General features: G+C 49.2%; 46 protein-coding genes. 41 read left to right on the forward strand and 5 right to left on the reverse strand.

Annotation, left to right across the window (positions count from 1 at the left end):
* The 12 genes from UCI88_RS03275 to UCI88_RS03330 all read left to right on the forward strand — a co-directional run.
* The coding region (locus UCI88_RS03275; RefSeq protein ID WP_330024001.1) for an RNA-guided endonuclease TnpB family protein at nt 1-457 on the forward strand (457 nt) is incomplete at its 5' end.
* 171 nt (nt 458-628) lie between these two features.
* On the forward strand, nt 629-1,387 hold the full coding sequence (locus UCI88_RS03280; RefSeq protein ID WP_256180294.1) for a glycosyltransferase family 2 protein: 759 nt from the start codon (nt 629-631) through the stop codon (nt 1,385-1,387).
* Nucleotides 1,387-2,517 carry a glycosyltransferase gene (locus tag UCI88_RS03285; protein WP_256180293.1) on the forward strand — a complete coding sequence of 377 codons (1,131 nt, stop codon included), beginning with the start codon at nt 1,387-1,389 and terminating at the stop codon, nt 2,515-2,517. Before UCI88_RS03280 ends, UCI88_RS03285 begins: the two co-directional genes overlap by 1 nt.
* A gap of 134 nt (nt 2,518-2,651) precedes the next feature.
* Complete coding sequence (locus UCI88_RS03290; RefSeq protein WP_256180292.1) at nt 2,652-4,679, forward strand: LTA synthase family protein; 2,028 nt, start codon at nt 2,652-2,654, stop codon at nt 4,677-4,679.
* Nucleotides 4,680-4,711: 32 nt separating this feature from the next.
* Nucleotides 4,712-5,920, forward strand: a complete 1,209-nt coding sequence (locus tag UCI88_RS03295; RefSeq protein ID WP_256180291.1) for an O-antigen ligase family protein — start codon at nt 4,712-4,714, stop codon at nt 5,918-5,920.
* Nucleotides 5,917-6,879, forward strand: coding sequence for a glycosyltransferase family 2 protein (locus UCI88_RS03300; protein ID WP_256180290.1), 963 nt, complete (start codon nt 5,917-5,919; stop codon nt 6,877-6,879). The genes UCI88_RS03295 and UCI88_RS03300 overlap by 4 nt, the downstream gene beginning before the upstream one ends.
* A 32-nt stretch (nt 6,880-6,911) precedes the next feature.
* Nucleotides 6,912-8,561 carry a PIG-L family deacetylase gene (locus UCI88_RS03305; RefSeq protein ID WP_330024002.1) on the forward strand — a complete coding sequence of 550 codons (1,650 nt, stop codon included), beginning with the start codon at nt 6,912-6,914 and terminating at the stop codon, nt 8,559-8,561.
* A gap of 107 nt (nt 8,562-8,668) precedes the next feature.
* Entirely contained in the window at nt 8,669-9,598 is a 930-nt protein-coding gene (locus tag UCI88_RS03310; protein ID WP_302357406.1) for a glycosyltransferase, read from the forward strand.
* A 17-nt stretch (nt 9,599-9,615) separates the two neighbouring features.
* Complete coding sequence (locus UCI88_RS03315; protein WP_225069626.1) at nt 9,616-10,605, forward strand: glycosyltransferase family 8 protein; 990 nt, start codon at nt 9,616-9,618, stop codon at nt 10,603-10,605.
* 124 nt (nt 10,606-10,729) lie between these two features.
* Nucleotides 10,730-11,896, forward strand: a complete 1,167-nt coding sequence (locus tag UCI88_RS03320; RefSeq protein WP_256180287.1) for a nucleotide sugar dehydrogenase — start codon at nt 10,730-10,732, stop codon at nt 11,894-11,896.
* 16 nt (nt 11,897-11,912) lie between these two features.
* The gene (locus UCI88_RS03325) at nt 11,913-12,917 is read left to right on the forward strand and encodes an NAD-dependent epimerase (protein WP_044504042.1); all 1,005 of its coding nucleotides are present in this window, start codon (nt 11,913-11,915) and stop codon (nt 12,915-12,917) included.
* 22 nt (nt 12,918-12,939) lie between these two features.
* Nucleotides 12,940-13,446 carry a methylated-DNA--[protein]-cysteine S-methyltransferase gene (locus UCI88_RS03330; protein ID WP_256180286.1) on the forward strand — a complete coding sequence of 169 codons (507 nt, stop codon included), beginning with the start codon at nt 12,940-12,942 and terminating at the stop codon, nt 13,444-13,446.
* Nucleotides 13,447-13,450: 4 nt separating this feature from the next.
* On the opposite strand, the gene UCI88_RS03335 is transcribed toward UCI88_RS03330, so the two are convergent.
* Nucleotides 13,451-14,317 carry a LysR family transcriptional regulator gene (locus UCI88_RS03335; RefSeq protein ID WP_256180285.1) on the reverse strand — a complete coding sequence of 289 codons (867 nt, stop codon included), beginning with the start codon at nt 14,315-14,317 and terminating at the stop codon, nt 13,451-13,453.
* A 131-nt stretch (nt 14,318-14,448) separates the two neighbouring features.
* Here UCI88_RS03335 and UCI88_RS03340 point away from each other — a divergent pair, with 131 nt between their 5' ends.
* Nucleotides 14,449-15,021 (forward strand): chromate transporter, encoded by a 573-nt coding sequence (locus UCI88_RS03340; RefSeq protein WP_230198078.1) that lies wholly within the window; start codon nt 14,449-14,451, stop codon nt 15,019-15,021.
* 11 nt (nt 15,022-15,032) lie between these two features.
* The gene (locus UCI88_RS03345) at nt 15,033-15,599 is read left to right on the forward strand and encodes a chromate transporter (protein WP_256180284.1); all 567 of its coding nucleotides are present in this window, start codon (nt 15,033-15,035) and stop codon (nt 15,597-15,599) included.
* On the opposite strand, the gene UCI88_RS03350 is transcribed toward UCI88_RS03345, so the two are convergent.
* Nucleotides 15,592-18,123, reverse strand: coding sequence for a 3'-5' exonuclease (locus UCI88_RS03350; protein ID WP_256180283.1), 2,532 nt, complete (start codon nt 18,121-18,123; stop codon nt 15,592-15,594). The genes UCI88_RS03345 and UCI88_RS03350 overlap by 8 nt on opposite strands.
* A gap of 287 nt (nt 18,124-18,410) precedes the next feature.
* Here UCI88_RS03350 and purE point away from each other — a divergent pair, with 287 nt between their 5' ends.
* The 19 genes from purE to UCI88_RS03445 all read left to right on the forward strand — a co-directional run bounded on the left by purE (nt 18,411) and on the right by UCI88_RS03445 (nt 36,495).
* The gene (gene purE / locus UCI88_RS03355; RefSeq protein WP_044504035.1) at nt 18,411-18,905 is read left to right on the forward strand and encodes a 5-(carboxyamino)imidazole ribonucleotide mutase; all 495 of its coding nucleotides are present in this window, start codon (nt 18,411-18,413) and stop codon (nt 18,903-18,905) included.
* A gap of 43 nt (nt 18,906-18,948) precedes the next feature.
* The gene (purF, locus tag UCI88_RS03360) at nt 18,949-20,376 is read left to right on the forward strand and encodes an amidophosphoribosyltransferase (protein ID WP_044504034.1); all 1,428 of its coding nucleotides are present in this window, start codon (nt 18,949-18,951) and stop codon (nt 20,374-20,376) included.
* Nucleotides 20,357-21,421 carry a phosphoribosylformylglycinamidine cyclo-ligase gene (gene purM, locus UCI88_RS03365; RefSeq protein WP_256180282.1) on the forward strand — a complete coding sequence of 355 codons (1,065 nt, stop codon included), beginning with the start codon at nt 20,357-20,359 and terminating at the stop codon, nt 21,419-21,421. The genes purF and purM overlap by 20 nt, the downstream gene beginning before the upstream one ends.
* The gene (gene purN, locus UCI88_RS03370) at nt 21,414-22,028 is read left to right on the forward strand and encodes a phosphoribosylglycinamide formyltransferase (RefSeq protein ID WP_256180281.1); all 615 of its coding nucleotides are present in this window, start codon (nt 21,414-21,416) and stop codon (nt 22,026-22,028) included. Before purM ends, purN begins: the two co-directional genes overlap by 8 nt.
* Nucleotides 22,029-22,041: 13 nt before the next feature.
* Entirely contained in the window at nt 22,042-22,647 is a 606-nt protein-coding gene (locus tag UCI88_RS03375) for a hypothetical protein (protein ID WP_049917316.1), read from the forward strand.
* The gene (gene purD, locus UCI88_RS03380; RefSeq protein ID WP_256180280.1) at nt 22,647-23,921 is read left to right on the forward strand and encodes a phosphoribosylamine--glycine ligase; all 1,275 of its coding nucleotides are present in this window, start codon (nt 22,647-22,649) and stop codon (nt 23,919-23,921) included. The genes UCI88_RS03375 and purD overlap by 1 nt, the downstream gene beginning before the upstream one ends.
* Nucleotides 23,922-24,011: 90 nt before the next feature.
* Nucleotides 24,012-25,565 carry an acyl CoA:acetate/3-ketoacid CoA transferase gene (locus UCI88_RS03385; RefSeq protein ID WP_256180279.1) on the forward strand — a complete coding sequence of 518 codons (1,554 nt, stop codon included), beginning with the start codon at nt 24,012-24,014 and terminating at the stop codon, nt 25,563-25,565.
* An 11-nt stretch (nt 25,566-25,576) separates the two neighbouring features.
* Nucleotides 25,577-26,962: a class II fumarate hydratase gene (gene fumC, locus UCI88_RS03390; protein ID WP_256180278.1), complete on the forward strand. Its 1,386-nt coding sequence runs from the start codon at nt 25,577-25,579 to the stop codon at nt 26,960-26,962.
* Nucleotides 26,963-27,101: 139 nt separating this feature from the next.
* A complete protein-coding gene (gene mscL, locus UCI88_RS03395; protein WP_044504028.1) occupies nt 27,102-27,554 on the forward strand; it encodes a large conductance mechanosensitive channel protein MscL in 453 nt (150 codons plus the stop codon).
* A 235-nt stretch (nt 27,555-27,789) separates the two neighbouring features.
* The gene (locus tag UCI88_RS03400; RefSeq protein WP_044504027.1) at nt 27,790-28,242 is read left to right on the forward strand and encodes a DUF3290 domain-containing protein; all 453 of its coding nucleotides are present in this window, start codon (nt 27,790-27,792) and stop codon (nt 28,240-28,242) included.
* Nucleotides 28,243-28,250: 8 nt separating this feature from the next.
* The gene (locus UCI88_RS03405; protein WP_256180277.1) at nt 28,251-28,895 is read left to right on the forward strand and encodes a DUF421 domain-containing protein; all 645 of its coding nucleotides are present in this window, start codon (nt 28,251-28,253) and stop codon (nt 28,893-28,895) included.
* 168 nt (nt 28,896-29,063) lie between these two features.
* A complete protein-coding gene (locus UCI88_RS03410; RefSeq protein ID WP_044504025.1) occupies nt 29,064-29,492 on the forward strand; it encodes a MarR family winged helix-turn-helix transcriptional regulator in 429 nt (142 codons plus the stop codon).
* A gap of 11 nt (nt 29,493-29,503) precedes the next feature.
* Entirely contained in the window at nt 29,504-30,199 is a 696-nt protein-coding gene (locus UCI88_RS03415; protein ID WP_256180296.1) for a YczE/YyaS/YitT family protein, read from the forward strand.
* A gap of 13 nt (nt 30,200-30,212) precedes the next feature.
* A complete protein-coding gene (gene rbsD / locus UCI88_RS03420) occupies nt 30,213-30,554 on the forward strand; it encodes a D-ribose pyranase (RefSeq protein ID WP_256180276.1) in 342 nt (113 codons plus the stop codon).
* A 474-nt stretch (nt 30,555-31,028) separates the two neighbouring features.
* Nucleotides 31,029-32,447 (forward strand): rhamnulokinase, encoded by a 1,419-nt coding sequence (rhaB, locus tag UCI88_RS03425; protein ID WP_044504018.1) that lies wholly within the window; start codon nt 31,029-31,031, stop codon nt 32,445-32,447.
* Nucleotides 32,448-32,553: 106 nt separating this feature from the next.
* On the forward strand, nt 32,554-33,789 hold the full coding sequence (locus UCI88_RS03430; RefSeq protein ID WP_256180275.1) for an L-rhamnose isomerase: 1,236 nt from the start codon (nt 32,554-32,556) through the stop codon (nt 33,787-33,789).
* Nucleotides 33,790-33,825: 36 nt separating this feature from the next.
* Nucleotides 33,826-34,644, forward strand: coding sequence for a rhamnulose-1-phosphate aldolase (gene rhaD, locus UCI88_RS03435; protein WP_256180274.1), 819 nt, complete (start codon nt 33,826-33,828; stop codon nt 34,642-34,644).
* Between the two features lie 27 nt (nt 34,645-34,671).
* Nucleotides 34,672-36,024 (forward strand): MFS transporter, encoded by a 1,353-nt coding sequence (locus UCI88_RS03440; RefSeq protein WP_044504015.1) that lies wholly within the window; start codon nt 34,672-34,674, stop codon nt 36,022-36,024.
* 153 nt (nt 36,025-36,177) lie between these two features.
* Nucleotides 36,178-36,495, forward strand: a complete 318-nt coding sequence (locus UCI88_RS03445; RefSeq protein WP_065360405.1) for an L-rhamnose mutarotase — start codon at nt 36,178-36,180, stop codon at nt 36,493-36,495.
* 109 nt (nt 36,496-36,604) lie between these two features.
* Here UCI88_RS03445 and UCI88_RS03450 read toward each other — a convergent pair whose 3' ends face one another.
* Nucleotides 36,605-37,360, reverse strand: a complete 756-nt coding sequence (locus tag UCI88_RS03450) for a DeoR/GlpR family DNA-binding transcription regulator (RefSeq protein ID WP_044504013.1) — start codon at nt 37,358-37,360, stop codon at nt 36,605-36,607.
* 490 nt (nt 37,361-37,850) lie between these two features.
* On the opposite strand from UCI88_RS03450, the gene UCI88_RS03455 reads away from it, so the two are divergent.
* A complete protein-coding gene (locus tag UCI88_RS03455; RefSeq protein WP_256180273.1) occupies nt 37,851-39,803 on the forward strand; it encodes a sigma-54-dependent Fis family transcriptional regulator in 1,953 nt (650 codons plus the stop codon).
* Nucleotides 39,804-40,035: 232 nt separating this feature from the next.
* Nucleotides 40,036-41,187 carry a lactaldehyde reductase gene (gene fucO / locus UCI88_RS03460; protein ID WP_044504011.1) on the forward strand — a complete coding sequence of 384 codons (1,152 nt, stop codon included), beginning with the start codon at nt 40,036-40,038 and terminating at the stop codon, nt 41,185-41,187.
* 212 nt (nt 41,188-41,399) lie between these two features.
* Here the strand turns inward: fucO and UCI88_RS03465 are convergent, their stop codons facing one another.
* Nucleotides 41,400-42,278: a LysR family transcriptional regulator gene (locus tag UCI88_RS03465; RefSeq protein WP_256180272.1), complete on the reverse strand. Its 879-nt coding sequence runs from the start codon at nt 42,276-42,278 to the stop codon at nt 41,400-41,402.
* Nucleotides 42,279-42,413: 135 nt separating this feature from the next.
* Between UCI88_RS03465 and UCI88_RS03470 the strand changes: the two genes are divergently transcribed.
* From UCI88_RS03470 to UCI88_RS03485, 4 genes are all read left to right on the forward strand, one after another.
* Complete coding sequence (locus tag UCI88_RS03470) at nt 42,414-43,826, forward strand: MATE family efflux transporter (protein ID WP_256180271.1); 1,413 nt, start codon at nt 42,414-42,416, stop codon at nt 43,824-43,826.
* 352 nt (nt 43,827-44,178) lie between these two features.
* On the forward strand, nt 44,179-44,760 hold the full coding sequence (locus tag UCI88_RS03475) for a helix-turn-helix domain-containing protein (RefSeq protein WP_256180270.1): 582 nt from the start codon (nt 44,179-44,181) through the stop codon (nt 44,758-44,760).
* A gap of 172 nt (nt 44,761-44,932) precedes the next feature.
* Nucleotides 44,933-45,355, forward strand: a complete 423-nt coding sequence (locus tag UCI88_RS03480; protein WP_044504007.1) for a YbjN domain-containing protein — start codon at nt 44,933-44,935, stop codon at nt 45,353-45,355.
* A 417-nt stretch (nt 45,356-45,772) separates the two neighbouring features.
* Entirely contained in the window at nt 45,773-46,117 is a 345-nt protein-coding gene (locus UCI88_RS03485) for a hypothetical protein (protein ID WP_256180269.1), read from the forward strand.
* 330 nt (nt 46,118-46,447) lie between these two features.
* Here the strand turns inward: UCI88_RS03485 and UCI88_RS03490 are convergent, their stop codons facing one another.
* The gene (locus tag UCI88_RS03490) at nt 46,448-48,385 is read right to left on the reverse strand and encodes an OPT family oligopeptide transporter (protein ID WP_256180268.1); all 1,938 of its coding nucleotides are present in this window, start codon (nt 48,383-48,385) and stop codon (nt 46,448-46,450) included.
* A gap of 251 nt (nt 48,386-48,636) precedes the next feature.
* Here UCI88_RS03490 and UCI88_RS03495 point away from each other — a divergent pair, with 251 nt between their 5' ends.
* Together UCI88_RS03495 and UCI88_RS03500 are read left to right on the forward strand one after the other, a co-directional pair.
* Nucleotides 48,637-49,419, forward strand: coding sequence for an electron transfer flavoprotein subunit beta/FixA family protein (locus UCI88_RS03495; protein ID WP_044504004.1), 783 nt, complete (start codon nt 48,637-48,639; stop codon nt 49,417-49,419).
* A 14-nt stretch (nt 49,420-49,433) separates the two neighbouring features.
* Nucleotides 49,434-50,435, forward strand: a complete 1,002-nt coding sequence (locus UCI88_RS03500) for an electron transfer flavoprotein subunit alpha/FixB family protein (protein ID WP_256180267.1) — start codon at nt 49,434-49,436, stop codon at nt 50,433-50,435.
* Nucleotides 50,436-50,629 lie beyond the last annotated feature (194 nt).

Consider the following 50,629-nt stretch of genomic DNA (forward strand, 5'->3'; position numbering starts at 1 on the left):
CTGTCGAAATCTGTCGCGCCGTCAACTCTGCTCGAAGAATCGTCAGGAGTATCGTAAAGTATTAGCACGGCTCTATCGCAAACAAGCGAATCAGCGCAGAGATTTCCACTTTAAACTCGCAAAAGAGCTATGTCAGAAGTATGCAGTTATCTGTCTTGAAAGTCTCAGCATGAAGGCTATGCAGCAAGGTCACGGGAAAAAAGTCAACGACTACGGATTTGCTGCGTTCGAGAATATCCTAGAATATGTCGGTCGTCAGATGGGAACGAAAATTATTAAGGTGGATAAATTTTATCCGTCCAGTCAGCTTTGTCATGACTGTGGATATCAAAACAAAGAAGTCAAGGATATTTGTGTCCATGAATGGACTTGTCCTTCCTGCGGAATCCGTCACGACCGAGACCGCAATGCAGCTAGAAATATTTTGTCAGAAGGTCTGAGACTACTAACAGCATAAATTTGTATACGGGTGGGGCATCATCCGTTAGGAGAGAGAATGTAAGACCATCGCGAGATGCGCGGTTCTCGCTCGCATCCTAGAATCCCTCGACTTTAGCCGTGGGAGTATGTCAAAAGCTTAAGTATACCGAGAAAATGACCCTATTTTAAAGAAAAGAGGACGCGGCTCGTGAGCTCATTAGCAATCTTGATTTTGACGAAGAACGAAGAAGACAACATTGTCGACGTTGTTAAGAATGCGAAAAAATGTACCGATGACGTTATCATCATCGATTCAGGAAGTACGGATAAGACGGTGGCACTGGCCAAGGAGCAGGGCGCGCCCGTCTGTTTTCGTGCCTGGACCGACGATTTTTCAGCTCAGCGCAACTTTGCCCTCGAGCAGACGACGGCCGACTGGGTGCTTTATCTCGATGCCGATGAACGCTTGAATGACGAACTCATTGCGGCAGTTAAAGACATTGCAGAACACGATTCCTTGAGTCATCAGTATTCGATGGAGCGGAAGTCCGTCGCCTTTGGAACGACCTTCAATCACGGTGTATTAAAGCCGGACCATGTAAAACGCCTCTTTCCGCGGACGACGGTCACCTGGGTGAATAAAGTTCATGAGCATCCGGAATGTGCCCTGCCGGTTCGGAATCTTCCCGGTCATTTAGAACACTATACTTATAAAAATTGGCATCACTGGGAAGGGAAGCTCTGCCAATATACGACCATATGGGCTGAAGACGCCTATAAGCGAGGGAAGCGGATTTCCTTATCGGGGATTTTTTTCCATAGTTTAGGCGGGTTCTTCAAGATGTTCGTATCCCGGGCCGGCTTTTTAGATGGTTGGATGGGAACCTACATGTGCTTCAACCACTTCTTTTACACGATGCTGAAATATTTGAAATTATACGAATTGCAAAGAGCGGAGAAAAAATAATGCGGGTAGCTATTTTAGAGACAGTGAAGACACAAGGCGGGTTTGAACAGGAGTTCGATCGTCTGATTATCGATGAACTGAAGAAAGAAGGCCATGAGCCTGTTTTATACTTGCCGGAAAACAGTAGCCTGCCCGTTGATTTTGGGATTCCGATTGAATATATGAGCGGCGGTGAAATCGTCGATTACGAAGGAGCCGGTAAACTCAAAAAAATATGGCTGTCCATTCAGCGGGAACAGCGCCGTGTCCGGTGGTTTGATGCGGCCTATGAAAAGGCCTGCCGTCATGAAGTAGACGCCATTATACTGACGACGGCGACGTATCGGTATTTACGATCGCTGCATAAAAGTAAACTGAAAGAGAGCCCCGTGCCGGTCATTTTTATTTTCTTGGGTGTCAATCCCCATGAAAAACCGAAATTTCTGAAACAGGCTCGGCGCTGCGAAGGCTATCAAAATATCAAGTTAAAAATTACGAGCCTCCGCAATGACTTTACAGAGGATCACGTCTCTAAGATTGAAATCATTCCGCCGCCGGTTCTCCTCCCGCAAGGTGTTTCGGTGACGGCAAACCTTACGTATCATGAACCGGTCCGTATCGGTTTCTTCGGCCACTACCGCAAGGGAGAAAAAGATATTGACGGTATTATTCAAGCCTTTTTGGATAGCCATTTGGAAGGGAAGGCGGAACTCATCGTTCAAGCGGCGCCGACCGGCCCCGAAGATGCTGACGATATGGAACGGATTATGGAAAAATACAGCCGTGAATCAGCCGTTCGCTTTATTAAGGGCAAGGTACTGGGTATGGCCTGGTACGATTTGCTGCAAAGTGTAGATGTATTGTTTCTACCTTACAGCAATGAACGCTATCTGTATAATTGGAGCGCCGTCTATTTCAATGCCTTGGCCCTGTATAAACCCGTATTGGCTACGGCTGTCTTGAATCCGGAAATGCTTAAGAACTATACTGTCGGACAAGAAGTGGACTTACAAGACCTGGGACGCCTCCGTCAGCAACTGGGACAGTTTTTGCAGTCCTACGAAGAGATGCTGCCGATGTATGAGGCTGAATTAAAACGAGTAAATCATGATTTCAGTACGGCAGCGTTCTTAGAGAACGTTTTAAAATAAGCTGATGTAGAAGACGGGAAACGATAAGGGATATGCGATTACTGCTTTTTCCAAAGGGAAGAAACGGCAGCGTCTGATTCTTGTCGTCGCTGTCGACATAAGGATGCCTTGCCGTCATGAAGGAGGAATAACAGGTGTTTGAACAGTTTTTTTTAGCAGTTCAACAAGATATTAAGCTATGGATTTTTTTCCCGATTTTATGTGCTGTATTTCGGGCCATTTTCATTTATGTCCATAACCCTTACCCTAAGTTTGCCGGTAAGCGAAATGCTCTGTGGGAATGTTTTCGCTTCGGATTTTGGTGGGGCATGGATTTAAATGCCTATGTCTTCGTCGTTTCCCTGGTACTCGTTACCTTGCCCGGCCTTTTCATAGGGGTTTGGAGCCAGTACGGAGATTTGACCCGCATCGTGCTCGGTATGGCTTACAGCGTCGTCTTGTATGTAGCCTTCGTTGGGAAAATGATTTTCTATAACCAGTTTCATGATATTTTTAATAATATCGTTTTCCTCGGGGAAAAGGCTGAAAAAAACAACCTCATCGACATCTTTTTCCATCAATACAATGGGGCCCGAAAATTGGCCTTGCTCATTCCTTACTTAGGCCTTGTCTTTTTCGTCCTTCGTGCTGTATTGGCGACACCGGTGATTCCCTATCCGTCCATTAGCGGCTGGCATTATTATGTTTTCAATGCCTCTCTCGTTTTGTTTTTTATCGGTGCTTTTTACTTTTTTCGCTACGGAGGTACCTTTTGGCATGATGATAAACCGGAATGGGATACGATTCCGGCCATTGTCAAGAGCGATCCTTTTTTGGCTAAAGCCACCGTCGATGATTTAATCGCCTTGAAGATGCTTCGCCATCGCCGCATGAGTGAGCGGATGCAGCGAAGCCCGGCAGAAAACCTCGCTTTTGTGAAGCCCTTCATTGAAGAACGAGGCGGTACAGTCGATTCTTTTAACGATGCTCTGAAAGCGGTGACCCACCAAGCGAAAGGGCCTAAGATAAAGAGACCATCCCATATTTTCTTGGTTGTCGGTGAAAGTTATTCTCAGCCTTATTTTGATCCGGCCTTTACAGACCTTCATATTGCCGATGAAGGGAAGAAGCTGATGAATGACGTCCATACGGCATCTATCAATACGACGTTATCCGGCGGCATCATTTCCCGCCCGTCTATCGTCGGCCTCATGCTGGGAATTTTTGATGCCGGTATGGAACTGAATGAGAGAGAACCTTTTTGGGAGGGGACACTTCCGACGTCACTGCCGATACAGCTGCGCAAGCTGGGCTATGAAACGAACTATTGGTACGGCGGCAGTTTATCCCATGGGAATTTTAACCATTTTGCCCCGGCCTGCGGGTTTAATCATTCCTATTCCGGTACCGATATCTGCGGCCCGAAGGCGCCTCGTTCCTGGGTCGGTGTCTACGATCACGTTTTCCTGAATAAGGTCGCTGATATGATTCAACAGCGCAGCGATGATGTGCCCCAGTTCCACTTTGTCTATACGACCTCGAACCACGGGCCCTATAAACTGCCTTTAAAGGATTTTGGTTTTGACCCTAAGAAAATCATGGACGTCCAGCCCGATGTATTAAAAGAATCCATCATTCCCAAGGTATTGGGGACCTTCTGGTACGCCGACAGAGCCATTAATGACTTTATTCAGAAGATGAAGGCCGCCTATCCGGACAGCCTGTTCATCGTTACCGGAGATCATGGCTTTAAGTGCTCAGAACTACAGCATACGTCCTTCATGAAGCGGGAATATACCTTCCGGGAACTCCATTCTCCGGTCCTCATGTTCCATCATCGAGAACTCGATAAAGATTCTTTGGCCGGAAACCGTATCGGCGGTCACATGAATATTTTGCCGACTCTTTTTGAACTCATTGCACCAGCAGGATTTACATACTATTCATTGTTTGAATCCCTGACAGAGGCTGTAACGTCGTGCGTCACGCCCCATCATTGGGTGAATATGGACTCTATTGGCGGCTTTGGGGAAACCCATTATCAACCCTTGACGGCAACTTCCGGCGCCGATGTTATTCAAGGCGACGCCCCATACGACGATATTTGTGCAGCTGAGAAATGCTTGACGGCTTATTGTCTGCAGCGGCCTGAATTATTACGGCCGGTTGATGCCTGGCTTTGATAGGTGCAGCCGGTCAGAGTGGAGAACTATCTATGTCTTATTGGCGAACATTCGAACAAAATTATCTTCCGTACGTCCCTATCTTTTTATTGACACTCAGCTGTGGTGCCGGATCGGGATCACTCATGACGGCGTCTTTTTTGGCTCACTTGATTATTTGCAGAAAAGAAGGGCGGCCCATCGCGGGGACGCTGTGGAGAGCGCCTGTCGTTTGGCAGACGGTCGTGACCATTGCTCTGTTTTTGGGAACAGCGGCGCTTACGATTCCTTTTAATGATGGTCGGCCGGCAGTGCTTTTAAAGTACGTCGAACGCCTGATTCCCCTCGTCTTGGTTATTCTTATGGCCAGACCGGGGAAGGGAACGTTTCTGTCTGTTTGGTTCGCCCTCTTTCTGTCTCTCCTGTGGTATCTGGGGTTGGTTGCAGCCTATCCGATTTGGCAGGACAACCGCTTGTTTGGCCCTTTCAGCAGCCCCAATTCCTTAGCCAGCGTACTGTTGGTGCTGATCCCCGGTGTCTTATTTGGTGCGATTCGTTATCGAGCCTCTTGGCCTAAGACTTCGTGCTTCATGGCACTGGTCAGTGCCATAGCCTTTGTCGTCCTCCTTTGTACGGGATCTCGTAACGCCTATTTGGCTTTTTTTGTCATATTTTTGATGCTTTTGCTGTGTTGCTACTTGGGGCGGGATTGGTTGACGTTAAAAGTAATGGCCTGCCTTCTCGTGCTCTCTTGTCTATGTATCGGCGTGGCAGCGCCGCAGTTCATTTCGGACCGCCTCCACCGAGATGTCAGCCAAGATGGACGGGTCTATTTGACACAGGTGGCGGTTCAGCTCATTGAGGAAAAGCCTTACATCGGAATCGGCCTCGGCCGGTGGGGCGAAGTCTATCATGAACGATTTGAAGCAGAAAATCCCTTCCATGAAAAAAATATCCAATCGCCGCACAATATTTATCTGCAAGTTTTGAATGAAACGGGACTCGTCGGCCTCAGTGGCTTTTTGATACTCATCTTATTCCAACTAAAAGTAGTCCTCCGTTCACTCATCGCTTATTATCGAGGCCACGGGCCGGGATTTCCCTGGCTGGCCGGATTTTTCCTACCTATCTTAGCTATCTATCTCTTTGGCCTCTTTGACTATGATTTTTTTGGACGCCATATGATGCATCTCTACTGGCTTTTTTGGGGGATGGTCATTTATTGTTGGGCGTACTATGAAAAGGAGACGACGCTTTCATGAAGCCTTCGTTGAGCATTATTGTGCCTGTATACAACAATGAACGCTATTTGGAAAGTACCCTGAATAGCGTTTTGTGTCAAAGTTATGAGGATTTTGAACTTTTGCTCATCGATGACGGTTCAGGTGATGACAGCTTGACAATTTGTCACAAATTTGCAGGTCGGGACCGTCGAGTCCGGGTCATCTGTAAGGAGAATGGCGGCGTCAGTTCGGCTCGTAATCGAGGTCTTGATGAAGCACAGGGGAAGTATATTGCATTTATCGATGGAGATGACTGCATCGATCCCCGGATGTACGAAGTCATGATTGACGTTTTAGAAAGAGAGAAGGTCGATCTCGTCAACTGCCGGGTTATCAAGGAGATTTCCTATGGACGGACTCCGTATGAAGTCGGGACTGTCGAAGTCAGTGATTTGCCGCTGAATTATCTGTCGAAAAAGGGCTATTTTATTGACAGCTCCTTAAATAAAGTCTATCGTCGGGAGCTTATCGGCGAGACGCGATTCAATGAAAAGCTGGCCTATTCAGAGGATAAGCTTTTTGTAACAGAAATCATTTTAAAAGCAAGGACGATGGCCCTCGTATCCAACGTCTTTTACCACTATATTCAGCATGAAGACAGTTTATCTCGAAAGGACACGGAAGCCGTTTGGGAAGGGAACTTTAGGGTTCATGAGCGGATTTATCGGCGGATGGAGGAAGAAGGTATCATCGGGGCTGCTTTAGACAGTGCCTTTCGAGGGTATGCCCGCGCTATCATTGCCCTCTTGCGTTATGATATTAAACATCGCCGGGAGGCATCTTATAATCAGACCTTAAAGGAGCATCATGCGGTCTTAAAACAGTTCTTGAAAGTAACGCCGTTATCATTGGGTAAAAGATTAGAATACCTTACCTATATCCTGTCCTATAATGTCGCCTCCTTGGTTCACTATTATCCTAAACGGAGGCGATCGTAATGCATCCGTGTCAGGCAGGGGACAATTCTTTTTTGAATCAGTCTGCCAGTGGGAAAAAAGTCTTGGTTATTGTCCCTCATGAAGATGATGAAATCAATGTAGCCGGCAGTTTGATGTACCATTACATTCAAAGCGGCGCAGAGGTCTTTTGTGCTTTTACGACCAATGGGGATTACTCCTTTGACGCAGTGACGCGGATGAAAGAAGCTTGGCGGTCGCTGCAGGTCTTAGGCGTAAGGAAGATCTTCTTTTTAGGTTATGGGGACACGTCCAATGCTTATGCCGGCGGTCATCTTTTCTATGCGACGGACAAGGCGGTGACGTCTCCGGCAGGGCATCAAGAAACCTACGGTTGTCATGAGTTCCCTGATTACGCCTTTGTAAAGCGGGGACAGCACAGCCGCTACTGCCGTCAGAACTTCAAACAGGATTTAACGGACCTGATACTGGATATAAGGGCTGATCTCCTCGTCGTCGTAGACTGCGATGTCCACGCAGACCATCGGGCGGCTTCCATCGTCTTTGAGGAAGCCTTGGGAGACATCCTTCGACAGTCCGGGAATTCATATCATCCGACGGTCTTAAAGGGCTTTGCTTACTGTACCTCTTTTGGGGCACCGAAAGATTTTTATGCAGATAATATTCGCTCGGTACCCAAACCTTCACCCGGTGACGACATTCTCATCGATACGTCTCTTTATGAATGGGGGAGACGCCTGCGGATTCCGGTACATCCTGCTTGTCGGGGCATGTATTTACGGCATAATATTCTATACCGGGCGCTGTTTCAACATGCGTCCCAAAGTGCAGCCCTCCACGCCGTTCGGATTGCTAATGGCGATACTGTTTTTTGGCAGCGGCGGACGGATAATCTCGTCTTTCAGGCGACGGTTACGGCTTCTTCCGGTGATGCATTCAAGGTTTGTGATTTCAAACTTATCGACACAGCAGATATTGATGCGAAAAAATTTGTTCCGGCTCAGTATCTGTGGAGTCCGGATGATCGGGATGTAAAACGATGCCTCCATTTTCAGTGGTTGTCTCAGCAGGTCATTACGACGGTGAGTCTTGCCGGAAACATAGAAGACAGCGGACGGATTGAAAAAGTTCGCCTTTCCTTTAGCGATGGAACTTCCTATGATATCGGCCCTTTACCGACAAGAGGCCGTGTTCTTGAATACACCTTGCCAACTTCCAAGAGCGTATCGGCTTGTACCTTGAAGATTCTCGAGACTACAGGAGCGGCATGGGGATTAAGTGAAGTCGGAATCTTTTCTGAAATCCATCCGAAGGGCATCATTTCCCCTTTTATAAAACTTCTCGTTGGGGATGACTTTGTTTATGATTATGTATTACCTCGGGAGCAAGAACGTTGTCCGTTGAACTTGTACCGCTGTCAGACATCGTCACCGGTTACCTACACCGTCGTTGATAGTGATGGAGCCGTTGTTGATTCACAAGGGGTGGTTTCTTTTTCAAAACAAGCCCGATATGCCGTCATTCGGGGGGAACTGGCCGATAACCCTGGCATATATGACCAAATTTATCTCCATCGGGTACGTTCTGCTTTTTTTGCAAAACGCAGGCTGCTTCAATGGCTGGAGGATAAACTGCTTACGTTTTATTTAAAAAAGTATCGAAAGTACACCCATATTCGTCATAAATATTTAAAACAGCTATAAGCACATAAAAAAAATAATTGGTACTGGATAAGGAAATATAGTTTTTTTGGATTTTTTATAGTATAATAACGTAGGTTAAACATATAAGGCAGTTGGGAAGGTGTCCTATGGAGCAAAAAGGGTTATTATCGGTCATTGTGCCTGTATATAAGGTGGAAGCATATCTGCATCGGTGTATCGATTCGATTCGCAATCAAACGTATAAACAGTTGCAAATCATTCTAGTAGACGACGGTTCACCGGATGGCTGTGGGAAAATATGCGATGACTATACCCTCATCGATGATCGTATCATTGCCATCCATCAGGAAAATGAAGGCCTGAGTGGAGCTAGGAACAACGGACTTCTTTTTGCTAAGGGAGAATACATCGCCTTCGTCGACAGCGATGACTGGCTCCACCCTGAGATGTATGAACGTCTTATCGCGCTTATCGAAAAAAATGATCTCGATATGGCTCGCTGTTCCGTCATCGGTTCCGATGGGACTAAGGAAGAGGCTATTTTGCCGCATAAAAAGGGCTTGGGAAATCAGCTTATTACCGGCTCGGATGTTTTTGAATTGTATTTTACAGAATTTCTTTGCAAAGTTGTTTGGAATGCCGTCTATAAGCGGCATATTGTCATCGATATTTTATCGCCCGAACGCTGCCATTCACAGGATAATTACGTGTCGGGCCGCTACTTGTACCGCAGTCAACGGATGATGATTACCGATGAATGTTTATACTATTATTACAAAAACCCGACGAGCACGACCCATGGCGGGCACAAGCGGTTTTTGGATATCTGTATCTGTACTGAAAAATTGCGTGACGATTTGATTCATCAAGAACATATGCATAACTCGTCGTATATCGATAGACTCAATAAAAAGCTGGCTCGAGAGTTCTTTCATTTCGTTCGGGCCGAAGATGATCGGTATCGTCTGCAGTCTATGGAGCGGGAACAGAAGCGATTCATTGATGCTAATTTAGATTTCTTCCGCCGCCTCCGATTTGATTGGCTGCTGAGAAAGAAAAAGATATCCTTATATTAATGAAGCGAGGTTTGAAAATGGCAAATACATTTACGACGGAATATTTTGAAAATGCGACATTATATACCGAAAAACATGCCTTTGAATGGCTTCCGGAACATGATGAACGGCCGGCTATGCATATCGGCTTTAATATTAACGATCCTTTTTTTAAACCCTTGGGGGCAGAAATTACATCGATTTTAGAAACCAATAAAGACATCGCTTTTTCTTTCCATGTCTTTGTCGACAGTTACAGCCCGGAAAATAAGGATAATTTAGAAAAGACGGCTAAAAAATATGGCTGTAATGTCTATTTATATGTGATGGATATGAGCATCTATCAGAATTTTCATATCAAAGTCGCTCGTTTTTCTCGGGTTACGTATATTCGCATCGTTATGCCCTGGATTTTACGGAACTACACCGACCACTACTTGTACTTAGATTCAGATATGATATGTGTTGGCAGTTTAAAACAGTTTTTGACGACGGATTTAGAAGGCAAAGCTATCGGTGCCTTGACCTATCATACACCGGACCGGGTGGCCTTTTTGAAGATGAAGCAGGACGTCTACTTTTCAGACGGCTTGATGTGGATCGATGTCAAGGAATGGATTCGTGAAAAAATTACGGAGCAGGTCTTTGCCTATCAAGGGGCCGATCCGCGGCGTTTCAAGGGACAGACTCAGGATTTGTTGAATCTTGTCATCGACGGGAATATGAAGCCCATTCCGAATTTATTCCATCACAAGAATAAAGATTTCAGCATAGAAGGAATCCTGATTCATTATTCCGGTCGGGACAAGCCTTGGGAATTAGTCCTTGATTCGGATGATGAATTGTGGCGCCACTACCTAGATATTTCCTTCTGGGACAGCATGAACGATCCCATGCCTCCTAGGGAACCGTCCTACTACCACAGCTTCAAACGGCTGGCAGAAGTCTATCAGGAAAAGGGCGAAACGTGGAAACGAATTCAATGCCTGTTTTGGTATAGCTGGCTGAAAATTCGCTATAAGTTATAATAAACGAGGCCCCGCAGTCCGTTGATCCATCCTTTTTGCGGGGCCTTTTTGGTATGCTTTTTATCGGTGGCACGACGGAGCTCGAATTTGCCGTGCTCGGAAGAAGAGAAAGTAGGGAATACATATGAGAATTGCTGTTGCCGGGACCGGATATGTCGGTCTTTCGAATAGTATGCTGCTGGCTCAGCATAATGAAGTTATTGCTTTGGACATTATTCCAGAAAAGGTGTCCCTGTTAAATAAAGGTCAGTCTCCCATTGTGGATGCTGATATTTCAGCTTTTTTGCAGCGTGACGACCTGCACTTTAAGGCGACTCTTGATGCCAAAGAAGCTTTTACCGGAGCTGATTTCGTCATTATTTCGACGCCGACCAATTATGATCCTAAGCGGAACTTTTTTGATACGTCGTCGGTAGAAAAGGTCATCGAGGAAGTGTTGGCCATCAATCCTAAGGCCGTCATGGTCATCAAGTCGACGGTCCCTGTCGGGTATACACAGCAAATTAAGGCCAAGTACGGGACGGATAATATTTTATTCTCGCCGGAATTTTTGCGGGAAGGGAAGGCACTCTACGATAATCTCCATCCGTCGCGCATCGTCGTCGGCGAAGTGTCGGATCGGGCCAAGACCTTTGCCAATTTATTAGTCGAAGGGGCCGTCAAAGAAGATATTCCCGTCCTGTTTACGGGGTCTACGGAAGCGGAAGCCATAAAACTCTTTGCCAATACCTATTTAGCTCTGCGCGTGGCTTACTTCAATGAACTCGATTCGTATGCCGAAATGCGTGGTCTCAGTACCAAGGAAATCATCAAAGGCGTCTGCCTCGATCCGCGCATCGGTGATTTCTATAACAACCCATCCTTCGGTTATGGCGGTTATTGCCTGCCGAAAGATACAAAGCAGCTCTTGGCCAACTATCAGGATGTGCCTCAAAATCTGATTTCTGCTATTGTCGCCGCCAATCGGACGCGGAAGGACCATATTGCCGATATGCTCATCGCTCAAAATCCCCGCATTGTCGGTGTCTATCGACTGACCATGAAGAGTCACTCCGATAATTTCAGGGCTTCGGCTATTCAAGGGGTCATGAAGCGCATCAAGGCGAAGGGCATTGAAGTCGTCGTCTATGAACCGACGCTGAAAGAAGAAACCTTTTTCCATTCTCGCGTCATTCGAGACTTAGATGAATTCAAAGAGATGAGCGATATCATCATTTCCAATCGCTGGTCAGATAAATTGACCGATGTCAAGGATAAAGTATATATGCGGGATCTTTTTGACCGCGATTAAGAGGGGAGAACTGAATATGGCAAATTTTAAACCCTTTGATACAGCACAAAAAGTCCTTATTACCGGTGCTGCCGGATTTATCGGTTTCCACTTGGCCAAGCGGCTGCTGGCTAAAGGGGCGACGGTCCTGGGCTTCGACAATCTCAATGATTATTATGACGTCACGCTAAAAGACGCGCGCCTCGAAATTTTGCACCAGTTCCCGAATTTCACCTTTGTGAAGGGCGACTTAGCTGATGAACAGGCCGTAGAACAAATCTTTTCGTCGTTTCAGCCGGATATCGTCGTCAATCTGGCGGCTCAGGCCGGTGTCCGCTACAGCATCGACCATCCGCGGACGTATATCGATTCGAATATCATCGGCTTCTTCAATATCCTCGAAGCTTGCCGGCACCATAAGGTTACTCACCTGTTGTTTGCCTCCAGTTCGTCGGTCTATGGCAATCAGGAAAAGACGCCTTTTTCGACGACGGATAACGTCGATCACCCCATCAGCCTCTATGCAGCGACGAAGAAGTCAAACGAGCTCATGGCCTATACTTACAGCCATCTCTATGGGGTTCCGGCGACGGGCCTGCGCTTCTTTACCGTTTATGGTCCTTACGGCCGTCCGGACATGGCTTATTTCAAGTTTGCCAATAAGATCCGCAATGGGGAAGCTATTCAAATTTATAATCACGGCGACATGTACCGCGACTTTACCTACGTCGACGACATCGTCACCGGTATAGAGCACATGCTTTCCAATCCGCCTGTGGCCAATGAATCGGGCAATCGATACAAAGTCTATAACATCGGCAACCATAAGCCGGAACAGCTCATGCACTTCATTGAAGTTTTGGAACAAGCCCTTGGTAAGACGGCGGAAAAAGAATATCTGCCCATGCAGGCCGGTGACGTCTATCAGACCTATGCCGACGTCAGTGAATTGCAGCGTGATTTCGATTTCAAGCCGGAAACGACGATTGAAGAAGGACTGGGGCAATTTGCCGAATGGTACAGATCGTACTACGGTTTGTAATGAGCAAGATAGGAGAATATGTATGTACTATACGATGAGTTATGCGTCGCCTTTAGGGGCTATGACCTTGGCTGCCAATGAAACGGCCTTGGTCGGCCTTTGGTTTGACGGGCAGAAATATGATAGGGACGGATTGAAGGGGGCTGCGGTGACGGCGAAAGAAACGCCGGTCCTCAAGAAGGCCGTCCGTTGGCTTGACGACTATTTTGCCGGTCGCATGCCGGCTATCATGAGCCTTCCACTAGCGCCGGAGGGTAATGAATTCCGCCGCCGCGTATGGAGCCTCCTCTGTCAGATTCCCTATGGGCAGACGACTACCTATGGCGAGTTGGCCAAAGCCGTGGAAGCCCAGACGGGGAAGACGATGTCTCCGCAGGCCGTTGGCGGCGCTGTCGGTCACAATCCTATTTCGGTTATCATTCCCTGCCATCGCGTCTTAGGGGCCAGGGGTAAGGCAACGGGATATGCCGGCGGCATCGATAAAAAAATAGCCCTCCTTCATTTGGAGGGCTTGCTTGTCAAAGAATGATGTCTTACGTTTTTGTCAGGGCTTCGATGAATTGACCGGCAATACTGGACAGGTAGCGATGTTTGGCGGTGATGACGGCCAGGCGCGTGCAGAGCCGTGGTTCGTCGAGGACTTTCATTTGGAGCGTCGTCAGCCTTGACGGTGAGAGGGCTGAGGCCGGGACAACGGCATAGCCTAATCCGGCTTCGGCCCAAAGGAGTGTCGTCCGGGCATCATCGTTTCGACAGAGGATGGACGGTGTAAGGTTGTGTCCTTCGCAGACGTCGAGGAGGAGCTGATTGAATCGGCGGTAGACGATGAGGGGCAGGCCGTCTAAATCAGGGATGGTCAAGGTCTCTTTTTCGGGGGCCGGATCTTTTCCGGCATAGGCCAGCACCATCGGTTCTTCCGGCAAAAAGGTACAGTCGAAGGCTTCCTGCTTAAAAGGCGTGCGGACGATGCCGATTTCAATCAGGCCCTTTCGCAGCATATCTAAGATGTGGAAGGTATTGCCGTCATAGATTTCAAAGCGGATGCCGCGGTGGCTGTCGTGAAATTGCCGAAGGGCCGGTCGCAGGATGATACTGCCTGAGGACGAGACGGTGCCGATGGATAAGGTACCGCGCAGTCCGCTTTTAAAGTCGCCGATTTCCCGGCGTGTCGAGTCGGCCAGGGTGATGAGCTGGCGGGCCCGTCGGTAGAGGATTTCTCCGGCATCGGTCAAGGTGACGCTGCGCGGTTCCCGCTGGAAGAGTTCGACGCCCAGTTCTTCTTCGAGGGCTTTCATTTGCTGACTCAATGGCGGCTGAGCCATATTCAGGCGCCGGGCGGCGGCCGTGATTTGGCCTTCTTCGGCGATGGCCAGGAAGTATGTGAGTTGACGAAGGTCCATAGTCTCTCCTTTTTTGTGGCATATGATTTACGTATATTATAGCAATGATACAAATATTTTCAATATAGATATACCTATGGTATACTAGCCATGTAAAAAAATCCCTTTAATTTTCAGAAAGGATGAATCTCATGGATCTTGTCACACCGAAACGAGACGCCCATTTTTATTGGACGCTCTTCAAATCGACTTTTTTAATCAGTGCCTTCACCGTCGGCGGCGGCTTCGTCATCATTCCCTTGCTCAAGGGCAAATACGTTGACGAATACCATTGGATCAGCGATAAGGATACCCTCGATATGGTGGCCATTGCCCAGTCTATGCCGGGCGTCGTCGCCGTCAACAGTGCCGTCATCCTCGGCTACCGCATGGCAGGGGTTCTCGGAACCTTGGTGGCCCTTGTCGCCACGGTCCTGCCTTGTTTGATTACGTTGACCATTATTTCTTACAGCTATGATTATTTTATTCAAAATGCCTATATTAAAATGGTTCTCCGCGGCATGCAGTGCGGGGCAACGGCCCTCATCGTTAATGTCGGCATCGATCTTTTGGTCAAACAAGGAAAAAAGAAGCTGATACTACCGATGCTGATCATCATCGGAACCTTTGTGGCCAACTTGTTCTTCGATACCAATATCATGGTGCTCATCCTCATCGACGGCATCATCGGTTTCTTGTTCATGCGCGATGCGCAGTATAATTAGGGGGTGCCGTCATGATTTATGCTTTGCTATTTTGGGAATTTTTTAAAGTCGGCATCTTCTGTGTCGGTGGCGGCTATGCCTCTATGCCCCTTATTCAGGCCAGCGTCGTCGATACCTTCCATTGGCTGACCATGAGTGAATTCGTCGATATCTTTACGATTTCGCAGATGACGCCGGGGCCGATCGGCATAAACGCGGCGACCTTCGTCGGGACCCGCATCGCAGGTCTTGGCGGTGCCGTCGTAGCGACGCTGGGCTTTGTAACGCCGTCCTTTTTCTTGGGTATCTTTTTAGCCCGCATCTTTTTGAAGTACGGCGATATCGGACCGATTCGCGGTATCTTGAACGGCCTGCGTCCGGCCGTCGTAGCTCTTATCTGCGTAGCCAGCCTGAGCTTCATCCTCTTGGCTTTATGGAATACGGAAGAGCTGCCCTCTGATTGGCTGGCCTTCAGCAGCGGCGGACTCGTCATCCTCATCGCCGCTATCATTGCAACCCGTAAGGGAATCGGCGTCATCAAGGTCCTCCTCGGTTCCGGCGTCTTAGGTCTGGTACTGGGGATGGCCGGCCTTATCTAATTTTATAGTAATCATCGGTGATACCATGCAGGAATCGGCTCGGCTGATAGCTCTGCCGGGCATACCCTTGGTGCCAGCTCAGATACAGCCTCTTTTTTGCACGCGTCATGGCGACATAAAAGAGGCGTATTTCTTCTTGTATACTTCCATTTTGTCGGGACCAATAGGTCGGGAAGACATGGTCTTCTAAACTGGCCATAAAGACATAGTCGAATTCAAGGCCTTTGGCTTGGTGAATGGTGATGATCGGTATTTTCGGGTCTTTGGACAGCATGCTGTCGAGTTCGCTGTTGGAAAGGGCCGTCATCTTGAGAAATTCGGTCAGGGCGTCGCGCGGATTCTGGCCGGGATCGTCCGTTTCTTTGGCGATGCGGTAGAGCTTGCGGATGTTTTCCAGCCGGTCGATGTGATTGGCTGCATCGGAGGTATCGCGATGTGTTTGATACCAGGCTTTGACGCCGCTGTCGTTCATGACGGACGTAATGACTTCGGTGGGCCGGGCCTTATATGACAAGCGCCGCAAGGCGTCCATTTCACGGCTGAAGGGGGCAAAGAGGGGGAGATAGATGGCCATCGCGGCTCGTCGTGCCCCTTCCGTCGGGCGGATCTTCTCGTCGATGGCATAGACCAGGAGCCCGGCTGTGGCCAGAATGTCGTCAAAGGCGTCGTGCGTCGGTTTATGGCCAATGGGAAAGTGGTGGCTCAAGGTGTCTAATTTATGGTTAATCAAGTTCGGATAAAAACGGCGGTAGATGTCGAGGGTATCGTAATAGGGAAAGTCTGCCCTTTCGGAAATGCCCAGGCGCTGGAGTTCGCTGTGGAGGATGGACAAGTCATAGGTGACGTTGTGGCCGACGATGACGGCGTCTTTGGCAAAGGCCAAGAACTTTGTCAGGGCTTCTTGCGGCGGAATTCCTTCGGCGGCCAGCTTTTCGTCGCTGATGTGGTGGACGTAGTATGCCGTGCCGACGGAGCGGCCGGCCTTTACATAGGTGTTGAACTTATCCTTTACCTGCCCCTTGGCATCGAGGCGGATGGCGGCGATTTGGATGATTTCATCCTGCGTCGTGTCCGTACCCGTACTTTCGACGTCGAAGACGACCAGCCGTTCCTCGGCTAAGGCCGTCAGCAACAGCCCATAAGGGTCGCCCGCTTGGTGGGACAGGGGATCGATGAAATCGCTGAGCATGAGGCCGACCTTTCGATAGGAATCGCTTTCAATGGTCTCCAATGTACGCCGGCCGATGCGGGGGACGAAGCGTTGGACGATTCGCTTCAGGCTGAGGTTGTCGTGCTTATTGAGCGAGAGTCTAAGGTAGGCCAGGACGTCCTTACATTCCTGCCGTTTGAACAAGTGAAACTGGTCGATGCAGGTAACCGGCAGCTGCTGGTTTTGGGGGAGCTTTTGGTTGTGCGAGGTAATGCCCATCCAGATCAGCTTAGCCTGGCGGTTGTCGCGGACGAGAATGCAGGTCTTCAGTTGTTCTTCCGGTGGCAGGGCCTTGATTTCCCGGAAAATCCAGCGGGCTTCCTCCATCCAGGTGTCGGCTTTATGAAGGACGATGGGTTCGCCGCGTTCTTTTGACGCGGAGATGCCCGGCCGGGTATAGATTTTCTGGACGGTCGCCAGCCCCATGCCGCGGAATAAGAACGTCTGAGCGGCATCCAGCAGGAGTTGGGTAGATCGGTAATTTTGGATGAAGGTAATTTCCCGGGGATGATAACCGGCTCTAAATTCTTTCCAAATGTATTCGGGATAGGAGCCGCGCCATTCGTAAATGGTTTGGAAGTAGTCGCCGCAAAGGAGGATGTTGCGGCCCGGGAAGAGACGGCTGATGACGGTGTACTCGACTTCGCTCGTATCCTGCATTTCGTCGACCGAGATGAAGCGGAACTTTTCCCGCCAGCGGCGGCAGATGGCATCGTCTTGGAGAAATTCATAGGCACCGGTAATGAGGTCGGTAAAATCGATGGCGTGGTTTTCGGCAAGGGCGGCGTCGTACTCCCAGACAAGGTCTTCGCCGTAGTCCGCGAGCCACCCTTTGAGGTCATCCTGAATATTGGTAAAATCGCGCAGGCCGGGGAAGACTCGTTTCTTTTTTTCAAATTCGATGAAGGTCTGAAGTTCCTGTAATGCCGGACGCGGTGTCGTTTGTGTAAGCTCTATGGCGCCGATAATCTGTTTACAGTCTTCATCGTCATAAATCAGGAAATCGTTGTAGCGGTCGCTTTGCCGCTTGGTCTCTTCTTTGATGAGGCTGTAGCAAAAGCTGTGGATGGTCTTTACGGTGACGGCGAACCCTTCTTCCGGAACTGTTTCGATGATACGGTTCTTCAGTTCCTTGCAGGCCCGATTGGTAAAGGTCAGGCATAAGATTTCCGAACCTTCGGCTTTCTTTTTTTCTATGATATTGGCAACCCTCGCTGCCAGGACCCGGGTCTTGCCGGTCCCGGCCGGGGCATTGAGTAAAATGGACTCTGACAGCTCTTGTACGACTTGCTGCTGCTCGGCGTTTAAATTCATGGATATTCCTCCGTTCGATCGCGTCTTTGCTTTATTGTAACACAGTCCCCGATAGGGGGATACTGTCTTACCATAGAAAGGCGGTTTTTCATTGACAGGCAGGTGTGTTTTTGATAGAATCAAAGTGTGTTTGATAAATATTTTAATCAATAAGGAGACGCACTATGACAAAATGTTTATGGACAGGTTTTTATGCCGTTTGTAAACAGTCTCCGTGTATCTAACTGAAAGCCCAAAGGTGATTTCTGTCACTTTTGGGTTTTGTTATTCCTAAGGAGGGGTCTCTGATGAAGGTAGCTTTAATTATGGGAAGCGACTCTGATTTTCCCGTTATGAAAAAAGCAGTAGCTATTTTTAAAGAATTTGGGGTAGACTATGAAGTCTTATTGGCATCGGCCCATCGGACGCCGGCAGCGGTTCGTGAATTCGTCACGACAGCTGAAGAACGCGGTATCGGGGCTTTTGTCGTCGGCGCCGGTATGGCAGCTCATTTGCCCGGTGTCGTAGCCAGCTACACGACGCTGCCGGTCATCGGCGTTCCTTTGGAAAGCGGCAGTTTGCAGGGCATGGATGCCCTCTTGGCCATCGTTCAGATGCCGTCGGGGATTCCCGTTGCGACTGTCGCCATTAACGGCGCAAAGAATGCGGCCCTTTTGGCTGTTCAGATCGGCGCTGTCAGCGATGCCGAATTAGCGAAGAAGTACAAGGCTTATCGCGAAAACATGGCCAATGAAGTCATGGCTAAGAACCAGAAATTACAAGAAGACGTAAAAGCCCTGTAAGGGGATTGCGTCCTATTTTTCTCAATAACAGGAGGTTTAATTCATGTTTTACGATCCGATTTGGGATAAGCAGCATGAAGAATGTGGCGTCTTAGGGATTTTTGATAAACACCTTGATATTCCCCGCTACGTATATTGGGGGCTCTTTGCCCTGCAGCACCGCGGCCAGGAAAGCGGCGGCATTGCCTTGACTGACGGCCAGGATATCCATACCTACCGCGGCATGGGGCTCATCAGCACGGTCTTTGCCGACGGCGTACCGGAAGAAGAAGGGGGGCCTGTCGGTATCGGCCACGTCCGCTACTCGACGACCGGTTCCAATAACCCGCGCAATATCCAGCCCTTGGCGGTATATACACCGATGGGACAGTTGGCTCTGGCTCATAACGGCAACCTGACCAATACCCGGGCTCTCCGCGAAGAACTCGACCGCGGCGGCGCTGCTTTCCAGACGACTATGGATAGTGAAATCATCGTCAACCTCATCAGCCGCAGCCAGAAATCTACCATTGAAGAACGTATCATGGAAAGCATGAACCGCATTCAAGGTGCCTACTCTTTGGTTCTCATGACCAAAGACACCCTTTATGGCGTCCGTGACCCTTATGGTTTCCGTCCGTTGTGCATCGGCCGTACCGATGAAGGCGGTTGGGTCCTGGCTTCGGAAACGTGTGCCCTCGACGCCATTGGCGCTAAATTCGTCCGCGACGTCCATCCCGGCGAATTCGTTCAGATCAATGAAAACGGGGTCAAATCGACGATCTTCGCCAAGGCACCGCGCAAGCAGGTATGTTCTTTTGAATACATCTATTTTGCCCGTCCCGACAGCGTCATCGACGGTCAGGACGTCTATCAGGCCCGCCTGAACATGGGTCGTGAAATGTGGAATGAAACCCAGTACGATGCGGATATCGTCATCGCTGTCCCCGACAGCGGCAATACGGCAGCCATCGGCTACTCCCAGGCTTCGGGCATTCCTTTCAAACATGGTCTCATCAAGAACCGCTACATGGGCCGTACCTTTATTAAGCCGAATCAGAAACAGCGTGAATTAGCTGTCCGCATGAAACTCAACGTCGTTAAATCCGTCGTAAAGGGCAAGCGCATCGTCATGGTCGACGACTCCATCGTCCGCGGCACGACGAGCGGCATCATCTGTAAGCTCCTGCGGGAAGCCGGTGCCAAGGAAGTCTATATGTGCGTTTCGGCACCGCCTATCAAATATCCCTGCTTCTACGGCATCGATACGTCGGTCCGCAAGGAACTCATTGCGTCGACCTTCAGTCAGGAACAGATTCAAAAATACATCGGCGTCGACAAGCTGCACTTCATTTCCATCGACGGCCTGAACCGGGCGATTGAACACATTCCTCAGGAAGATATGTGCTTAGCTTGCTTCAATGATGATTATCCTACGGATACGCCGCAGACGAACGAGGAAGGAGAAAAATATGCTCTCGAACACAAATAAAGGTTTGACCTATGCCGATGCCGGTGTCGATATCGACGCAGGCAATAAAGCCGTCGAATTGATGAAAGATTCTGTAAAAGCTACGTACCGTCCCGAAGTCCTTGGGGACCTCGGCGGTTTTGGCGGCCTCTTTTCGCTGATGGACAGCGATATTAAAAAGCCAATCCTGGTCAGCGGTACCGATGGTGTCGGTACGAAACTGCGCCTGGCCATCCTGATGGACAAGCACGACACGGTCGGTCAGGACTGCGTGGCCATGTCCATCAATGACGTCCTCGTTCAAGGTGCGGAACCCTTGTTCTTCCTCGACTACATCGCCGTCGGCAAGCTCGATCCGGTTCAGGTTGCCTCCATTGTAAAAGGGGTAGCCAATGCCTGCAAAGAATCAGGCTGCGCTCTCCTCGGCGGTGAAACGGCAGAAATGGCCGGCTTCTATGCTAAAGACGACTACGATTTGGCCGGCTTTGGCGTCGGCATCGTCGACCGCGACAAAGTCATTACCGGCGAAACGATCAAGGCCGGCGACGTCCTCATCGGCTTGCCGTCGACGGGGGTTCATTCTAACGGTTTCTCCTTGGTCCGTAAGATCGTCTTTGAACGCCAGCAGATGAAACTCGACCAGTACGTCGATGAATTGGGCATGACCATCGGTGAATGCCTGCTCACGCCGACCCGCCTCTATCCGCGTCCGTGCCTGCCGATCATCAAAAACTTTACCGTCAAAGGCATGGTCCACATCACCGGCGGCGGCTTCTATGAAAATATTCCCCGCGTCCTGCCAAAAGGCGTCGGCGTCGATATCGACGTCACGTCGTGGCCGCAGCTGCCTATTTTCTCGCTCCTGCAAAAGTGGGGCGGCGTCGATGCTAAAGAAATGTACCGCACCTTTAACATGGGTATCGGCATGATCATGATCGTCGACGAAAAGGATGCCGACAGCATTCTTAAGAATTTGGCTGACCGCGATGAAAAAGCCTACGTCATCGGCAAGGTCGTAGACTCCGACGTACCCGTTACTTTGCGGGGAGGCGTGTTCCATGACTAAGAAAAAGATGGTCATCTTTGCCTCAGGCCGCGGGTCCAATGCCATCGCTCTCCATGATGCCGTCGAAGCCGGTACCATCAAGGCTGATATTAAAGCCTTGGTCTGCGATATCCCCGGCGCGCCGGTCATGGATCGGGCCCGGGAATGGGGCGTACCGGTCATCTTAGCTGACCGCAAGGCCTTTGATTCGAAAGAAGCTTTTGAAGCATACATCCTCGACGCCATTGCCCCTTATGAAGCCGACATCATCTGCCTGGCCGGCTTCATGCGGCTCTTGAGCGGCGATTTCATCTCCCATTATGAGCACAAGATGCTCAATATCCACCCGGCCCTCTTGCCGTCCTTCCGCGGCCTCCACGCCCAGCGTCAGGCTATTGAAGCCGGCGTCAAGATTGCCGGCTGCACGGTTCATTTCGTCGTGCCTGATATGGATGCCGGCCCGATTATCCTGCAGTCTTCCGTGCCGGTTTATGAAGATGATACGGAAGATACGCTGGCGGCTCGGATTCTGACTAAAGAACATCCGACATACATCAAGGCAGCGGCTCTGTTTTGTGACGACAAACTGACGGTCCGCGGCAATGTCGTCATGGGAACTCAGGAATAGGAGGAAGGTTAGCATGAAGGTAAAACGCGCACTCATTAGTGTATCTGATAAAACGGGCGTCGTCGAATTGGGCAAGGCCCTGGCGGCTCTCGGCATTGAAATCATTTCGACGGGCGGTACCATGCGTACGTTAAAAGAAGCAGGCGTACCGGTCATTGCCGTTCAGGACGTAACGGGCTTTCCGGAAATGATGGACGGCCGCGTCAAGACCCTTAATCCGAAGATTCACGGCGCTATTTTGGCTGTCCGCGATAATCCGGAACACGTCAAAGCCATGAAGGATCACGACATTACGCCAATCGATTTGGTCGTCGTCAACCTCTATCCGTTCCAGCAGACCATTGCCAAACCGAATGTCACCTTGGCCGAAGCCATTGAAAACATCGACATCGGCGGTCCCTGCATGGTCCGTGCTTCGGCGAAGAATAACAAATATGTCGCCATCGTAACAAATCCCGACAAGTATAGTGAAATCATTTCCATCCTCCAAAAAGACGGTGCCTTTTCCGATGAATATCGCTTGGAATTGGCGCAGGAAGCCTTTCATCATACGGCTGTCTACGATACGGCTATCGCAGCGTATCTGGCGGAACAGGTTGAGAAGGGAGCTGCAAAGTAATGAAGGTAGCAGTCATCGGCGGCGGCGGCCGCGAACATACCCTGGCTTGGAAATTAGCTCAGAGCCCGAGTGTCGATGCCTTGTACGCCATTCCCGGCAGCGCCGCTATGGCGGATATCGCCAAATGCGTCGATATTTCCTTGTCTGATCTTGAAGGCATTGCCGACTACGCCGTTTCTGAAGGAATCGATATGCTCGTCGTCGGTCCGGAAGTACCCCTTACGGAAGGCTTGGCGGACATAGCCCAGGCCAAAGGGCTGGCTGTTTTCGGTCCCAATAAAGCAGCGGCTCAGATGGAAGGCTCCAAGGTCTTTGCCAAGAATCTCATGAAGAAATACCGGATTCCGACGGCAGCCTATGAATCCTTTACCGACGGCGATGCCGCCAAAGCTTACATTCATGAACAAGGCGCTCCCATCGTCGTCAAGGCTGACGGTCTGGCTGCCGGCAAGGGCGTCGTCGTAGCCCAGACGGAAGAAGAAGCTGTTGCAGCCGTCAATGCCATGATGGAAGATCACATCTTTGGGGCTTCCGGCGGCCGCATCGTCATCGAAGAATGCATGGTTGGTGAAGAAGCAAGCCTTCTTGCCTTCGTCGACGGCAAGACAATTGTGCCCATGATTTCAGCTCAGGACCATAAGCGTATCTTCGATAACGATGAAGGACCCAATACGGGCGGCATGGGGGCTTACGCACCGGCTCCGGTCTTTACGCCGGCTATTCAAAAAGTCGTAGAAGACACGATTTTACGGCCTGTCGTAGACGGCCTCAAGGCCGAAGGCATTACCTATCAGGGCTGCCTCTACGCCGGCCTCATGATTACAAAAGATGGCCCGAAAGTCGTCGAATTCAACTGCCGCTTCGGCGACCCGGAAACGCAGGCTGTCCTGCCCCTCCTCGACGGAGACTTGGCACAGATCATGTATGCCTGCACGAAGGGAACTTTGTCGCCTGATATGGTTCACTGGAAAGATGCTTCGGCCTGCTGCGTCATCATGGCCTCTGCCGGGTACCCGGCTTCGTCTCATAAGGGCGATGTCATCAGCGGCCTCGACGGTATCGACAGCGACGATACGATGGTCTTCCATTCGGGAACGGCCAAACAGGACGGGGCCTATGTGACCCATGGCGGCCGTGTTCTCGGTGTAACGGCTGTGGCACCGGACCTTAAAAATGCCATTGAAAAGGCTTATGACAAAGTGGATAAAATCCACTTTGACGGCCAGCAAGTTCGCCGCGATATCGGTGCTAAAGGATTAAAACATTTGTCGTAATCGCTTACGATTCACAAAGCCCCTTTATGGTAAAGGGGCTTTCTTTCTAAGAAGATAAAAGGTTTGTATCAAAGCGACAGGAGGGGGCATATGGTACAATTTATCACACCTTATGAGGCAGCGCGATTGGTCCGTAATGACACGACCCTGGCTGTCAGCGGCCAAGCCGGATTCGGTACACCGGACGGATTGTTCAAGGCTTTGCATGACCGATATGCCGAAGAGGGGCATCCGCGCAATCTGACGTTAGTGAAAATTACCGGGACGAGCGACGGTTGGGGACGCGGCGGTGATCGTCTGGCAGCCAAAGGCCTTTTGGGGACGATCATTACCAGTCACTTCGGTGCCGAAAAAAAATTAGCCGATAAGGTGACAGCGAATGAATGTTTAGCTTATACCGTACCGGCGGGAACCCTGTTGGACTTGTATAGAGCCTTGGCTGCCGGACGAAAAGGTGTTTGGACCGATATCGGACTCCATACCTTGGCCGACCCGCGCCTCGACGGCAGCAAGGCCAATGACAAGACGATGGCCGAAGGAAAGGATATCGTTCGCCTGGCTCATATCGAGGGAGAAGAGTACCTCTATTATCCTGCCTTTCCCCTCGATATTTGCTTCATTCGCGGCTCTTTAGCCGATGAAGACGGTAATATTTCCCTTGAGCGGGAAGCCATGATCGGCGAGCAGTTTGAAGTCGCCGCAGCGACGCGCCAGTCAAAGGGAATCGTCGTCGTCCAGGTAGAAGATGTCGTACCTCGGGGACGCCTTGACTCGCGATTAGTGAAGATTCCTCATTTTCTCGTCGACTACATCGTCGTGCCCCGTCCGAAATATCACGTCCAAAGCTTTGCCGCCAGGGGCTATCGGCCCGAACTGAGCGGTGAAAAACGGATGGTTATCCAATCTTTGCCGCCTCATCCCTTGGATAACCGGAAAATCTGTGCCCGCCGGGCGGCGATGGAACTGAAAAAGGGCGACGTCATGAATCTTGGTATCGGCATTCCCGAAATCATCGGTGCCGTTGCGGCAGAAGAAGGATTCGGTCCGAGTCTGACCTTGGCGGCTGATTCGGGCATCATCGGCGGTATTCCCTTATCGGGACTCGATATGGGCGCGGCCATCAATGCAGAAGCCGAATTGAAGCTGTCTGATATGATTAATATCTGTCACGGCGGGGTCCTCGACCTCTGCGCCTTAGGGTTGGCGGAAATCGACGTCCAAGGGAATGTCAATGTCTCGAAATTCAACGGCCGTGTTACCGGTCCCGGGGGCTTTATGGATCTGACACAGGCTACGAAGAAGTTGATTTTCATGGGAACCTTTACGGCCGGTCAACTGCGGGAACACTGTGAGGGCGGAAAATTAATCATCGACCATGAAGGACGTTATAAGAAATTTAAGAAGACGGTCGAACAGATTACCTTTTCCGGGACCTATGCTGCGGCTCGGAATCAAGACGTCCTGGTCGTGACCGAGCGAGCTGTGTTTTGTTTGACACCAGACGGCTTGATGCTGACCGAAATCGCACCGGGTATCGATATAGAGCGGGATATCATAGCCCAAATGGAATTCAGACCACTCATGGCAGCTGACTTAAAAACGATGGATGCTCGTATTTTTTATCCGTCTGCCATGGGAATTTAAAGGAGGATACTATGGAATATCGTATTGAAAGAGACTCGATGGGAGAGATTAAGGTCCCGGCAGACAAGCTCTGGGGCGCTCAGACCCAGCGGAGCTTTGAAAACTTTAAAATCGGGACGGAAAAGATTCCTGCCGAAATGGTCACGGTCTTTGCCTATCTGAAAAAAGCAGCCGCCCTGACCAATAAGGAACTGGGCGTCGTCGATGCCGATAAGGCCGATGCCATTGCAATGGCCTGCGATGAAATATTGGCAGGGAAACTCGACGGCAATTTCCCCCTGGCCGTTTGGATGACCGGAAGCGGGACCCAGTTCAATATGAACGTCAATGAAGTCGTAGCCCATCGGGCAGCGGCTATCCTTAAAGAGGCGGGCAAGGAACAGCGCGTCCACCCAAACGACGACGTCAACCATTCACAGAGTTCGAATGATACCTTCCCGACGGGCCTTCACATGGTCGGGGTTCTGCTCATCGAACAGCAGCTGTTTCCGGCTATGGATGCCCTCTATCAGGCCCTGCGTGATAAGCAGGAAGCCTTTAAAGACATCGTGAAGATCGGCCGCACCCACCTGCAGGATGCGACTCCCTTGACCCTGGGACAAGAATTCAGCGGCTGGGCCCGCATGATTGAACGCAATAAGGAAATGCTTCGCTGTGGCGTCGATTTTCTCCGTGACCTGGCTATGGGTGGCACGGCTGTCGGTACGGGTATTAACTGTCCGAAAGGCTATGACCGCCGCTTTGCGGAAATCGTCAGTGAATTGACGGGGACGACCTTCCATACGGCACCGAATAAATTCCAGTCCCTGACCAGTAAAGATGAACTCGTTGCCGTCCACGGCATGCTGAAAGGCCTTGCCTGCGACCTCATGAAAATCGCCAATGACATTCGCTGGCTGTCATCGGGACCGCGCTGCGGCATCGGCGAAATCCGCATTCCCGAAAACGAACCGGGCAGCTCCATCATGCCCAGCAAGGTCAACCCGACGCAGTGTGAAGCCGTGACCATGGTTGCCGTCCAGGTCATGGGCAACGATGCGACCATGGGTATCGCCGCCAGCCAGGGCAACTTTGAATTGAACGTCTTTATGCCGGTCATTGCCTACAACCTTATCCAGTCGATCCGCTTGTTGTCGGACAGCATGGAATCCCTGCGCAAGCACTGCATCGTCGGCATCGAGCCCAATGAAGAACGGATCGAGACCAATCTTTACAATTCTCTGATCCTGGTCACTGGCCTTGTACCCTTAGTCGGTTACGATAAGGCCTGCACCATTGCCAAAACGGCGGCGAAAGAAGGCTTGACCCTCAAAGAATCAGCCCTGAAACTGGGATGGGTTACGGCTGACGATTTCGATAAGGCCATGGATCCAGCGAAGCTGGCCGGTATCCGGTAACAGCCCTTTGGCAATTTCGATGCAAAATAGAAAATAATTTGTACTAAATCTCTCCAAAACCTTTTGCACTTTTTGAGAAGTAGTGATAGAATAGATGTACCAATATCTCATCATTATATTTTGAATAGGAGTGGATAGCATGGGTTTTATTAAAGAGTTTAAAGAATTCGCCATGCGGGGGAATGTCCTTGATATGGCAGTCGGCGTCGTTGTCGGCGGTGCTTTTGGCAAAATCGTTACGTCTCTTGTCAATAACATCATCATGCCGCCAATCGGTGTGCTCCTCGGCGGAATCGATTTTTCTGACTTCTTCATTCCTTTGAGCATGAACGGCGAAAAGGTAGAAACTTTGGCCGATGCCAAAGCCGCCGGTATCCCGGTTATTGCTTACGGCTCTTTCCTCAATACGATTCTTGAATTTTTAATTATTGCCTTCGCTATTTTTATCGTCATCAAGCAGCTCAATCGTTTGATGCCCAAACCGGCACCGGTTGCAGATCCGCGCCTGTGCCCCTTCTGCCGCCAGCCTATCGCTGACGATGCCACGCGCTGCCCGCACTGCACCAGTGAATTGCCGGCTGCCAATAACTGATTCATCGCTGTCGATGATATATCTGCTTAAAGGGATAGGCCTGTACTCTTTCATGCAGATGCGTTCCGGAAAGGGACTCATCGTCGGCCTTTATATGCTATGATGGAAACAGCCTGCTGTCTGTGACGGCAGGCTGTTTTTTATCAGTCGACGATTGTCGGAAGCGGTCTTTTCAGTTGATTTTTTTGCAAAAGATTTGCTACAATAGAAAAACAAAGGGAAAGGGGGATCCTTCTTGCAGTTTTATACGTATGCTTACCTGCAAAGCCAGGCTCAGGTCAGTTACTTATTTCAATACGGACTGATTTTCTTTATTTTAGTAGCCTTGGTCATTATCACTGCCAAATACATGCGCAACCGCCTGCAGTCGAAGTACCGTGATTTGAGCATCATCCTGCTCTTGATCGGCTTATTCTTAATCGGTTCCAATTGGGACAGTTACAGCCGCCAGCGGGAAACGAGGGAGAACACGTCGCGGATGATGCAGTTTCTCGATACCTTCAGCGACAATATGACCTTATCGGAGTCGGATATTGCCGTTAATTCATTGCGCTTGCAGGACGGGATGCTGATTAAGATCCGTGACGATTACTATCGCATCGATTTTAACAGCAGTTATACAGCCTACCGCATTAACCGAGTCTATTTAATTCAAAAAGACGTCAAACTCGTCGACGTTCCGCACTAGGAGGGGCCATGTTTCCGTATTCTATGATTTTCGCTAAACTGGGTCTGGGACTATTGGCCCTTATTTTACAGATTAATCTCTTGGGAAAGCGCAATCTGGCACCGACGTCGGCTTTGGATCAGATACAGAATTACGTTCTCGGCGGCATTATCGGCGGCGTCATTTATAATGACACGATCAGTATTTTTCAGTTTCTCATGATTATGGTCGTCTGGACGATTCTGGTCATGACCTTGAAATACTTAAAATCTGTCAGCCGTCTTATTCGCATCCTCGTCGACGGCAAACCGGTCATCCTCATCGAACAAGGGGAACTCCAGACGGAAACCTGCCTGCGTTCTGGCATCCAGGCCTTTGAGTTACAGATGAAGCTGCGAGCCATGGGAGTCCAGCGCATCCAAGACGTCAAGCGGGCTGTCCTCGAACAAAATGGTCAGTTGACGGTCGTTCAAATGGGGGAAGACAACATCCGCTTTCCCATCATTGCCGACGGTCAGATCAATACCGACGTCTTGGTGCTGATCGACAAAGATTCGGAATGGCTCACGCAGGAATTGACCCGCCATGGCTATGAACCGCGGGATATCTTTTTAGCGGAATACCTCGACGGAGAAGTGATTCTGTACCCCTATCCGCCCAATTCCCATGATTAATCCCAGGCACGATGGTTTTTCTTTGAACCGTCGTGCTTATTTTTTTGTCGATTCTTGATTATTGATGCCCTAAGCCTATTGACTTTTTTGAATCAGAGATTATAATAATAAAGTAGTTTGAATTGCAACTATTTAGTTTGAATTAAAACCAATAAAGGAGAGCCTGACATGGATCAAGAAGCCCTGCATATTTTATTATTAATCGGATTTCATCGTTCGAATCGGGAAATCAGTCACTATATCAAACAAGAAGGCCTCATGCCCGGTCAGCCTAAGATTTTAGAATACTTATGGTTCCATGACGGGGCCAGTCAGAAAGAAATCGGACAAGAATGCATCATCGATAAGTCGACGGTGACGAGCCTTTTGAAGCGGATGGAAAAACTGGAGCTCATCCGAAAAGAACCCCGTCCCGATGATCAGCGCGGCGTCTCTATTTTCATGACCGAAAAGGGCCGGGAAAAAGCTAAGCGTATCCGCGAAATCATCTATGGTCTCGACGACTTCATGTGGCAGGGCATTGAGCCGGAAGAACGGCAGCGATTCATGGAAACCTTTCGTAAAATCATTAAAAATCAAAAGAAATGGGGAGATTAATTTTGCGTCACATGCACTATAAAGGAATTCGGATTCCTGTATTTATCTTAAGTATTTTAATCAACGCCTTGGGCATCGACCTCATTATCGTTGCCGGATTCGGGTCATCGCCCATATCAAGTGTTCCTATCGTCATCAGCCTGTATTCGAATTGGACCTTTGGTCAGATAACTTTTTTTGCGAATATCTTGTTTATTGCTGCTCAAATCGCTTTGTTGCGGCGGCAATTCCATCCTATAGAAGCCCTTCAGTTGGGTATCAGCGTTATTTTCAGCGTTGCCCTCGACCTGTATATGCCTTTTTTGTCGGTGCTTCAGGGCCATTCCTGGCCTCTGGCAGGAGTGATCCTGATCATCGGTTGTGCCGTCCTGGCCTTCGGCATCTGCCTGGAAGTGGCCTCGCAGGTCCTCATGGTCCCCGGTGACGGCATCGTAAAAGCCATTGCTCAAACTGCGAATATCCGCATGGGTACGGCCAAAGTGGCCTTCGATTCGACACTGGTTGCCATGGCCTTGGGCCTATCCCTTTTCTATGGCGGTTCTCAGACCTTTGCGGCTATCGGAGTTGGGACCATCGTATCGGCCATGACCGTTGGGAGACTCGTTAATTTCTTCAACCGCCGCCTGTTCTTTATTGAACGGTTGGCCCGTCTGTCGTTAGAAGATCAAAACGAAAGCCCTGTGGCCTTGGCGAAAGAAGCTTCGTAAGGTCTCACTAGCGTTGCATAAAGATCGATTCTTTCTCTGTGATGCCGGCATGCCTATTCCCAGCGGGGTACCCATCATTGATTTAGCCGTCGTCGGCGGTGTACCGACGTTCCGTCAAGTATTCGACGCCATCATGGACGAAATCGTCGTCGAAAGATATGTGCTCGCTGAAGAAATTAAAGAAACGAATCCTACGATTTTGGAGCACTTACGAGATACCTTAAAAGGGGCCGAAGAAGACTTTATTCCCCATGTGGATTTAAAGAAAGAATCGGCGCACGTTAAATTTGCCGTACGGACCGGTGAATTTTCCTACTATCCCAACGTCATTTTGCAGGCCGGCGTCTGCTTTTGATGATGATATAAAAAAACTTCAGGAACAGATAAGTCTAAAAAACCTCCGAAAGTTAGAATTATAAAAATCTAACTTTCGGAGGTTTTTTTGCGTTGTATCGGGCCGGGCGAATGGGCAGGGGATACGAGAGGGTGATGTCTTAATGGCCATATAAAGCCATTTTCTCCATCGTTTTGGGGACTGAAGACGGCGACTGATGTTGGGGTGAGATTCGATCAAAGCCATCTTTCTTGTGAAAACCAGATTATATTTTTTAAGAAATCCGCTATTAATATGTAAAGAATATTGATAAAAAGAGCTTTATATCTTGCTTTTAATGCATAACAAAAGTAAAAACATATGAAAAAAGAAAGAATGTTGACTTTTACATAGTTTAAATGTAGTATAGTTATTGTAAAAACCAAGTAAACAAAGAAGAAAACAGGAAAACAAGAAAAATGTAAGTGGTTTATTGATGGGAAAGGAAATGGGAGTATGTCAGATATAAAGTATTATTTGGCGGTAGATATCGGCGCTTCGAGCGGTCGTCATATCCTTGGCTGGGTTGATAAAGGAAAGATTCGCATAGAGGAAATTTACCGCTTCGAGAATAAGCTTGTAAAACAGAACGGTCATCTTTGCTGGGATCTTGAGCATCTCTTTCAGGAGGTCGTCGAAGGGCTTAAGAAGTGTAAGGACCTTGACCGCATTCCCGAGAGCGTCGGCATCGATACCTGGGGCGTTGATTTTGTCCTCCTCGATAAGGCCGGCCAGGTCATCGGCGATACGGTTGCTTATCGCGACGGACGTACAAAGGGCATGGATGAGGAAGTTTATAAGACGATTTCCGAAGCGGAACTTTACAGTCGCAATGGCATTCAGAAAATGATGATTAACACCATCTATCATTTAATGGCCATCAAAAAAGAAACACCGGAAATACTGGACAAGGCAGAACGTTTTCTGATGATCCCGGAATATCTTAATTATCGACTGACCGGGATTGCCATGAATGAATACACTAATTCAACAACATCACAACTGATTAATGCAAAAACACAGGATTGGGATTTTGAACTCCTTAAAATGCTGGGCCTGCCGACAAAAATTTTTGGTGACATCCATATGCCGAAGACGCTGGTCGGCCCCCTTTCAAAAGAAATGGAAGCGTGCGTCGGATTCAAGACCCATGTTGTCCTTCCGGCCACACACGATACGGGTTCGGCAGTCATGGCAGTCCCGACGAATTCCGATGACAGCATTTATCTGAGTTCGGGAACCTGGTCGCTCATGGGAATTGAACGCCTGATTCCGGATTGTACCGAAATGAGTCGAAAGCATAATTTTACGAATGAAGGCGGATACCATTATCGCTATCGCTATCTCAAGAATATCATGGGAATGTGGATGATGCAGAATCTGCGCCGCGAGTTTAAGCATCCGTACACCTTTGACGAACTTTATGAACTCGCCCATATCGGCCGCTATTTTACATCGACAGTTGATGTCAACGACAGCGCTTTCCTGGCCCCGGACAGTATGATCAAAGCCTTGCAGGATTATTGTGAAAGAACGAATCAGGAAAAACCGGAAACGGAATGTGAACTCCTGTATTGTGTCTATCGGAGTTTGGCAAACTGCTATGCCAAGACCGTTGCCGAAATCGAGGAAGTCACGGGCCGTACGTACGATACGATTCATGTTGTCGGCGGCGGTTGTCAAGATAAATTCCTGGACAGGCTGCTTGCCGAGGCGACAGGCAAAACGGTGTATGTCGGGCCGGTAGAAGCGACGGCTATCGGCAATATCATGGCGCAGATGCTGGGTGCTAAGGTCTTTGAAGATTTAAAGGAAGCACGGCAGGTCGTAGCCAAGTCCTTCGATGTGAAGCGCATCGAAAATCAATTCGAGTAATTCCGGTTCCATAACCGGAGCGATTAAGATGTTGGAAGTTATAAATATTATATATCAGGTGATGTACGTCACCTCAAGGTTACAGGATTTATAGGAGGTTTTCATTATGTCGAGATTTGAAGAAGCAAAAGAAAGTTACGCATCGATAGGTGTGGATGTAGAAAAGGCCTTACAGAAACTGCAAGATGTACGTATTTCCATGCATTGCTGGCAGGGCGACGATGTCTTAGGATTCGATTCGGACTCACTGACTGGAGGCATTGCGGCGACGGGCAATTATCCGGGCCGTGCACGCAATCCGGAAGAACTCATGCAGGATATCAAAAAGGCTTATTCTCTGATTCCGGCTAAGCACAAACTGAACCTTCATGCTTCGTACCGGATCACCGGTGAAAATATTGATCGTGATCAGATCGAGCCGAAACATTTCAAGGCATGGGTTGATTTTGCGAAAGAAGAAGGCATCGGCCTTGATTTCAACCCGACCTTCTTCAGTCACCGGAATGTTAAAAACAACATGACCCTTTCCAGCCCGGATAAGGATATTCGTGATTTCTGGATTGCTCATGGCAAAGCCTGCCGGAAGATTGCCAACTACTTTGGTGAAGAACTTGGCATCACGGCTCTGGACGACATCTGGATTCCCGATGGGACAAAGGATGTGCCTGCTGACCGTTTGGGACCTCGTCAGCGCCTCAAGGAATCTTTGGATGAAATCCTTTCCGTGAAATATGACCGTAAGAACATCGCCGACGCGGTGGAAGGAAAGGTTTTCGGTATCGGCGTTGAGTCGTACACCGTAGGCTCTCATGAATTTTATATGAATTACGCCGCCAAGAATGGCATCATGTGTCTCCTGGATACGGGTCATTACCATCCGACAGAAGTCGTTTCGGATAAGATTTCTTCGATGCTGCTCTTTAACGACAGTTTAGCCCTTCATGTGAGCCGCCCGGTCCGCTGGGACAGCGATCATGTTATCAAGTTCGATGATGAGCTCAAGGAACTGGCAACGGAGCTCGTCCGCTGTAATGCCCTCGACAAGGTGTTCATCGGCCTTGACTTCTTCGACGCCAGCATCAACCGTGTTGCAGCCTGGGTTATCGGCATGCGCAACATGCAGAAAGCTTTGCTCTACGGCCTCTTGACACCGAACAAAGAACTCAAGGAAGCACAAGATGAAGCCGATTTCACGCGGGTCCTGCAGGGACTGGAAGAAATGAAGACGCTGCCCTTCGGCGATGTCTGGGCTGAGTTCTGCAAACGCAACGAGGTCCCCGTTGACGGTCGGTGGTACTCCGTCATTACGGATTACGAAAAGGACGTTCTGTCCAAGCGATAAGAGAAACTATAATTTGAAATAAAGAAGGAGTCAATCATGGATATCAAAGATTCAACATTTATGGAAGGTTTTAAGCGCCTGACGGCAGATGCATTTCAGAAAGGCTGGCATGAACGAAACGGCGGCAATTTGACGTATCGTGTCAAAACAGAAGAAGTCGACGCCGTCAAGGAATCGCTGCACGACGTGAAAGAATGGCAACCTATCGGTAATACCGTTCCCAGCCTTGCCGGGGAATATTTCCTGGTTACGGGAAGCGGCAAATATATGCGCAACGTCTCATTGGCACCGGAAGAAAACACGGCCCTCATAAAGATCGACGAAAAAGGCGAGAATTATGGCATTGTTTGGGGCCTGGTCCATGGAGGGCGGCCTACCAGTGAACTGCCGACACATTTGGCAGCCCATGAACTGAAGAAAAAGATGACCAACGGGACGAACCGCATCATTTATCACGCACACCCGACGAATCTCATTGCCCTGACCTTTGTCCTGCCCCTGAAGGATAAGGAATTCACGCGTGAGCTTTGGGAAATGGCCACGGAAGATCCCGTCATCTTCCCGGAAGGTATCGGTGTCGTGCCCTGGATGGTACCGGGCGGCAAGGAAATTGCCGACGCCTCGGTTAAACTGATGGAGAAATACCGCGTCGTCGTCTGGGCCCATCATGGCCTGTTCGTTTGCGGCGATACCTTTGATGAAGCCTTCGGACTCATGGATACGGTTGAAAAAGCTTCGGAAATTTGTGTCAAAGTCTTATCGATGGGCGGTAAAAAACAGACGATTCCTCGGGAGGGCTTTATACAGCTTGCTAAGGATTTCCATATTGATTTGAATACGGAGTTATTGGATTAATCATTTTTATAAAGGGAGGAAAAGGCTATGTTAGGTGTAAAAGTCGATTACGAGATGTCTGCTTGGAAAAAGACCTTAATTGCCGGGCTCATCAGTTACATCGATGCCGGTTCCATCGTAGCAGGGGCTTCCGGACTGTCGATGTGGCAAGGCTATCTCGGCATGAGCAGTGTGCAGATGGGCCTTCTGGCTGCGCTGTCATCGAATACGGGAGGGGCTGCCATCGGGGCGCTGATCGGGGGTAAGATCTGTGATAAGTATGGCCGTAAATTCGTTTATAACTACGCACTTCTATTTTATATGATCGGCGTGGCGATGATTTGCCTGGCAACGAACTATCCCCTGTTCCTGCTCGGTTACGTCATTGTCGGGTTAATGGTCGGCGCCGATGTCGTCGCTTCATGGACCTTCATTGCGGAAGAAGCGCCGTCGAAAAATCGTGCCAAACACTGCGGTTCAGCCCAGGTTGCCTGGATGCTCGGGCCTGTTGTCGTATTCCTCGCATCCATTCCGCTCAATTCGATGTTCGGCCTTCTCGGTAACCGTATCATCTTTGCCCATTTGATCGTCGTTGCCGGCTGGATTTGGTATCAGCGTTTGAAGATGCCGGAATCGACGGAATGGACAGAAGCCCATAAACGGGAACAGGAACTTGCGGCAAAAGGCATTAAAGTTCGTAAGGTCCATTATGGCGATATCCTTCACGGTACCTGCCTCAAGACGGTGGTCATGCTCTGTGCCGTTTATACGCTCTGGAATCTGGCTGCCAGTACGAACGGATTCTTCATGCCTTATGTGTACGAACACCTCGGTAAGCTCTCGAACGCCATGTCTTTGTTCCTGACGGCCTTGAACTTTGCCGTTTGTATCTTGACGACTTTCATCTTTATGTACACGGGCGATAAATTTAATCGCCGCAAGGTCTTCGGTATTTTTTCCGGTCTCGGTGTCATCAGTTGGTTCGTTTGGGCCCTGCCGGCGAACATGATGCAGATGTGGATGCTCTTCTTCTTCACCATTGTCTGGGGATTCTCGATGCAGCAGCAGTTCTATCAACTTTGGAGCTCCGAACTCTTCCCGGTCCGTTATCGGGCAACGGCACAGGGATTCACCTTCTTTGTCACGCGTTTCTCCGCCGCTGTTTGGGGCTTCCTCGTTCCTATCCTGATGGAAACGGTCGGTTTCCAGGTCGCCGCGATGATCATGATCGGATTCGTATTTATCAGCTGGGTTGCCGGTACCTTCTTTGGTTCTGATGCCCGCGGCCTGACCCTTGATGAAATCACGAAACAGCGCTATGACCACGAAATCGATGAAAATGGCTGGTTTGTCAAACCGGTCGAACATAATGTCAATGCCATTCATCCGGTAGGAAAATGACAGCCGTCTGCATACGATTGAGGTTTAGCGTATAAGATGAAAAAGAGCCTTCGCCGCTCCCAAACGATTCCTTTTGTCGGGCAATTGGAGAAGGGGGAGACGAAGGTTCTTCTTTTTGATCATTTTGATGAACATGTAAGGGAGGTTTTTTTGATGGAACGTTTTGCATGGAAAGCGACGGTCAAAGAGGGAAAACTCGATGAATATAAATATCGTCATGCCCATATTTGGCCGGAAATGAAGCAGGTACTGAAGGATGCCGGTATTTCAAACTATACGATATGGAATGTCGGAAATGAACTGTTCGGCTATTTTGAATGCGAAAAAGGGGTGGCTTATGCCGAAGCCTATCAGGCCAAGAGCGCTGTCGTTGACAAGTGGAATGAGTACATGAAGGATGTCATGGTCATGGAAATGGATCCAACGACGGGGGCACAGCCGAAGATGCAGCAGGTATTCTTCCTGCCTTGAAATCGTTTCCTAAAAATAAAAAACGAATTTCTTATGGACATGAAATGACCTCCTAAGATTAGATCCGAACATCTAATTTAGGAGGTCGTTTTTTGTAAATCAGCCTTTGTCAGAAGATTAAGTTGATCTGTTTATCTGCCAGAAATTCCTGCCATTCCTTAGAAGGCGGGACATCGGTGACGAGGGTGTCGATGCGTTCGAAATCATCACATTTAACAAACGCCGTTTTGTCAAATTTCGAATGGTCGACCAATAGGATCGTATTGCGGGCCTGCTGCATCATGATGCTTTTGACGCGGCTTTCGCTTTCGTTGGATTCCATAATGCCCTTGTTCAAGTCGATGCTCTTACAGCTGATAAAGGCAAAATCGACGTAGTATCGGGTAAGTGTTTCACAGGCTATGGAATCTGTCAGGGCACAGGAGCTGTCGCGCATCGTGCCGCCTGTGCAGATCATTTTGAAGCCGCAGCCGATGAAATCGTTCATGAGACGGATGGAATTGGTAACGACCGTGATATTACGCTGATTCTGAAGGCGCTGCAAGAGTGCTTGGCAGGTCGTGCTGGAATCCATCATGATCGTGTCGCCGTCTTGGATCAGGCTTGCGGCTTTGTCGGCGATGAGCAGTTTGCTTTCATTGTTTATGGAGCTGCGACGCGTATAAGAAAGTTCATCACTCGTGCTTTCCGTTATCACGGCACCGCCGTAACTGCGGCTGAGCAACTCCTGTCTTTCCAGTTTTTCCAGGTCGCGGCGGATTGTTTCTTCGGTTACTTTGAATAACTTAGCAAGTTCTGAGACGTAAACTTTGCGGTCAATTCGAATCTTTTCCATGATTTTTTGTCTGCGTTCTAATCCCAGCATGATAAGCTCCTTCTTTCTCTTGTTTTCTGTTATCTTTTTCTATTTCCCAATGATTCGCTCTTATTATAGGGCAATTTGAGGATCAATACAATAGAAACAGATAAAAATAGACGTTTGATTTGTTGGATGTTGTCTCTCGGTTCACTTGAAAAGAAAGGTGTCTTCATAAAAAATGAGCGAAAGTACCCTGATAAGAGGAGCTGTTTGACTACGCCCATGCAGGGTATAAAAAAAGAGGATTTTTTCGGAGGACATAGACTTTGGATTTATTCGTATGGGAGGGAGCAAGGTGTTTTCAAGAAGGGCAGCGTGGTAGAATCGATAGGAGATCGGAAGGGCCCCCCTGCGAATATATTGGCAGCGACGTTATCCGAATAGAAATCTCCATAAAGTTTTTGTGAGACGTCCGAATCCATGATACAATCAAAAATATTTGATGTTTCGTGACCCTACATACACGTGACTTATTCTCTGTAAAGGAGGTATGGCAATGATAGATTTACAAGAACGGAAAAAAATCTGGCAGCGCTTCATCGAAGAGGGCATCTTGAGTAAACAATTGCCTCCGCTTATTGCCCGTTCATGGCAGGATTGCCGCAAGAAGGGAATCGATCCGTGGCACCGAAAAAATCTTCCCGTTGATTTAGAAAATCTAAATAGAAGTCGTCAAAAAAACAGATTATTGTTGCAAGTTGCCGGACCCATTATGCAAAGTGTCCATGAAATTGTCCGGGAATCCCATTCTCTTTTGGCCTTAATGGATAGTGCCGGCTGCGTGCTGCGTACCATTGGCGATGATACGATTTTGCAACATTCAGAAAATATTTTTTTTCATCCCGGTTCTGTGTGGAGAAATGATTCTGTCGGCACGAATGGTCCCGGGCTGGCCCTGGAATATGACAGGCCCGTACAACTTATCGGCGCAGAGCATTATTGCGCTGACCAACATAACTGGAGCTGTTCAGCAGCACCCATCCACGGGAATGACGGACAGGTGATCGGCGTTCTGGATCTTTCGGGCAGTGCGGCTGCCGCTCATCCCCATACCTTAGCCTTGGTGGTAGCCTGTGCCTTTAGTATCGAACAGACCTTGCGTTCTTATCACCAAAGCCATTTCATGAAAGCAGCCGCCAATGGCCTGCCGGAATCCATTCTTCTTTTAAATGATACCTTGAAAGTACGCTGGGCCAATGCCACGGCCTATCGTGAATTGGGCGTATCTCATAAGGAGCTGTCGGCCCTCGATTTCCGCCGTGTCCTGCCTCAAATCGACTGGCCTGCCATGCAGTCCGATACGGTGAGTGACAGCCCCTTGTATATGGATGATCTGGGCGTCGTTCTAGCCAAGAAAACACGTCACTTCAGTGCTACCTTATCCAAAACCTGCGATGCTACGGGACAAACTTATACGCTCATTCTGCGAAGACAGGAACACTTATTTCGGTCCGTTAACCGTGTAGCCGGCAATCAAGCAAACTATACCTTTCAAAATATTTATACGGCGGACTCCGCTATGTCTGAAGTCATTGATAAAGGCCGTCAATATGCCTACTATGACAGCACCATCCTTATTGAAGGGGAAAGTGGGACCGGGAAAGAACTCTTTGCCCAGGCCATCCATGCCGAGAGCCCCAGGCATAAAGGGCCTTTCGTTGCCGTGAATTGCGCATCATTGCCTCGAGATTTAATTGAAAGCGAATTATTCGGCTATGAAAAAGGGTCATTTACCGGGGCCCTTCGAGAAGGGAATCCGGGCAAGTTCGAACTGGCTGATCACGGGACTCTCTTTCTCGACGAAATCGGTGAAATGCCTCTGGAATTCCAAGCCAAGCTGCTCCGGGCTGTAGAGACGCTTTGCATTCGCCGTATCGGAGGCAAAGAAGAGAAAAAACTCGATGTCCGCGTTATTTCTGCGACCAATCGCTGCTTGGAGTCTGAAGTCGCAAAGGGAACCTTCCGCGGCGATTTATACTATCGATTGAACATTCTTAAACTGTCAATCCCGCCGCTCCGCAAGAGGCCGAACGATATCAGCTACTGTGCCAACCTGTTCTTGAAGCGCTTTAATACAAGCTATCCCGAACGGACTCGCCAATTATCTCCGGAGGCATTGAAGTCTCTTCTGGAATATTCTTGGCCCGGTAATGTCAGAGAGCTGCAAAATTGTATTGAACGAGCTTTCTACACCAGCTCATCGGCGATCATCATGCCCCATGACCTGGCTCTTCGCGACAGGCAGCCGGCAGATGATGTCCGACGATTGAACCCTCCTGTTGATGGGACAAATGCGGCAGAAAAAGCGGCACTCCTGCACTGTTTAGAAACTGCTTTTGGGAACGTACCGGCTGCTGCAAGTTCTTACGGAGTAAGCCGAGCGACTTTTTATCGCCTCTGTCATCGCCATGGAATTCGGCCTAAAGAAATCCGGCGGCGCCACCCGTAATCGCCCTTGAAAATGTCTCAAAAATCTCAAAAATCTCAAAAATTATCAAGACATTTGAGACTTTTTGAGATTTTTTTCTTTTCGTTTATCCTAAAGAAGTTCGTTAAAAAAATATAATAACGCATAAACTAGCCAATATAGTGATTTTATCTGTATTCCTGCCTTTGATTGGCACGGTAATTACATATATATTAATGAAAATAACTTATACAAGTTGTAGGAGGAATGCAAGATGGCAAATAAGATTACTTTAAATGAAACATCATACTTTGGTAAGGGGGCTATTCAGGAAATCGTCACAGAAGTTAAAAACCGCGGCTGTCAGCATGTTACGGTCATTACCGACAAGGATTTAATGAAATTTAAAGTAGCGACAAAGATTACCGATCTTTTCGATGCAAATGGCATCCAGTATACGGTTTATGATCGGATTAAGCCCAATCCGACGATTCAAAATGTTCAGGACGGCGTAGCTTTTTGTAAAGATGCAAAGACCGATATTATCGTCGCTGTCGGCGGCGGAGCAGCTATGGATACAGCAAAGGCAATCGCCATCATTTTGACGAATCCGGAATTTGCCGATGTCAGAAGTCTTGAAGGGGCGTCGCCTACGAAGAACAAGTGCTTGCCGATCATTGCCGTTTCAACGACGAGCGGAACGGCAGCTGAAGTTACGATTAACTATGTCATTACAGACCCTGAAAAGCATCGTAAATTTGTCTGCTGCGATCCCCATGATATTCCTGTCGTAGCCGTCATTGATCCGGATATGGTGGCATCCATGCCTAAAAAACTTTGTGCGGCTACCGGCATGGATGCCTTAGTTCACGCCATTGAAGGATATATTACCAAGAATGCTTGGGAAATGACGGATATGATGCACTTGAAAGCCATTGAGATCATTAGCAAATGGCTGCGTAAATCTGTAGAAGGGGATATGGAGGCTCGAGAAAAAATGGCCCTTGGCCAATACATTGCCGGTATGGGATTTTCGAACGTCGGCCTTGGTATCGACCATTCCATGGCCCATCCGTTAAGTGCTTTTTATGATATTCCTCACGGCGTGGCCTGTGCCATCCTCTTAGCACCTGTTTTGACATTCAACGCTTCTGCCACGGGGGAACGATATCGTGAAGTTGCTCGGGCAATGGGCGTTGCCGGCGTTGACGAAATGAGTCAAGACGAATATCGTAAAGCCGCCATTGATGCCTGCCAACAATTAGCAGACGATGTCGGTATTCCTCGAAAACTTTCCGACCTTGGCGTTCAGGAAAAAGATATTGATTTCTTAGCTGATTCGGCCATGGCCGATGCCTGCACGCCCGGAAATCCGAGAGACGTCGAAAAGTCCCAAATTGTAGATCTCTATAAGTCGATTCTCTGATATAGCGCACTATCAGACATAGAAAAAAATTACTCCCTTTTTAGTGGACCGGTAACTAAGTATATCCTGTTCACCTAGAAGGGAGTTTTCTTTTGGCACAAAAGGAAAGGTCGTTGGTATTTGCCATGAATCACTCATCCATAAGTCTTTTTCGCATAGGAATATTTGATGGTTTGCGCAGCTCCTTCTTTTGGGCAGGGCCCGTTTACAGGCTATTTTTGGGGATAGAGTCGATAGACGGTTTCTAAGAATTTCTGGCTGGCTGCCGAAAAGGCAGGATAGCGTTTCCAGGCCAGGTAATGACTGGTTTTTATGGGCGGATCGAGGGGGCGAAAGGCGACGGCCGGGTCGATGGTCGGCGACAGGAGGTCGCGGATGATGAGGACCAGGCCCGGGGTATAAAGGGCAAAGGGGACGGGGGTCCCGTTCATGACGTTGTAGGTGGCGATGATGTCCAATTGGTCGGAAACGGGCTTTGCCCAATCGAAGAGCATTTGGCGAATCCCTTCTCGTTGGGCAATGACCAAGGGGCGGCGGCAGATGTCTTTTGGAGTGACGGCTGTTTTTTTTGTCAGGGGATCGTCGCTTTTCATGAGCAGGCCCCAAAGGGAGACATCGGGCAGGGGATGCGATCCATACGTTGCCTTGTCCGGCCGGTCGAGGAGGACGATGAAATCCAGGCTGCCGTGGTCGAGGCGTTCGATGATGTCGGGCGCATCGCCGACATGGAAGGAAAAACGGATTTGCGGATACTGCTGATGAAGGGTTGACGCCGCTTCAAGGACGCCTTGACGCGGTGTACCGCCAATGGCGACGGTGCCAGTAATATCCTGGTCCGTTGAAGCGATTTCCTGCTCCGTCTTTTCAAGGAGGGCGACGATTTCTTCAGCTCGTTTTCGCAGCAAGATTCCGTCGGCCGTGAGGGTGATGCGCCGCTTTCCCCGTATTAAGAGCTGTTTTCCCAGTTCAGCTTCCAGTTCCATCAACTGCTTAGAAAGAGAGGGTTGGGCAATGTGCAGGGTTTCAGCGGCACGGGTAATGTTTTGTTCTCTGGCCGTGGCCAGAAAATAACGTAAGACGCGAATATCCATGAGAGTCTCCTTTCTTTTTCAGGTCCATTGTAGCATGAGGTACCATTGCTGTAAACTATGATAATGATAGTTTATAGGTCTTTGCTATGAATCACTGACAGCACTATAATGAGTGTCGTTAGGAGGAGACCTACTATGGAAGAAACAAATACAATGCATCACGTACATCAAAAAATGTTTAAAATCGACATGCTGCACGGTTCACTCTGGGATAAAATCCCTCTCTTTGCCTTGCCTGTAGCAGCCACGGTCATTTTGGAACAACTTTTTCTGGCAGCTGATTTGGCCGTTGTCGGTCATTTCAGCGGTGCCGCCAATACGATTGCCGTCGCCGGCATTGGGGCTAATATCCCCATTATCGGCTTAATTCTAAACCTTTTTATCGGATTGGCTCTTGGTGTAAACGTCGTCATCGCCAATGCCATCGGCCGTAAGGACAGACTGACCGTAACCCATACGGTACATACGGCCGTCGTCATGGGCCTGGTCATCGGCGTCGCCGTGGCCATCATCGGAGAAGTCGTGGCGGCACCGCTTCTCGGTTCTCTCAATGTCCCCGATGACGTCTTGCCGTCGGCAGTGCTCTTTTTACGAATTTATCTCTTGGGACTGCCGGTCATCATGCTGTACAATTTTGAATCGTCTATCTTTCGCAGCGTCGGCGATACGCGCATGCCTTTAAAGGTCCTCGTCGTATCGGGACTGGTAAATGTAATCCTCAGTCTGTTTTTTGTTGCCGTCCTCGATTTGCATGTCGCCGGTGCCGCCTTGGCTACGGTGATGGCCAACGCTGTCAGTGCCGGCGTCTTGTTCCGCCTGTTGATGCGGCCCCACCGTTACATTCAGCTGAAGGTCAACGATATCGGCATTCATTGGGACTGCGTCCGTTCGGTTATCGCCATCGGTCTTCCGGCAGGCGTTCAAAGCGGCGTATTTACCTTAGCCAACATCGTTATCCAGGCCGCTATCAACAGCTTGGGGACGAATGCCATCGCTGCTTCGGCTGCAGCCTTTAACCTTGAAATGATTACGTATGATCTGCTTAATTCCTTCAGCCAGGCCTGCACGACCTTTGTCGGGCAGAACTATGGTGCCGGTCAGCTTGACCGCTGCCGCCGCATTTTTAAGATTGCCCTCTTCGAAGACATCATCGCTTCTGTCGCCGCCGTTTTCCTGATTTTCTCGTTCGGCCCCTTTCTGTTATCCCTCTTTTCGCCGGATCCGGCCGTCATTGAACTGGGCATGCTGCGCTTGAAGATGGTCTTCTTTGCCTATGTATTCACTGTTTTATATGAAAATATGTCCGGTTATATGCGAGGTTTTGGTATTTCTTTGCTGCCGGCAGCCGTTACGACTGTCAGCATCTGCGGAAGTCGTCTCTTTTGGATTTTTGTCGTCTTTCCGCTGCACCGCGAATTCTACTGGATCATGATGGCCTATCCGGTCAGCCTGGCCATCACCGCCGTCTGCATTTTTGCCCTGCTCTTATGGTATCGTCCGACCCATCGCTTAGGACATGGGACGGAAAAACTGGCTTATGAAGGCTGAGTAGAACCGATATGAGCTATTCATGATGGTGAGAAATGAAAATACCTACGTAAAGCTTATAGAAAAGACGCGTAAGACGAATTGTTATTATGCGTCTTTTTCTTGTAGGATAAGAATGTAAGCTGTCATTCATGACAAGGGACTTTAATATAAAGCTTGAGTTTTTTGCAAATACGGAATAGCCGGCGGATTACTTTAGAATCCGGTGCCGTTAAGTACGGGCTTTCTTCGTCGAAGGAGTGATATGGTTGAGCTGCTTATTTTCGGAGGGGAGACGATTCTACGCTGCGTAGGTAGTATTATTGCCCCTTTTATTTTAAGATAATCATAGTAACGGAAAGAGGTGTAATGTATGAATTATATATCAGGAACGATGTTGAAAGAACTGCGTGAAAAAAAGAAGCTTACGCAAAAGGATTTAGCGGAGAAACTGCGTATCAGCGACAAGACGATTTCGAAATGGGAGACCGGCAAGGGCCTGCCGGATATTACCTTGGTAGCCCCCTTAGCGGAAGCCCTCGGTATTTCGGTGGCAGAACTCTTTGCCGGTGAATATGCCGTCAATGATAACCGCTCGGCCAATGTGAAAAAACTTAAGTTTTACGCCTGTCCCATTTGCGGCAATATCATCACCACCTTCGGCGAAGGCGATTATAATTGCTGCGGCGTCAAATTGCCGGTCCTTACGGTGGAAGACGCTTCTTCAGCTCATCAAATCAATTATGACATGATCGAACATGAGTTTTTCGTCCATATCGATCATCCCATGACTAAGGAGCACTATATTTCCTTTATGGCCTATGTGACGGCCGACCGCTATACCTTGGTCAAGCTCTATCCTGAACAGGATGCGCAGTGCCGGTTCATGAGCCGGGGCCATGGCTTTATCTATGCCTACTGCAATCGCGACGGCTTGTTTAAGATACATGTCTAGTGAAATTGTTTTTTCTGTCCTTGACCTCCTGAGGGTTAGCCCTAAAAAGTTAACCCTAAGGAGACCTTTGTTTAGGCAAATTTGTACGTATATTTACGACTCTGTGTTATTTGTGTTATGATAAAAGCAATAAAAGTTATGATACGTATTTGTTTTTATCATGGAGGTAACGATGAGTAAACTGGATTTATTTAAAGAGCATCTGGATGAAAGAGAATATCGCTATCGTGAGGTCACCGATAAGGAGGGCGTGACGCGGGGGTTTATTGCTCAACACGAGATTAAAGACAATCAGTTACTTACGGTGGTTTTTGAATTCCCAGAGGAAGAAAATTTTGTAGACGTGAGAATTTTTGATATCGCCAAGATAGAAGATTCTTCAAAACGAGAAAATTTATTGGAATTGATTAATGAACTCAATCTAAAGTATCGATTTGGCAAGTTTTTCGTCAGAGATACAGGCGATGTTGTCATGCAGTGGTCATTGTTTATTAAGGATCACTTTGATCCCGCATTTCTTCTGGATATGACTTTTATACTCGTAGGCAATGTAGGCGAAGAGTATCCTAAGTTTATGAAACTTCAATGGACATAAAGATAACATGCCCTTCTGAATAGGAAGTTCATATTCAATCTATTGTTCCATCGAGACAGATTGTTTTAGATGACTGTCTCATTAAATTGGTTTTACCATTCTTGCCCGTCTCCTGAGCGGGACGGAGGAACGGTATGCCTAGGCCTAAGAGGCCCTGCAGTATATCTTCGATCATATTTGTAAGTAAAAATGGGATTTATCATACCTGTTGAATTGACAAAGAGGGCACGACGGAGCTTTGGGCTTAGGTCGTGCCTCGCTGTTTTTAACGGCTTTTCTTGAAGATTCGGTAAGGCCCTGCTCCTACGGGCAGGCGTTCTTTGTCATATAAAGTATAATATATGATATAATAAAGTAAATCTAACATATATACAAAAGATGGCCGATGTGAGCCTGTCGGTTGGAAGGAGCAAGACGATGAAGAAGAAATGCAGTTGTTGCGGGAAGAAAAAGAAGGTTGTCCGTTTTGACGGGAAGGTATGGTGCAAGTCCTGTGTTTGGCACGAACTGAAAGAACGCAGTGCTGCGGAAGTGGAAGCAGACGCCGTCGAAGAATTGAAAGCGCCCGACACCATGGAAAACAGGACTGCCGCCGAGGAACTGCAGGACATGAAGGAAGCTGTAAAGGGATTGGCTACCAAGCAGAATCTGATTAAAGCGGGCACTTGTGCCGTCGGTGTTTTTGTCGTCGGCATGATTGCCGTCCATTTTGGCGCTGACCAGATGGTCTATCGTTGGCTGAATCCTTGGGCACCGTTCTAAATTGAACGCCGGTCATCGTGAGATGGTCGGCATTTTTTTTGCCAGAAAATAGGGAGGAGCGTATTTCTTTATAGGAATAAAAAAAGTCCCACCATGGTCCGCAGTGCGTTTCCGCCTTATACGTGGTGGGCTCTATCGACTATAGTGTATCAAACTTTAAGAAAAAAACAAGGGGTGCAGTCGTATAGGAACAGCGCTAGCCTGATTCGGACAAGGCGGGATTCTTTTGATGTAATTTAAATAGTGAGTAGCCATAAAAAATGACCTCCCGGCGTTCGTCTTTCAAAACGGACGTTAGGAGGCCATTTCCTTTGCTGTTAAGGCTGCACGTTAAGCCTGTTTTTTAATGCGGCAGGCGACGCAGTAGATGACGGCGCACAAGCCGAGATAGGCCAGGATGCCGAGGTAGGTGGCACCCGGTGTCGTGACCCAGTCTTTTAAGAACCAGTCGACGCCGCCGATGTGGAGGACGGCACTGATGAGGCTGCCGATAGCACCGCCGGCGACGAAGCCCGAGGCGATGGTGCTGCCTTCACTGAGTCGGAGTTCATTTAAGGCTTCGTCTTTGCTGCTGTGAGAGACGAAGTACGATACCAAGCCGCCGATGAGGACCGGCGTGTTGATTTCCATGGGAAGGTACGCGCCGAGGGCGAAGGCCAACGGCGGAACTTTCATCATCCACAAGATGAAGGCGAAGAAGGCGCCGGCCATGTAGAGCGGCCAGGGAGCGGCACCGCCGTCCATCATCGGTTTGACGATGGCGGCCATGGCATTGGCCTGAGGAGCGGCTAAGGCACCGGGGCCGGTGTAGCCGTAGGCGTGGTTCAAGAGGAAGATGACACCGACAGAGACGAAGCTGGTGACGATGATGGAGACGATTTGCCACTGCTGCATCTTCTTCGGCGTGGCGCCCGTGAGGTAGGCGACTTTCAGTTCCGACATGAAGTTGCCGGCAACGGCCAAGGTGGCGCAGAGGAAGGCGGCCATCATGAGGATGGCGATGATGCCGGAACTGCCGCTCATGCCGGCGTTGCCCATGAGGACGGCCGATACGATGATCATAAAGATGGTCATGCCCGAGACCGGTTCATTCCCCGTAAAGGCGATGGAACTGATGCCGACGACGGAGAGCATGAAGGAAAAGATGATGATGATGGCACCGGCCAGAAGGGTCTGGGTGATGTTCTGGGAGCAGGTGACATGGAAGAAGAGGATGAATAAGGCGTCCATGGCCAGGGTCCCGGTGACGATCTGGCTCATGGGCATATCCTGCTGGGTACGGAGAAGATCCGTTGCCGAAGAGCCCTTCGATGAGAACATATCCACGGCAGCTCTTTTCATGACCCGGCCGACGACGCCCGACATGGAGATGAGGCCGATGATGCCGGCCATGGCCAGCATGCCGATGCCGATGTGGCGGACGTACTGGGAGAAGACGTCGTCAATGGAGGCATTGGCCAAGAGAACGGACTGGCCGGCGATGGTCATGACGTGATCACCGCCGAGATAGTAGACGACAGGGATACAGACGAACCATGAGAAGAAGGAGCCGGCGGCAATGATGGCGGCGTAGCGAAGGCCCGTGAAGTAGCCGATGCCGAGGAGGGCTGCGTCGTTATCGAGGCTGAAAGCCAACTTGTACTTGTCAGCCGCCGCCTGGCCCCAGGAAAAGGTCAGGGTCGACAAGACTTCCTGCCACCAGCCGAGGCTGTTGAGGACGAAGTCGTAGGCCATGGCCAAGAGACCGCTGAAAACCATGACCTTAGCCTTGGAGCCTTCGTTGCAGCTCAAGACTTCAGCAGCGGCCCGCCCCGACGGGAAAGGATAGGCTGCGTCCATTTCTTCGCAGAAATAGCGGCGGAAGGTCGTGGCCAAGAGGACGCCGAGAACGCCGCCGAGGACGATGGGAATGACCATTTCGGCAAAGGATAATTGACTGTCAAGCTGCAGGATGAAAAGGGCCGGCAGGATAAACATGACGCCGCCGATGATGTTGGTACCGGCACTGGCAATGGCCTGGATGTGGACCGTTTCCGGGAAGGCGTTTTTGCGCTTGAAGAGAACGGCCATGCCCATAGCCAGGACCGAGACCGGGGCGAAGGCGTCGACGGTCTGGCCGATTTTCAGACACAGATAGCCGACGGCTAAGGCGAAGAGGGCGGCGAAAAAGAGCCCCCAGCCGACGACGTAGGCGTTGATTTCAACATAGTTTCTGTCCGGCGCCATGGGCGGGGCATAGTGTCGTCCGTCGGAATTTGGTGAAGACATAAGAAAGACCTCCTAAAAGTATAAAGTTTCATTGGCAAATCAAACGATTAACCCATTATAGACTCTTTAATTTTAGAAGAACGACGCTGGTCTGTCAACGATGGCTTTACGAGAATTTTACGGATAAAATTATATAATTAAAAACAATTCTTAATTGATAAATTTTTAATTATAGAGTATAATAGTGGACATAAGAGAGTCGCAATATGCGAATGCACTATTCTTACAGTCCTTATAAAGGAGGTTCTTCTATGAATATTGTAGTTTTAGTAAAGCAAGTTCCGGCAGTTTCTGAAATCGAAATTGCGCAAGATAATAACCTGGTCCGTGTCGGTGCTCCGTCGATGTTAAATCCCGTTGACAAGCATGCCATCGAAGCAGCGATTGCAGTCAAAGACGCAGTGGGCGGCACGGTTACCCTTATCACCATGGGCACGGCTCAGGCCGCGGAAGTCATGCGTGACGGCATCGCAGTCGGTGCTGATAAAGGCGTTCTCGTATCCGATGAACGCATGGCCGGGTCCGATACCTTAGCTACGGGCCTGATTTTAGCAAAGGCTATTGAAAAGATCGGCGACGTCGACCTGGTATTCACGGGCAAACGTTCGACCGATGGCGATACGGGCCAGATTCCTCCGGCCGTTGCTCAGTATTTGAACATCTCTCTCGTTTCCTATGCTGATTCCATCAATGTCGAAGGCTCGACGATTACGGCAACCCGCGCCAATCACGGCGGCGTTGAAACGGTTCAGGCCCAGTTACCGGCCGTCGTTTCGGTTACGGATAAGAGCAATACGCCGCGTTCTCCGAAAATCCGCGGTAAGATGGCTGCCAAAAAGGCTGTCTTCGATGTATGGCGTATCGAAGACTTGGGCCTCGATGCAGCAAGTGTTGGCAAATCCGGTTCGGCAACGAAAGTTACGGAAATGTTCGCGCCGGAACCGAATCCCGTCGGTATCATGGTCGAAGGGAATACCCCGGCGGACCTTGCGGCTAATCTCGTTAAAGATCTGACTGCCAAGAACTTACTGTAAGGAGGGCTCTGAACATGGAATTAAAAAACAACATCAGCGTATATATTGAAGTTGCCGGCAGTGCCTTGAGCACGCTGAGCATTGAATTGTTGGGCAAGGCTCGTCAGCTGGCTGACAAAAAGGGCGAACAAGTCGTCGCGTATATCGTCGGTGCCGATACGAGCAAAGCGGCTGAAGAAGCGATTTCCTATGGTGCAGACGCTGTCGTCGCCGTAGAAGATCCGGTACTCGAAGGTTATGACTCGGCCTTGTATACGAAGGCCATTGCAGCTTTGGTCGAAAAATACGCACCGAGCGTCATCCTCATCGGCGGTTCTCCCAACGGCCGTGACCTCGGCGGCCGCCTGTCGGCTAAATTGAAGGTCGGCCTCGTTGCCGATTGCATCGACGTCCTCCACGAAGGTGATGACGATACGCTTACTTGGATTCGTCCGGCCTTCACGGGTAAACTCCTGGTTAAGATTCAGACGACGACTCGCCCGCAGCTCGGAACGGTCAGCGATAAAATCTTCCACGGTGTCCCGGCTGATCCGTCCCGCAAGGGTGACGTCATCAAAGAAAAAGTCGATTTCAGCGGAGATGTTCCGGCCATTAAAGTAACTAACTTTGAAGCCGTCGAAAACGCAGCTGAAAGCCTGTCTATTGAATCGGCTGATATCGTCGTCGGCGCCGGCCGCGGCGTTCAGAACGAAGAAGGCATGAAAGCTGTCGAAGCTTTTGCTCAGCGTATCGGGGCTGCCTTCGGCGTTTCTAAACCCCTCGTCGATAACGAATGGGCTCCCCATGATTTGCAGATCGGGATTACGGGCAAGAAGATTGCCCCGAAAATCTACATCGCCATGGGTATTTCCGGTGCTATCCAGCATAAATTGGGCGTTCAGGATGCTGAATTGATCATTGCCGTCAATAAAGATCCCGATGCTCCGATTTTCGAATTCGCCCACTACGGCATCGTTGGCGATCTCTTTGAAGTCATGCCGGAATTGGAAAAACAAATTGCCAAGATCAAAGGATAAAAACCTGGCTGTGAGCCTTTCGTTCAGGTCATAGCAGGCTGTATAAAAGAGCTTTTCTACAATGTCGTGAACTGCTACCCGTCAAGTAGACACTCGAAAAAACATAAATAGATTTTGTTTCTGCCACCGGTTTCCGGTGGCAGTTTTTTATGCTGCCAGCCAATAGCTGGCATGTTTTTCCATTGGCGTTACTA

Origin of the sequence: Megasphaera massiliensis, assembly GCF_036305205.1 — a bacterium.
Taxonomy (GTDB): domain Bacteria; phylum Bacillota; class Negativicutes; order Veillonellales; family Megasphaeraceae; genus Megasphaera; species Megasphaera massiliensis.

What these genes read in the sequence shown, in the direction of transcription:
- UCI88_RS03350 (WP_256180283.1), bottom strand. Translation starts at nt 18,123, where the DNA reads ATGAATTTAAACGCCGAGCAGCAGCAAGTCGTACAAGAGCTGTCAGAG.
- UCI88_RS03285 (WP_256180293.1), top strand. Translation starts at nt 1,387, where the DNA reads ATGCGGGTAGCTATTTTAGAGACAGTGAAGACACAAGGCGGGTTTGAA.
- purF (WP_044504034.1), top strand. Translation starts at nt 18,949, where the DNA reads ATGTTTTACGATCCGATTTGGGATAAGCAGCATGAAGAATGTGGCGTC.
- UCI88_RS03325 (WP_044504042.1), top strand. Translation starts at nt 11,913, where the DNA reads ATGGCAAATTTTAAACCCTTTGATACAGCACAAAAAGTCCTTATTACC.
- UCI88_RS03490 (WP_256180268.1), bottom strand. Translation starts at nt 48,385, where the DNA reads ATGTCTTCACCAAATTCCGACGGACGACACTATGCCCCGCCCATGGCG.
- UCI88_RS03320 (WP_256180287.1), top strand. Translation starts at nt 10,730, where the DNA reads ATGAGAATTGCTGTTGCCGGGACCGGATATGTCGGTCTTTCGAATAGT.
- UCI88_RS03405 (WP_256180277.1), top strand. Translation starts at nt 28,251, where the DNA reads ATGTTTCCGTATTCTATGATTTTCGCTAAACTGGGTCTGGGACTATTG.
- UCI88_RS03345 (WP_256180284.1), top strand. Translation starts at nt 15,033, where the DNA reads ATGATTTATGCTTTGCTATTTTGGGAATTTTTTAAAGTCGGCATCTTC.
- UCI88_RS03315 (WP_225069626.1), top strand. Translation starts at nt 9,616, where the DNA reads ATGGCAAATACATTTACGACGGAATATTTTGAAAATGCGACATTATAT.
- UCI88_RS03475 (WP_256180270.1), top strand. Translation starts at nt 44,179, where the DNA reads ATGAATTATATATCAGGAACGATGTTGAAAGAACTGCGTGAAAAAAAG.
- fucO (WP_044504011.1), top strand. Translation starts at nt 40,036, where the DNA reads ATGGCAAATAAGATTACTTTAAATGAAACATCATACTTTGGTAAGGGG.
- UCI88_RS03480 (WP_044504007.1), top strand. Translation starts at nt 44,933, where the DNA reads ATGAGTAAACTGGATTTATTTAAAGAGCATCTGGATGAAAGAGAATAT.
- UCI88_RS03485 (WP_256180269.1), top strand. Translation starts at nt 45,773, where the DNA reads ATGAAGAAGAAATGCAGTTGTTGCGGGAAGAAAAAGAAGGTTGTCCGT.
- purE (WP_044504035.1), top strand. Translation starts at nt 18,411, where the DNA reads ATGAAGGTAGCTTTAATTATGGGAAGCGACTCTGATTTTCCCGTTATG.
- UCI88_RS03330 (WP_256180286.1), top strand. Translation starts at nt 12,940, where the DNA reads ATGTACTATACGATGAGTTATGCGTCGCCTTTAGGGGCTATGACCTTG.
- UCI88_RS03295 (WP_256180291.1), top strand. Translation starts at nt 4,712, where the DNA reads ATGTCTTATTGGCGAACATTCGAACAAAATTATCTTCCGTACGTCCCT.
- UCI88_RS03500 (WP_256180267.1), top strand. Translation starts at nt 49,434, where the DNA reads ATGGAATTAAAAAACAACATCAGCGTATATATTGAAGTTGCCGGCAGT.
- fumC (WP_256180278.1), top strand. Translation starts at nt 25,577, where the DNA reads ATGGAATATCGTATTGAAAGAGACTCGATGGGAGAGATTAAGGTCCCG.
- UCI88_RS03465 (WP_256180272.1), bottom strand. Translation starts at nt 42,278, where the DNA reads ATGGATATTCGCGTCTTACGTTATTTTCTGGCCACGGCCAGAGAACAA.
- purM (WP_256180282.1), top strand. Translation starts at nt 20,357, where the DNA reads ATGCTCTCGAACACAAATAAAGGTTTGACCTATGCCGATGCCGGTGTC.
- UCI88_RS03385 (WP_256180279.1), top strand. Translation starts at nt 24,012, where the DNA reads ATGGTACAATTTATCACACCTTATGAGGCAGCGCGATTGGTCCGTAAT.
- UCI88_RS03450 (WP_044504013.1), bottom strand. Translation starts at nt 37,360, where the DNA reads ATGCTGGGATTAGAACGCAGACAAAAAATCATGGAAAAGATTCGAATT.
- UCI88_RS03310 (WP_302357406.1), top strand. Translation starts at nt 8,669, where the DNA reads ATGGAGCAAAAAGGGTTATTATCGGTCATTGTGCCTGTATATAAGGTG.
- UCI88_RS03335 (WP_256180285.1), bottom strand. Translation starts at nt 14,317, where the DNA reads ATGGACCTTCGTCAACTCACATACTTCCTGGCCATCGCCGAAGAAGGC.
- UCI88_RS03495 (WP_044504004.1), top strand. Translation starts at nt 48,637, where the DNA reads ATGAATATTGTAGTTTTAGTAAAGCAAGTTCCGGCAGTTTCTGAAATC.
- UCI88_RS03410 (WP_044504025.1), top strand. Translation starts at nt 29,064, where the DNA reads ATGGATCAAGAAGCCCTGCATATTTTATTATTAATCGGATTTCATCGT.
- UCI88_RS03300 (WP_256180290.1), top strand. Translation starts at nt 5,917, where the DNA reads ATGAAGCCTTCGTTGAGCATTATTGTGCCTGTATACAACAATGAACGC.
- UCI88_RS03445 (WP_065360405.1), top strand. Translation starts at nt 36,178, where the DNA reads ATGGAACGTTTTGCATGGAAAGCGACGGTCAAAGAGGGAAAACTCGAT.
- UCI88_RS03430 (WP_256180275.1), top strand. Translation starts at nt 32,554, where the DNA reads ATGTCGAGATTTGAAGAAGCAAAAGAAAGTTACGCATCGATAGGTGTG.
- UCI88_RS03455 (WP_256180273.1), top strand. Translation starts at nt 37,851, where the DNA reads ATGATAGATTTACAAGAACGGAAAAAAATCTGGCAGCGCTTCATCGAA.
- purN (WP_256180281.1), top strand. Translation starts at nt 21,414, where the DNA reads ATGACTAAGAAAAAGATGGTCATCTTTGCCTCAGGCCGCGGGTCCAAT.
- rhaD (WP_256180274.1), top strand. Translation starts at nt 33,826, where the DNA reads ATGGATATCAAAGATTCAACATTTATGGAAGGTTTTAAGCGCCTGACG.
- UCI88_RS03415 (WP_256180296.1), top strand. Translation starts at nt 29,504, where the DNA reads ATGCACTATAAAGGAATTCGGATTCCTGTATTTATCTTAAGTATTTTA.
- purD (WP_256180280.1), top strand. Translation starts at nt 22,647, where the DNA reads ATGAAGGTAGCAGTCATCGGCGGCGGCGGCCGCGAACATACCCTGGCT.
- UCI88_RS03440 (WP_044504015.1), top strand. Translation starts at nt 34,672, where the DNA reads ATGTTAGGTGTAAAAGTCGATTACGAGATGTCTGCTTGGAAAAAGACC.
- rhaB (WP_044504018.1), top strand. Translation starts at nt 31,029, where the DNA reads ATGTCAGATATAAAGTATTATTTGGCGGTAGATATCGGCGCTTCGAGC.
- mscL (WP_044504028.1), top strand. Translation starts at nt 27,102, where the DNA reads ATGGGTTTTATTAAAGAGTTTAAAGAATTCGCCATGCGGGGGAATGTC.
- UCI88_RS03375 (WP_049917316.1), top strand. Translation starts at nt 22,042, where the DNA reads ATGAAGGTAAAACGCGCACTCATTAGTGTATCTGATAAAACGGGCGTC.
- UCI88_RS03340 (WP_230198078.1), top strand. Translation starts at nt 14,449, where the DNA reads ATGGATCTTGTCACACCGAAACGAGACGCCCATTTTTATTGGACGCTC.
- UCI88_RS03470 (WP_256180271.1), top strand. Translation starts at nt 42,414, where the DNA reads ATGGAAGAAACAAATACAATGCATCACGTACATCAAAAAATGTTTAAA.